Below are 57,671 nucleotides of genomic sequence, written 5' to 3' on the forward strand. Positions count from 1 at the left end.
CGCGCCGGTGATCACGATCAATTTATTATGTTTCAACGCGGATCCCTCCAAGCACTTTTCTACATTGTACCAAATGCGCTGCGTCCCGGCGAAAAACGGTTGCATTTTTCCAGCGTCAGGGAAAAGCCGTCCGTGCACCGCTATTTATATAGAAGAAAAAAGTCGACCTCGGATCAGCGGGGTCGACAGGGAGTGATGCAAATTCTTGTTCTCGTTTATTGCTTACAGACGCCGGCCGAAGCTCGGGCTGAAGTAAGAGATGCTCTGGATGGAAACGCTCTGGCCTGGTGCTGGTGCATGAATGTAGCGACCGCCGCCAATGTAGATACCGACATGATAGGCGCTACCAACACCGCCCCAGAAGACAAGATCGCCGACCTGTAAGTTGCTCAGGGAAACGTAACTGCCAACTGTGCTTTGTGCCATAGATGTCCGCGGAAGTGAGACACCTGCAGCACGCTCAACGTACTGAACAAAGCCGGAGCAGTCGAACCCTTTAGGCGTGGAGCCGCCATAGACATAAGGCACACCGAGATAATTTTCCGCAATGCCTACGATGCCGGTTGCGTTGCCGCTGGCCTTTGGTGTGGTCGTTGTCGCCGTGCTCTTCTTGGAGACGGTGACGGTCTGAGTCGCAGCCTTGACCGGGGTGTTCGTCGCAGTCTGAACCATCTTGGCCTTGGCTGCTTCTGTCTCCTTGGCTGCCTTCAGCGTTGCCGCCGCGGCCGTCGCGCTGTTCAGCTTGTTTTGCAACGCGACAAGTTCGGTCTTGTGCGCGTTATATTCCTTGGTCAGGGCCGCTTGGGAGTTCACTGCGGCTTTCTTCAAGGTCACAAGCTGCTTTTGATCTTGAACCAGCTTGTCTTGCTTGGCAACCAGCTGCGTCTTTTTCGTCTGCTGATCTTTGCGAATGTCGCTGAGTTTGGTCTTGGCGGCTTCCACAGAGTTCATCGCGTCTTTGTTCGCCTGATCGAGCTTGTTGACCGTCAGGGTGCGGTCAACAAGGTCGGACAGGTTCGTCGAGTTGAGCAGGAAATCGAAATAAACGTTGCCCGTCACGCTGTCCCCTGCCTTTTTCTGCAAGGAGATCAGCTGCTTTTTGAGCACCTTTTTGCGTGAGGTCAATTCGGAACTTGCTTGCGCGATCTTGCCATCATAGGCCTTGATCGTCTTGCTGGTCGCCGTGATCTGCGTGCGGGTGCTGGCGATCGCAACGATCTTATCGGAAACATCGTTGTTCAGCTTGTCGACTTTACCGGTCGCGACCTGGATCTTGGCCAGCAGTTGTGCGCCTTCACTTTGATTGGCAGAAACAGCGGCGCGCGCATCCGAGACGTCATCGGCGGATACGACTTGGCCTTCCCCAACACCGGCGGCAATCATTGTCGCAGCGGCGAAAACAGTCAGTACTTTCGAGAACTTCATTTATCCACTCACTCCCCAGTGATTCATTAACTACGAGGATAGCAGATGGCCGTTACATTTGCGTTACAAACGTGTTAACATCGCGCGACGGTCTGCGGTTTCTCATAACAGACGTCATATTTGGATGCGTTTTCATGACGCGATCAAAAAAAGCCGCCCGGTTGCGGCGACTTCGGTGGTTAATCCGTTGTATCGATGATCGGCGTCACGGCGACAGAAAGCTGAAACTGCTCCGTTTCGTCCATGACTGAGATGATGAAATGGTCATCCGCCAGCCAGTTGACGGTGAGATTATCCCCCGTCTCGTCATCCAGCGCATGCAGGTCCGCCTGTTTGGCCATCAGGACCTGCATCACCTCATCCGTCAGCGCATGCAGATCTGCCAGCGGTGAAGCGGCGAGGCCTGCGATCACCTGACTGAGGGCCTGGCGAATCGCTTTTTCAAAATCCAGCGGTTCATCATCGAGTCCACTGTGAAAAACTGTCAACGAGCCATCTTGAAACATCGCACCGACTACCGCATAGCGCATCTTATCGCCCCATTCGCCTTGATAAACAAAGTATACCATCTTCCCTGTTGGAATATGAAAAAGAAGACGCGATGTCATCTCGCGTCTTCTTGATAGGGTTGCTTAGTGGTGAATGTAGGTGTAGCTGGTGGCATTGCCGATTGTGTCCTCGTTTGGCCCGCCCGGTGTCGGGAAGCCCATGCCGCCCTGGTGAATGGTCACTTCATTGCCGGAAACGCCGACAACATAAGCAACATGCCCATAGCTTGGGTCTGCAGTCCAATGTCCGCCAACACTCTGGCCAGGAAGAAAGACGATGATCGAGCCAACTTCAGGCGTGTGGTCAACATCAAAGCCGGCTGCCTGAGCAGAGGCACCCCATTGACCGCCATTGCCCCACATGTTGCCAGCCCATGGTGCAACGCTCTTCACATACCAGGTGCACTGACCCCATGCATAGCTGTTGCCGCTGTCACCAGCGTCGTGCGTTGCGCCGTTGCTTGAGTTGTTTTGATTCGTCGTGGTCGTCGTGTCGGAAGTGGTGACCGTCGCCGCCTTCTTCGTGACAACAGTGGTGCTTGCAAGTTTGGCAAGGCGTGCCTGGCGCGCCGCCGCCTGGGCCTGTTCAAGTGCCTTGGTGTAAGCCGCTGCTTCAGCCGCTTGGGCTTTGGCAAAAGTAGCCTGGAGTTTAACTAAAGTCGAGCGGTTCGCTTTGATCTTTTTGTTCAAAGCGGATTGCTCAGCCTTGGCTTCTTTTTGAAGAGAGACCAAGTTGGCTTTGTCGGAAACGAGCTTGTCTTTGCTGTCGACCAAACTTGTCTTCTTGTCTTCCTGGTTCTTCTGCAAACCAGCCAGCTTGTTCTTCGCGCTAACAACGGAGTCCATGGCGTCTTTGTTCGCCTGGTTCAGCTTGTTCACGGTGAAGGAGCGGGACACAAGGTCGGACAGGCTCTGGGAGTTCAGCATGAAATCGACATAAACATTACCGGTCACACTGTCGCCTGCTTGCTTCTGCAAGGACTTGAGCTGCTTTTTCATGACATTGTCGCGGGCCTTGACCTCGGCTTTGGCCTCAGTGATCTGGCCGCCGAGCTTGGTGATGGTCTTGGTTGTGTCATCGATCTTGTCTTGTGTCGCGGCGATCGACTTGTTTTTGGCGGTGATATCGTTATTCAGTTTGATGACCTTGCTGTTGGCCGTCGAGATCTGGTCCAGCAACAATTCGGTCTTAGATTTATTAGCCGTAATGGCGTTTTGCGCGTCGGATGAGGCACTGGCGGAAACAGGGGTTGCCCCAACAGCTCCTGCAGAGGCAAGTATGAGCCCCGCGGCCAGAATACCAGTTAGTAATTGATGTGCTTTCATCACACGTCCACCTACACTTTCGATTTACTCAACGAGAGCTAGTGTACAGTTGGTGTGTTACGAGAGCATTACAAGGCAATTACCATGCGGCAACAATTCGTTTCCGCTGTCACAAACTTTTGTCACAGTCCGCAATGTGACGCCGTTTAGCTAACTTGGTGAGTCATCTTGCGATAAGTTTTAATTTGTAATTATCAAAAGGTTTCCCTGTGCAGTCCCGGGATGCGATGGCCCTCTTGAAAAATTCACTGTGAGGATAAGCAGCGGCTGTTTGACCGCCTTAATCAAAATTTTGCATTTGATCATTGTTTGTTACTTAACAACCAAGTGTCTGCTGTCTATACAAGTCGTGTCCGATGAAAAAACGCATCCCGTTTTGGCAGCGAGATGCGTTCCTATTTTCAATGAATGTTAGTCGGCCACGTTGACTAGGAAGTATTTCTTCTTCCCGCGCCGCACGATCACATATTTGCCATCGAAGTGACTCGTTGGATCGATCACCGCATCAAGGTCCTGCTCACGCTGGCCATTGACCGTGATGGCCCCGTTTTGTACGTCTTCGCGGGCCTGGCGCCGCGAGGGCTCGATGCCGGTGGTGTCGACCAGCCAGGCGATGATATTTTCAGCCGCGGCCGGCGACGACTTTTGCGGGACCTGGGAAAAGCCCTGCTTGATCTCGTCTGCGGTCAGGTCCTGAACATCGCCGGAAAACAGCGCGGCGGAGATCGCTTCGGCCTGCTTGACCGCCTCTTCGCCATGAACGAAGGCGGTGACTTCCTCGGCAAGGCGCCGCTGCGCTTCCCGCTTTTCCGGATGCGTCTGCATGGCTTCGACCAATTCTGCGATCTCGTCTTGCGACAGGAAGGTGAAAAACTTGAGGAACTTTTCCACATCGGCGTCGTCTTGGTTGAACCAGAACTGGTAGAACTCATACGGCGAGGTCTTCTCTGGATCCAGCCAAACTGCGCCGCCAGCAGACTTGCCGAACTTGGTACCATCCGCCTTGAGCATCAGTGGGTTGGTCAACCCGTAAACCTTGGCGTCCGCCCCTTCGATCTTGTGGATCAGATCGATGCCAGCGGTAATATTGCCCCACTGATCGGCGCCGCCCAGCTGCACCTGCACGTCCTCGTTTTGATAAAGTTTGAGAAAATCCACCGATTGGAGAATCTGGTACGTGAATTCGGTAAAGGAGATGCCGCTTTCAAGCCGGCTGGCGACAACCTCCTTGGCCAGCATTTGATTGACCGGGAACAGTTTGCCGTAATCGCGCAGAAAATCCAGCAGCGAGATCTTTGACAGCCAGCTGTAATTGTCAACGATCTCAAAGTTGTCGCGGCCAAACATCCGCTCCATCTGCGCCGTCAGCTTCTTGGCATTATTTTGAATCGTTTCCATCGACTGCAACACACGCTCGGAATTGCGACCGCTGGGATCCCCGATCGAGCCGGTCCCACTCCCGATCAAGATCACCGGCTTGTGGCCCATCAGCTGAAAGCGTTTAAGCATCATAAACGGAATCAGATGCCCGACATGAAGCGAGTCCCCAGTCGGATCAGTTCCGACATAAATGCCGACGTGTTTTTCCGTCGTTAATTTCCGCAAGCCTGCCTCATCCGTCATCTGGTTGAGCGCACCGCGCCATGCGAGTTCATCTAAGATATTCATGCTTTCCTCCATTTGTTTTCATTGGCCGAAAAAAAGTCCCTGCTTGCAATTTGCAAACAGGGACGAGTCATCGCGGTACCACCCTTGTTATGGCCGAGGCCATCACTTGACGATGCATAGCGGCATCACCCGCGACCAAAATGACTGAGCGTAATTTCGCGTGTTGTTGCGGGATCGGCTCACAGCGACTGCCGACTCTCTGGGACCGCGCAACAAAGCTACTGAACTCTTTCGGTCGAATTATTACCGTCAGTGTAGCATAGCGCTGCGGCAAAGAAAAGAGCGGGCCTAGAATCCTCAAACGGGCAGCGCCACCCCTTTTTCCCTGCGGCGTCCCTTGCCCTGGATCATTTCATTGACACGGGAAGACGCCGACCACAACTGCTTCGGCTCTTCTTTACATTTGAGATCGTGATCATCCGGCAAACTGTGTTCTTTATTGAGCGAATGATTTATGCGGATGCGGGAAGCAAATTGCTACTGCAGAGACAAGTTCTCAGAGGTATTTTGCGTCGATAATATCCGTCAAAATTGGGACTTTATAGAAATCTCTCGAAGGATTCTTTTACGCAAGTTGTACAGACTTTTTACAATCAAACCAGTTGACGTATCCGCTTACTGGGGTTATTATAATCTCGACACTGAGAGGCGTGGAGGAGCTGGCCACGAGTTCTCTCCCAGCGTCGGTCAGTCCGGCGGGAGACAACCCGCGACCCACCCCGAGCGACGCAATGACGGTTACCTGCAGTAAGGGGGTAACCCAAAGGGCTAAACGGACCCAGTGCTGAAAGGCACCGGAAAAATGTACCACCTGCATTTCTAACTGAATAAGTTCCCCTAACACCGACGGGAGGAATCTCGAAAATGAAGAGGGAAAGGGATCCAACCTAAAATTTGGCAGGCCGGAGCACGCTTCGGCCTGTTTGCTGTGCCCTCAGATAATAAAACACCCCAGAGACGCTCAGGCGTTGCCACTTTGCGCTACCTGAACGTTCCTGGGGTCCCTACGACCATGCGATTTTACAACCCCTGACTCTGCCGCCGCAGTGCCCGGGTCAGGCGCTCGAGTCGGGCGATCGTGTCATCGAGTGTTAGATAATAGTAGACAACATTGCCCACCTGCCGAGAATCAACCATGCCGATGTCGCGTAATGTCTTGAGATGATGCGACGTTGCCGGCTGAGACAGGCCAATTTTCTCCGCGAGGTCGTTGACCTTGATACCGCGATCCCCGGATACTTCCCCCAGTAACATGATCAGCTTCTGCCGATTGGCGTTCGACAACGCGTTCAGATGACCAATGTCGAGCTTGAATTCATTCAATGCCTCTTGCTGCGCCGCAGAATACTCCGTCATGATGACGCCTCCCCAAAGTTTCGGTGCTGATACAGCCTGTGCGTTGTTGGGCTCTGGTGCTCCTCCGCACCCAGATGTTGTTGGGCTCTGGTGCGCATGGTCGAGACAGCTAGGGACGCCCTTCACTCGGTGGCAAGGCCCGCCACCAAGCGCTGGGCTAGCCTACCTGCTCGACCATGACCGCGCACCTCCGCACCCAGATGCAGGTCAATTGTTGCCGCAACGCGAAAAAACGCTTACACTAGATGTACAGGTTCAGTATAACACTGATCAAAGGAAGGTATTCTCATGAGTGAATATGTGTCGTTCAAAGCACTTGGCGCGACCAACGACTTGACGATCTATGGTGGCGGCACCCCGGAAACATTTGACCACAGCATCGCACTGGTCTCAGCCTATTCCCGCCTCTTATCCTTTTATGATAAAGACTCCATCATTAGCCAGATCAATCAAAACGCTGGCGTGGCGCCGGTGACAATCGAGGTGCGCCCTGTTTTCAACCTGATCGCACGGGCCGTGGCCTGGAGCAAGCGCGGCGCGGGGTACAATGCGCTGATCGGGCCGCTGGTCGCCTTGTGGCATATCGGCTTCGATGATGCCAAAGTGCCTGACGAAGCGGCCATTCAGGAAAAATTGCGGCTGTGTGACCCGAATCTGGTGGCGCTTGACGGCGAGAACCAGACTGTTTTTCTCACCCGCGCCGGCATGGAACTGGATCTGGGCGGGATCGCCAAGGGGTTCATCCTCGATGAGCTCAAGCGACTATGGGCCAAGGAAGGTGTCACCGGCGGGCGGATCAACCTGGCGGGCAACGAGGTGTTGTTCCGCAATAGTGCCTCGAACATTCCGCTGTGGCAAGAGCCCATTGCTGATCCGCGCGATCCCTCTGCCCTGCCGATTGCGACCCTGACCACGGCGCCAAACGCGGTGGTCACCACCGGCATCTTTTTCCGCCACTTCGACAAAAATGGCCAGATGTATCACCACCTGCTGGATCCAAAGACCGGCCGGCCCGTCGACTCCGACATGGCCAGCATCACTGTTGTCGCCGACTCTGCGGAAACCGCCGATGTGCTGTCTTCAGTCGGCTTCTACCAAGGGCTGCCCGGTGGCCTGGACTTCATCGAAAATGAAGGCGCAGAGGCGATCTTCATCACAAAGGATATCCGCATGACCCAGACCAGTGGCCTCCGCGAGACCCTCCTGCCAACCATGGGCAATTAAGCAAAGCAAAATGGCGCAGTCCTGATCGCAAGCGCACAAAAACGGCGTCGAGACAACATGTCCCGGCGCCGTTTTTGTCTGTCCTGATCAGTCGCCACCTTTCAGTTAGGCCTTCGCGAATATCCGCTCAGTTTTGCCATTTTTCCTGTCCGCCGCGTGCCGGCAGCGCGTGCCAGATCTCTTTGGCGTACCGCCGCACCGTGTCGTCTGCGGAAAAACGGCCGCTGGCGGCAATGTTTTGCAGCGCCACCGCCGCCCAGCCGTGTGGATCCGTCCACAGTTGGTCGAGCACCCGCGAGGCATGAATATAACTGGCATAATCGGCCAGGACAAAATATTCATCATGATCGACCAGCAGCGACTCATAAATGGTGTGCCCCGCCGACCCCAGCGGCAACGACCCGTCGATCAGCATTCCCAGACTTTTTTTCAAACGTGGGTCGGCTTCGGCAATCGCCGCCGGGTCATACCCCGCTGTCCGGCGCGCCGCCACTTCCTCGGCCGTCATGCCAAACAGCGCAATGTTCGACGTACCCACCGCTTCAGCAATCTCGATGTTGGCGCCATCCAAAGTGGCCAAGGTGATCGCGCCATCGGTCATCAATTTCATGTTCGACGTCCCGCTTGCCTCCATCCCGGCCAGCGAGATCTGCTCGGAAATGTCCGCGGCCGGCACGATCTTTTCCGCCAGCGAGACATTGTAATTCGGTAAAAACGCGACCTGCAGTGCGCCATTCACAGCCGGGTCGTGATTCACAAGGTCGGCGACGGTGTTGATCAACTTGATAATATCTTTGGCGTAGGTGTAACTCGGCGCGGCCTTTGCGGCAAAAATGTGCAGCCGGGGCGGCCGTTTTTCGCCTGCCCGCAGCGCCTGATACGCCTCCAAGATGCCGAGGACATGCAAAAGCTGCCGCTTATAGGCGTGCATCCGTTTGATCTGCACGTCAAAGATCATGGCCGGCGACACCCTCAGCCCCAGTGTCTCTTGAATGTAACCGGCCAGCGCGACTTTGTTGGCCTGTTTCGCGGCGATCAGCGCATCCAGCACAGCCGGATCGTCCTGCTTGTCAGCCAGTGCGGCGATGTCTCGGGCGTCTGTTCGCCAGCCGGGGCCGATCTGTACATCCAGCAGTCCAGCCAGCGGGGCATCGGCGAGTTGGAGCCAACGCCGCGGCGTGATGCCATTTGTTTTGTTCACGAAGCGGGCGGGAAAAATGGTGGCCAGCTCCTTGAGCGTTTGTGTCTTCAGCAATTGCGTGTGCAACTTGGCCACGCCGTTAACGGTGTGGCTGCCGATCACAGCCAGCGCCGCCATTTTGATCTGCCCATCGACAACTGGCGCGGCGCGATCCACCAACAACTGCCCAAACGGCCCCGTATAGCGCAGGCGAAAGCGGCGGTCGATCTCCTGAATCAATTGCCAAAGCCTTGGCAACTGCGCCGCAAGCAGATCCACCGGCCATTGTTCCAGCGCCTCGGGCAACAGTGTGTGATTGGTGTAGGACAGCGTTGCGACCGTGGTCTGCCAGGCGCTTTCCCAACTGAGATGATGCTCATCCAGCAATAAGCGCATCAACTCGGCCACCGCTAGTGCCGGATGCGTATCATTGATATGGACTGCAACATATTTTGGCAGTTGCAGCACGCTTTTATGATATTTGAGAAAATGTGCGACAATGCTCTGCAGCCCAGCCGACACGAAAAAATATTCCTGGCGCAGGCGCAGCTCCTGTCCAGCCAAATTGGAATCATCCGGATAGAGCGTCTCGGTGATCGCGGTGATGCGCGCCCGGGCCGCCGCGGTCAGGACTTCCGGCGCATCCGGAACGGGCTCGGCGTGCCACAGCCGCATGGTGTCGATGCGCGGCTGATGATAGCCGATGATCGCCGTGTCATACGGGACTGCAAAGACTTCCTCGGCGCCGCGATAGACCGGCGTGATCTGGCCAAGCCGGTCGCGGTCGAGCAACACCTGTCCGCCAAACCGCACGATCACCGCGCGGTCGGCCTTGCGCGTCTCCCACACATCCGCATCGCGCAGCCAATCATCCGGCAGCTCGACTTGATAGCCATCCACGAAGCGCTGTTCAAACAGCCCTTGATCATAGCGAACGCCATTGCCATTGCCGACAATGCCCACCGCCGCCATCGCGTCCAAAAAAGCGGACCCCAGCCGTCCCAGTCCGCCGTTGCCCAAGCCCGGCTCAGTCTCTTCGGCATAAAGCGCCGCAGGGTCAAGGCCGAGGTCGCGCAACCCCGCCTCAACGGGTTCGAGGATGCCCAAATTCAGCAGGTTGGACGCAAGCAGGCGTCCCGGCATGAACTCGATAGCAAAATAGTAGACCTGCTTTTGCCCCCGCTCGTCGGCCCCGTGTTTGGCGGCCGCCCATGTCGGTCCGGCCAGCCCTTTCACCACAAAGGCCAGGGCTTGGTATTGCTGGCGCGGCGGCAGCTCCTCCAGCGAATCCGCAAACAAGGTGATGGCCGCTTCGTGCAATAATTGACTCACTTGCTCTTTTGTCAGATTCATGAAGTCACTCCTGTCCGGTCAGCTCGCGGTAGCCCGCCAGATATTCTTGGGCCGCGATCGCCCAGTCAAAGTCCTCTGCCATGCCATGGTGCTGCAATCCCTCGTACACCAGCAGCTCGTCGCGGTAGATGGCCGCCGCCCACAGCAGCATTTTGCCCAAGGTCGCCGGGGTGAAATCGGCGAAGGAAAAGCCGGTGCCACTGCCGTCACGAGGATCAAACGGCCGTACCGAATCGCGCAGGCCACCTGTTTCGTGTACGATCGGCACGGTGCCGTACCGCATCGCCATCATCTGGGCCAGGCCGCTGGGTTCAAAGGCGCTGGGCATCACAGAATAGTCCGCGCCGCCATAGATCTCCTGCGCAAGCGTCACGTCAAACCCGATCACCGTCGCCATTTGCGCCGAAAACTGATGGGCAAGCGCCTGAAACGCCGATTCCAGCCCTGGCTCACCGGTGCCCAACAACACGACTTGTGCGTGGCTGCCGGCCAGCAACGTGCCCAGCGCCTGGACCAGCAGCCCCATCCCCTTTTGGTCGGTCAACCGGCTGACGACGCCAAACAACGGCGCCTCGCTGGCCGGCAGATCGACGCGTTGTTGCAGCGCCAATTTGTCCGCCGCCTTACCGCTGAGATTGAAGCGGTCAAACGGCGCGGCCAATGCCGGATCCGTGAGCGGATCGTACAGCGCGGTGTCAATGCCGTTCAAGATCCCGATCAGTTTGCCCCGCTGGCGGCGCAGGGTGCCATCCAGATGCTCGCCGAATGCCGGCGTCAGGATCTCAGCGGCATAACTCGGCGACACCGTGGACACCCGGTCGGCAAAATTGATGCCGCCCTTGAGGTAATTGACCTGGCCATCCTGCGCAAAGCCGTCGTCGTTGAAAAATTGGCGGCCGATGCCAAACACATCCTCGAGCACCGAGGCGCCAAACCACCCCTGAAACTGCAGGTTGTGAATGGTCAGCTGAGTCTTGATCTTGGCCAGTGGCTGGACCCAACTATATTTGTCCTTGAGTAACACGGGAATCATCGCGGTGTGCCAATCGTTGACATGCAAAATATCTGGAATGAAGTCCAGCACCTGCAGCATCTCGATCACGGCCAGCGAGAAAAAGCCGAACCGGCCGCCGTCATCCCAGTCGCCGTAAATATGGTCCCGGCCAAAGAATTCCTCGTTGTCGATCAAGTAAACAGGCACCGCCCCGAGCTTCAGGCACTTGATGCCGACAAACACATCGCGCTGGCCAAACCGAAGCGTGAAATGGGCCAGCTCCTGGATCTCTTTTTGAAAAAGGGGTGGCATCAGTTGCCCGTAATACGGGAGCACCACCCGCACGTCGACGCCGGCCTTGGCCAACGCTTGCGGCAGGGCATAGGCGACATCGCCCAAGCCGCCTGTTTTATAAAACGGTGCGCTTTCCGCCGCCGCAAACAGCACTTTAAGCATGGGTGTTCGCCTCCTGATCAAGCGGCTTGAACACGGTCTGATTTTTACTTAACACCAGCGGGGCCTCCGCCGTGCCTTCGATCACCAGATTAGGCCCGATCACCACGCCTTTATCCAAGATCGCGTGGCGCACCAAGGAGCCGTTGGAGATCTTACTGCCTTGCATCACCACACTGTCTTCCACGACGGCGCCGCGATGCACGGTGACATTGCGCGAGATCACGCTGCGGGCGACGCTGCCTTCGATGAAGCCGCCAGTCCCAAGCAGACTGCCACTCACCTTTGAATCATGGGCAAAAAAGGTGGGCACCTCGTTTTTACTTTTGGTCAAAATGGGAATGGAGCTGTACAGCAGCGATTGAAAATTGCGCTCCTGCAGCATGCTCATGTTGGCCTGATAATACCGGTCGACGGCATTGATCAGGGCCAAATAGCCCGTGTATTCAAAGGCATTGGCATTTTGCTCCAGCACCGCATCGCGCAACAATTCAGGCAGGCGCGCAAATTCACCGGCGGTATTGGCCTGATCCAGCAGATCGAGCAGATAGACCGTGTCCAGCAGATACACTTCCATGAAGCGGGGCAGTTTTTCCTCATGCCCGGAAAGGCTCTGCTGGGAGGCATTCAACACGGCGCTGGCGGTGCCCAGTTCGGACAACGTGAGCAGCGGATCATCGGCGCGGACGCGATTCGGCGCCACATTTTTATACAGCGCGGTGATCGGGCTGGAACCCAGTTTGTGGTAGGCCAGCACCGCCGCCAAGTCGATGTTGGCCACATTGCGGGCACCCATCACCACGGTGTATGGCGCGCCGGACCGCCGCAGAAACTGACTGTAATTGTCATAATAGCGCGTGCGCAGCTCCGCGTTGGCGTAATCGCGCGTCGCGACATACGGAAAGAGGAAGGCGCCACCTTGAATGAGGTCCAGATTCCACGCCTCACCACTGCGCACATGATCTTGCACGGAGCGGCTGGAGCGTGGCATGAACAGCCCGACGCTATACACATTCGCGCGGGCCACCGCCGACAACGGAAAATCGATCAGGCGGTAGCGCCCGGCAAACGGCAATGTCCCAATGGGCCGCGCCGCTGTCAGTGACCCCAGCGCGCCGTCTTCATTCAGATCGATGATCGCCGCAATTTCACCTTTTTTCATTCTTTTTCCCTCCGTCCGACCACTTCGCCATAGCCGACGACCGCGATCTCATTTTCCGTGCCGATCACCTCACCGCCATCCCCCACCACCGCATTTTCACCGATGATCGCATGGTCGATGTGGACGTTCTTGCCGATCACCGCATCCGGCATCACCATGGTGTCCTTGATCACCGCCCCTTCGCCGACCTTAACGTTGCGGGAAATGATGCTGTGGATGATGGTGCCGGCGATGAAGGCGCCATCGACCACCATCGCCCGGTCAAGCGTCGCAGAGGTGGTGACAAACAGCGGCGGATTGGCGTCCGCTTGCGAGTAGATGCGCCAGCTACGATCCGCGATATTCAGTGAATTGTGCGGGGATAAAAACTCCATGTTCGCCTCCCACAGCGAGTGAATCGTACCAACATCCTTCCAGTAGCCGTGAAACGCGTAGGCATAAGTCGGCTCGTTGTGCGCCAAATAGGCAGGAATCACGTCCTTGCCAAAATCCTCAAGGCCGCTGCCGGTCGCATAACTTTCCGTCAGATAACGGCGCAGCGTGTCCCAGTTGAAAATATAGATGCCCATCGAGGCCAAATTGCTCTTAGGCTTGGCCGGCTTTTCCTCAAACTCGATGATGCGCTCGGTGTCATCGGTGTTCATGATGCCAAACCGAGTCGCCTCATCCATTGACACCGGCATCACTGCCACCGTCAGCGCCGCCTTTTTGGCCTTGTGCTGCGCGAGCATCTGCTCATAATCCATTTTGTAAATATGATCCCCCGAAAGAATGAGCAAATATTCCGGAGCATATGAATCGATGTAGGCAATATTTTGATAGATCGCATGGGCGGTCCCTTCGAAAAATTTTTCGCCTTCGCTGGACGCATAGGGCTGCAGAATCGTGACCCCGGCGCCGCGTTCGTTGAGCCCCCAACTCGCCCCGTTTTGGACATGCCGGTTGAGCTCCAGCGGCTGGTACTGCGTGATCACGCCCACTGTGTCCACGCCGGAATTGCTCAAGTTGCTCAAGGTAAAATCGATGATGCGATACCGGCCGCCAAACGGAACGGACGGCTTGGCCGTACTTTTTGTCAACTTGCCGAGCCGCGTCCCCTGACCGCCCGCCAAGATCATCCCCAACATTTCTGTTGCCATATAGACCCCTCTTTTCGCTGGCGACTGACCCGCCGCCGGTTCCCCCTGTCATTTTCCACTCATGCCTGACCCACCGACGCGATGCGGCACCAAGATCAACGCCCCCATGGCCGGCAACGTCACACGCACGCTGTCGGGCTGGCCGCGCAGCGGTTTGCCCGTCGGCTTGAGGCGGCGCTGCAGGCGCGTCCAGGTGCCGCCAAACGTGAGACTTTCCGAGTTGAGCGCCACTTCATATACCGAGGAAGTCGGCACTGGCACAAAAAAGCCGCGCCGCTCCTCCGGCAACAGATTCAGCACGATCACGGCTGCGTCTCCGCGTTTTTTCCCCCAGCGGATGTAGCTGAGCACATCCGCTTGATCGCCGATCGTCACCGTGAGCCCCGCCGGCACGTGGTCCTGCTCATACAGCGCAGGCAGCGTGCGATACAGATGCGCCAGCGTCCGGGTGAAGGTCTGCATGCCGCGGTTCAGCCGATCGCTCAGCGCCGCCCATTCCAGCGCGCTCCAGTCTCGCCATTCAAGGTACTGACCGAATTCGCCGCCCATGAACAAGAGCTTCTTGCCGGGATGCGTCATCAGCCACGTGAGCATCACGCGCAGATTGGCGAACTGGTTGTACCGATCTCCCGGCATCTTGTTCATCAGCGAGCGCTTGCCGTGCACCACCTCATCATGGGAAAACGGCAAGATGAACTGCTCATCGAACAGGTAGACAAAGCTGAACGTCAGCCAGTCGATGTGCGCCTGCCGCGCGTAAGGGTCCATGGCAAAATAGCGCAGTGTGTCATTCATCCAGCCCATGTTCCACTTGTAGTTGAAGCCGAGCCCGCCCTCCGCCACGGGTTTGGTCACCCCGGGATACGAGGAACTTTCCTCCGCGATCATCAGCACATCCGGATGCTGGGCAAAGATCGCCGTGTTCAGCCGTTTCAAAAACGCGATGCCGGCCAGATCTTCTCGACCACCCAGCTCGTTGCGGGCGGCATCCTTGCCACTGTCATAATCCAGATACAACATGTTCGACACCGCATCGACGCGCAGGCCGTCCAAATGCGCCCAGGTCAGCCAGTAATTGGCGCTTGAAAGCAGGAAACTTTGCACCGGCGGCGAACCAAGGTCAAAATTCAGCGTGCCCCACCGCTCATTTGCTGCACGATGGGCATCCTGGTATTCGTACTGCGCGGTGCCATCATAGCGGGCCAACGCATCCGTATTTTGTATAAAATGTCCCGGCACCCAATCCATGATGACGCCCAGCCCCATCTGATGCGCGGCATCGACCAGCGCAAGGAAGTCTTCCGGTGGACCAAAGCGGCTGGTGGGGGCAAAATAGCCCATCAACTGATACCCCCAACTGGCATCGAGCGGATGCTCCATCAGCGGCATGAACTCCAGATGCGTGTAGCCTTGTTCCTTCACATATGGCAGTAGGTCCACGATTGCCTCACGGTAGGTCAGATACCGACCGCCTGGCCGCATGAACGAGCCAAGATGGACCTCATAAATGTTGAGCGGCCGCGCATATGGCGGATGATGGCGCCGCCGTTTAAGCCACGCCTTGTCCTGCCAATGATGGATCGGAATATCCATCAAGACCGCCGCCGTCCCTGGTTTAGGTTCAAAAGCAAAGGCAAACGGGTCGATCTTTTCCCGCACCTGACCGTCCGCGCCGGTGACCACCACCTTGTAAAGGGCCCCGCGGCGGGCAGCCAACGCGCCGACCCACAAGCCAGCCGCTTCAGGGTCAGGCGCAAGGGCCAGCGGCTGCCAATTGGAAAAACTACCTTCAATCGCCACCGCCTGCGCATGCGGCGCCCAAATGCGAAACTGCCACAGGCCCCGGCTGATCTCGTGAGCGCCCATCAGTTCGTATGCGTCCAGACTTTCCCCACTCAAAAGAGTCGTTGTGACCGCCATGCCACCACCTCCATCCTCACTTTTGAGTGTAGCCAGCATTTTTGTCTTTTCCTAATGATATGCTTGTGATTTTTTAATCATAAGGATGGACACCGTGAAAGCCTGTGGCGCCGGCTTTTCCCAGGCCAATCAATGGGCAAATGCGCGCATTTCGGTGCTTGCGTTTCGTTGTGAGGACGCCTACAATGCTTGTCAAACCTGTTTGCAAAGGAGACTGCTTATGAGCGTCAATATCAATTGGAACAACCTTGGCTTTGATTACATGAATCTGCCTTACCGCTACCGTGCCACCTGGAAAAATGGGGCGTGGGAGGCGGGGCAGTTGACCCAGGACAACCAGATCACCATGAGTGAAGGGTCGCCGATCTTGCACTATGGCCAAGGCGCGTTTGAAGGCTTGAAGGCCTATCGCACCCAGTCCGGCGCGATTCAGCTGTTCCGGCCGGATCAAAACGCCAAGCGCATGCAGCAGTCAGCGGAAAAACTGTTGATGCCGGCCGTGCCGACTGAGATGTTCCTCGATGCCGTGCAGCAGGTCGTGGCCGCCAACAATGAGTATGTCCCACCCTATGGCACCGGCGCGACGCTGTATGTTCGGCCGCTTTTGATCGGCATCGGCGACAACATTGGCGTCAACCCGGCGCCGGAATACCTCTTCACCGTTTTTGCCATGCCCGTTGGCCCCTATTTCAAAGGCGGCATGGTCCCGACGCGCTTCGTGGTGGCCGACACGTTCGACCGCGCCGCACATTATGGCACCGGCCAGGCGAAGGTCGGCGGCAATTACGCAGCCAGCTTGCAAGCCGGCAAGTTTGCCCATGAAAATGGGTTTGGCGATGCGATCTACCTCGACCCGCTGGCCCATCGCTACATTGAAGAAGTCGGATCCGCCAACTTTTTTGCCATCACCAAGGACGGCACGCAACTACAGACGCCAAAGTCGCCTTCGATTTTGCCAAGTATCACAAAATACTCGATCTTGGCGCTGGCCAAGGAGCGCTTCAACTTGACGCCGGTCGAGACTCAGATCGACATTCACGACCTCGACACGTTCAGCGAAGCCGGGGCATGCGGGACCGCCGCAGTGATCACACCGATTCAAAGCATCACCTTCGAAGGCCACGAGCACGTCTTCGGCGATGGCACCACCGGCCCGCTCACCCAGCGACTGTACAATGAATTGACCGGCATCCAGTTTGGCGATGTGACCGCCCCGACTGGCTGGGTCGTGCCTGTCGAATACTAAAAGTTGGGTTTCGGCCCGCATGATAGGCGCATCTAACTGGCGCTTGCACTCGAGGCCAAGAACACCTCAAGCACTAGCACCAAGTTAGCTGCCCGACCATTGCGCGGGCCGACACACCCAGAATCAAAAAGGCGCCGAGATCAATTTCTCGACGTCTTTTCTTTTGCTCAAAATCAATTCAGTGTCCCGCCATGCACCTCGACGGCCGCCGCCGCGAGGATAAAGGCTTGCGGATCGACGGCCTGCACCCGGTCGACCAGGCTTTGAAAATCACTCTGTTCGACCACCACCATCAGCATCTCCTGCGCCTTACCAGAATAGCCGCCGGTCACATGATGGACGGTCAGCCCATGGTCCGTTTGGTCGCGCAACGTCTGTTTGATCGCAGGCAGCGCCAGCGGGGACATGATATAGACGATCTTTTTCCGGTCCCAGCCGGTCTCAAGCACACTCATGGTCAGCGAGGTCAAAACGATTGCAAAGGTCGCCAGAATAAAGGCTTCAAATCCGGCCACGGGAATATTGAAAAGCGTCACGATCATGTCGACGATCAAGAGCCCCACCGCCGGCTTCACGCGCCAATATTTTTGCATGATCATCGGCGGCACCGTGGTCCCCCCGCTCGAGGCGTTGATGCGGTAATTCAACGCCACGCCAAGCGCGAAGATCGCGCTGCCTGCGATCACGGCCAGTAAGCGATCTTTGACCACCATTTGTTCGGGAATGATTGCCAGGAGCGCTGGCAATAACAAGCTGCCGGCCAAAATGCGGCGGGCGGTCTGTTTATCGAGCAGCCACCAGGCCAAGATCAGCATGAGTGCATTCACGGCCAGGGTGGTCACCGCGGTCGGAATATTGAAGGCGGCCTGCACGAGAATGGCGATGCCGGTCGCCCCGCCTGGCGCCACTTCATGCGGGGCATAAAAGAGATTGATGCTGATCGCGATCAGCGTCAAAGCGAAGATCATGGTCACGAGTTTTGTCAGCTGGGGCGGCAGTTTGAGGCGCATATGGGTCCCTCCATCTGGTTTGTCTTACTTCCAGTGTATCATATGTGCTTCGAGGGACTTTTTGGTGCAATACTTCTTAGTTCGAAAAAGGTTTGAAAAACAATGCGGGTGGACCCCGGCCAGAAATTGGCTGGCGACCGAAGTAGAAGCTCCCAAGTGACTTTAAGCCCGCAAAAAGCGCGGTCTTAAAGCTCACTTTCGGTGTAAGCGGCTTTGCCGCTAACGCCGACGAGGGGGCTTGCTATGGGCGTTGGGCGTTTACGCCTTACGCCCAGACATGCGAAGCGAGCCATTTCTTGCCGGGACCCGCCCTCACATCGAGTATTCAATTTATTTGAATCTTGATCACGTGAAAGGACAAAAATATCCAGTCACTTCAGAAGTAATATTGATGCAACAGCTGGTACCCCACCATCTGCACCAATGCACTCCTTAGCGAACGATTTACCTACCTGCCCCCATTCAGCCGTCACTCAACAACCGACCAAATGGCCCACCACATGCATTCCCATCTCAGTGCCCTCCCTTTTTGCCCTCACCCCCTCGCGCTGTACCACCCCGATGAACACAGGGCCACATTTCTGTGTCAGTGACAGGGAGAATTTTTGCCAGTCGTGTTGCAACCGCTTTCGTTTCATGATACATTGTAAACGTGAAAATCGTAGACAACACGTTCTGCGAAAAACGACAAAAGGAAGGTCCTGTCTCATGTCTAATCCATCCACTGTACCAGCCAGCGTCGCGATGCTGCGGGTCCTCGAAGCCTGGGGCGTTAAGCACGTCTTCGGTTATCCAGGTGGTTCGTTCAACTCCACGATGTCTGCCCTTGAAAAAGAAAAAGAGCGCATCGACTATATCCAAGTGCGTCACGAACAAGTTGGCGCATTGGCCGCGGCGGCCGATGCCAAATTGACCGGCAAGATCGCCGTCACGTTTGGCTCGGCCGGCCCTGGTGCCACGAACCTGCTCACGGGGCTTTACGATGCCCGCGAAGATCACGCCCCGGTTTTGGCGCTGGTCGGCCAGGTGCCGCACACCAACATGAATTACAATTTCTTCCAGGAATTTGACGAAAACCCGATGTTCGCCGACGTGTCCGTTTACTGCCGGACGGTGATGACGCCTGAAAGCCTGCCGTATGTGGTCGACAAGGCGATTCGTGAGGCGTACAAGTACCGCGGCGTCGCAGTCGTGATCATTCCGAATGATTTTGGCTTTGCTGAGATTCCGGATGTGCCGTACAAGAGCACCTCCCCTTCCGACAACAAGCCGGCGCCGCAACCACAGGCAACTGACGAAGAGGTCGATCAGGTCCTCGCGTTGCTCAAAAAGGCCAAGCGCCCGGTATTCCATGTGGGCCGCGGCATTCGCGAAGGCGGCGACAGGCTGATCGAGCTGTCGAAAAAGCTGCAGATCCCGATCATCATGACTGGCTTGGCCAAGGGGTTGATCGACGAAAGCTACGAAGGCAATATTGGCTTCGTCAACCGGGCTGGCTCCAAGTCTGCCAATGAGATCATCGACATCGCGGACCTTGTGATCGCGATCGGCGCCGACTTCCCATTTGCCAACAACGTGTACACGCGCCATGACTTTACCTTCGTCCAGGTCGACAACGACGACGCGCAATTTGGCCGTCATCACTACCTGGATCTCGGCATCTGGTCCGACGCCACCGGCTTTGTTGAAAAAATGCTCGCGCGCAGTGAAGCAGCGGCGCCAAGCAACTTTTTCAAGGCGGCAGTCTTGGACAACAACAACTGGAAGGATTACCTCAAGAAGTTGACCGACCGCGAAACAGATCCGCTGCAGTATGAACAGGTCTATCGCGAACTCAACAAAATCGCAAACCCGGAAACGGTCGTTGCACTCGATGTCGGCAACAACACGGTCGACACGCTGCGCTTCATGGACATCAAGCCGACCAACAAATGGGTGATCTCCGCGCTGTTCGCCTCCATGGGCGCCGGCATTCCAGGAGCGATCGCCGCACAATTGTCCTACCCGGATCGCCAAGTGGTCTCGATCTCCGGCGATGGCGCGTTTTCCATGGTGATGCAGGACCTGATCACGGAAAAGAAATACCACCTGCCGATCTTGAACATCGTGACCTCAAACACCACACTCGGCTTCATTCGCGATGAACAAGCCGATATTCCAAGCATGCACGACTACTCCGGCATCGACTTGGAAGACCAGGACTTTGCAATGATCGCCAATGGGATGGGAATCGAAGCGGCCACCGTCACCAAGAGCAGCGAATTGCCAGCCGCTTTTGCCAAGGCCGCCGAAGTCATGGCAAGTGGCCGGCCATTCGTCCTGAATGCCAAGATCACCATGAAGCGTGGGTTCGCCGTTGAAGCGCTGAAGGTCAAGATCGTTGATGGCAAGATCGAAGAAACGATCGACCCCGCCTTCAACGCCAACCAGGCCGAGACCCATATCACCACCCTGCCCGACTTCTTCGAGCATTACGAAGGCGAAGACGTCCTCAAGCCGCTTCAATACTTCTTGGATGAAGCCGGCGTGACCCTCGACTAATTGCCACCCAATTCATTTGCCGAATCAAAAAAGGAAGTGGGACAAATGTCGTTTTTGGGCCCGACAGGTAAGTGTTCCAAGCGCCAGGTCCGAACTTAGGGCCAGGCGCTTGGGACCTTAGCTGCTCGGGCCCGGACATTTGGCCCACGACACTGCTGTAACATTAGTGCACCAAAAAGGACCCGGGACAAAACGTTTGTTTTGTCCCAGGTCCATTTTTGTGCGAAGCACTCACCAGAACGTGCCACGCGGGTCGCCGATCAACTGATCATGCAGCGACTGCCGCCTTTTCACTGATCACGATCGCGCCGTCGACCAGATTCGCTTCAAGGTGCTTCACATCGAGATGCGCCAAGTAAAAATCGGTGACCTTATCGCGGATGTTGGCTTCAATGACCCGCCGCAGTGGCCGCGCGCCCATCGCCTCATCGTAGCCTTGCGCGATCAGCCAATTCTTGGCGTCATCACTGACGGTCAGCGTCAACTGCTTTTTCGCCAGAGTCTGATTCACGTCAGCGAGCATCAAATCCACGATCTGAGCGAGGTCAGCCGTCGTCAAGTGACTGAATTCGACGATACCATCGAAGCGGTTGAGAAATTCGGGGCGGAAGTATGGGGCTAGGCGCGTCATCAAGGCGGTGTCCTCAGCCTTCTTGCCCGTCAACGCCTCGTTGCCAAAGCCGGCGTTGGACGTCGCGATGATGATCGTATTTTTGAAATCGACCACATTGCCTTGCCCATCCGTCAACCGCCCATCGTCGAGGACTTGAAGCAACAGCGTCAACACTTGCGGGTCCGCTTTTTCGATCTCATCGAGCAGCACGATCGCATATGGATCGCGGCGCACTTTTTCCGTTAAGGTGTTGCCGTTATCCTCATAGCCGACATAACCGGCAGAGGTGCCGATCAGCTTGGACACCGCGGTGCGATCGGCGTATTCGGACATGTCGAGCCGAATGATCGCCTCTTTGCGGCCAAAAAGATCCAAGGCCAGCTGCTTGGCCAGCTCTGTTTTCCCAACCCCGGTCGGCCCGACAAACAGGAAACTCCCGATCGGCTTCTCGCTGTCGTCAAAACCAGCGCGGTTGCGGCGAATGGCCCGCGTGACCAGCTCAACAGCTTCGTCCTGGCCGATCACCTTGCCCTTCAACCGGCCGGCCAGCCCCTGCAAGCGTTCAATGTCGCTGGCGCCAAGCTTGGTCACCGGAATGCCGGTCAAACGCTCGACCGAGGCCGCCACATCATCCACCGTCGCAACCACCGGCCGGGCCTCATCATCGGCCCCGGCCAAATCCGCCTGGGCCTTGGCCAATTCAGCCTTGAGCTTGGCGGCTTCTTCAAACTGTTCGGCCTTCGCCGCGGCTTCCTTGTCCTGGGTCAACTGCTTGATGTGCTCGGTCAGCGCCACTTTATCGGTGACCGGATGCTGGGCAGCCAAATGCGCCGCCGTCATATCAAGCAGGTCGATCGCCTTATCCGGAAGGGCGCGCTGCGGAATGTATTGCACCGCGTAGTCGACCGTCGCTTGGAGCACCTCATCCGGCAAGGTGACGTGATGATGTTGCTCATACAACCCGCGCACGCCCTGCAAGATCTTTAGCGTTGCGGCCTTGGAAGGTTCGCCAACCGTCACGTCATTGAACCGCCGCGCCAATGCCGCATCCTTCATGATCGTGTTGCGGTATTCGTCCTGGGTGGTCGCGCCGATCACGGTCAACTCCCCGCGAGACAAGGCCGGCTTGATCATGTCGCCAAGCCCTTTTGCCCCTGCCTCGCCGGTCGAGCCGGTGTGCAAGATCTGCTGAATCTCGTCGAAAAACAGAATCACGTTACCCGCCTTTTTCACGGCCTTGAGTAAATTCTGAATGTTTTCCTCAAACGCGCCGCGGTATTGCGTGCCAGCTTCCAGACTGGCAAGGTCAATAGACCAGATCGCCTTATCCTGAATCGCCGCGGGCACATCGCCCTTGACGATCGCCTGGGCCAGACCTTCGACGACCGCAGTCTTGCCGACCCCGGCGTCACCGACCAAGATCGGGTTGTTCTTCGTGCGTCGGCTCAAGATCTCGGCCGTCTCCTGAATCTCCTTCTCACGCCCGATCACCGGATCAAGTAGCCCCTGTTTGGCCTCTTCCGTGAGGTTGCGGCCAAACTTGGCCATTGGCGAGGTCGCCTTGGCGTCAGACGTAGGCGCCTGCTGCCCATCGATTGGAATCTCGCTGGCAGTTTGTGCTTGTTGCGCCTGTTGTGCTTGCTTGAGCTGTGCAACTTCCGCCGCGGACAGCTCGTGGCCGTTCACAACATAACGCGGACGCCCATTCATCTGGTGAAAAATCTGGTCAAAGAAGTCATCCATGCCATCATTAAAAAAAGGATCATTTGCCATTGTCCATTCCTCCTCAGGCAGCGCTAGGCTGCGATTTTTGGTGCGGTCAGTGTGATTGCCCTGACGTCAACGGCGGCAGAAAAAAGACACCGCCAGCCAGCGATGCCAACACGGTCTATGATCGGTGCATCGCCGCACCTCTTGTTTACATAATTCATTATACACCGTTTTGGCACTCTGTCAACGAGAGTGCTAATATTTTTTGGAATAAACGGCCCCTCTCCTGTCGAGAAGGGCCTCCCGGATGGTGCATTAATGGTACAGCAGTGTCGAGGGCCAAACGTTTGGCCGGTTTTCCACACACGCCTCGCCTAGACCAAGACCAGAGCCGGCGCCCGCCGATGCAGTGCGTGAAGCACCGCATATAGCGCGCCGAATAAGTCGCTTGACGCATCGGCCTGCCACTGAAAGATCTGTGTATCCGGCCGAACATGGCTCGGCACAGGCAGCCCCGTTGAGCTGATGATCAGATCGGCATCTTCGTACCGTTCCCCGACCACTTCCACAAAGGCCTGCTGGGTCAAAAAGAGCGAGAGATCCAGATAATCGGCCAACGTCGGCGTGATCATCAGGGCCACTTTGACCTTTTGCGGCGGCGTGAGGACATGGACCAAATGGCCGAACAAGGCGCTCAGGCTGTTGACCAGTGCCGGAACGGCTGGGGTAAAGTCTGTCAGATCGTTCAGCGCGATCGTCGCGCGCAAGCTGTTTTCAAGCACCTGCCGCACCTCGTTGGCCTGCGGGTCGTCCTGCGTTTTGGTGGCCGCGCCGGACAAATGGGTCAATCCGGCGATATCAAAGCCATACAGAATCGTGGAGGACGCGATCGCCAACATGTTGGCCAGCACCATTTTGCTTTTCAGCGGAATGATCGCCGGCACCCACTCGCTCGGCAATTGGTCGATGGTGCCGGTCACCAAGCGATACAAGCCGTTTTGATAGCGCTTGAACCGCAAGACCACCTGCTCCAGCCGCGGATCGTCTGCAGTCTGATAAAGCGGCAGCTGATAATCCAAGTCAAACAGAAAATGCGACTCCGCAAACTGCTGCTCGCGCGTGAGGTGAATGCCAAACTTTTGAAACGGCGACGACTTGTCCGCAAACAGGTTCGGCACGGGGAACGACACCATCGCCCCACCAGGCGTGTTGAGCACAAACCCCTGATGCACACGGTTTTTCACCACGGCCAGCGCGTATAAGCCAAGCTCCTTGACGACAGGATTGCTGAAGGCAAAATCAAAGCTCGCCAGCCCGTGATTCAGCAGCACCGTCGCCTCATTGCGGTCGATCGTGACAAACGGCCAGGCCGCCCCATCCGTGGCCAGCCAAAACGCAACCGTGAAGAAGAGCCGAATGTTGGCTTCTGGCCCAGAGACCTGCAACGTCTCAAGCCGGAGCCTGACGCCCATGAAATTGGCAAGCCCGGCCAGCGGTTTGATGTGCCGCGACACCGTCGTCTTGGAAAAATTCGTTGCCGCTGCAAAATCCGCCAAGCGGGCATATTTGTCTGTCAGCATCGCCCGCAGCGTATTGAACACGATGTTTTGCTCGATCAGCGCCATCCGCACCTGGCCGCTGTCAAAGGCAAACATGGCCTGAATCGCGGAATCCCCGCCAGTCATTTGCGTCAATGTCGCGACCAGCGCGGTGTAGGTTCGATAGACCGAGGTGTAGTTGCGCCCTGTCAAAAGCGAGATGCGCTTGAGATTCACGGCATCCACCAATGGCGCGCCGGCTGCCCGTTTCGCGACCCGCTCGGCCACCGGCAAGACGGCCTGGGCTTCGCTGATGATCTCCCGGTAAAGTGCCAGCTGCTCGCGTTCTTGTTTGGTCAAAAATAATTCCGTGTCCATCGCACTCGCTCCCTTTCCTGATGCCACCTTTCGAGTATACCCAACAAAAAAGCGCGGCGAAAATCATTTTTCGTAATTTTATACCCTTTCAGATGGTTTCACGAGCATTGATGCCGCTACCGTTTCGGTTTTTTAACCAGCAATTTGGCAGCGTGGGACAAATAACAAAAAGGACCTCCGAGAAACGCTCCCGGAAGTCCCTTATTAATAGAAGGAAAAATTTAGCTCAGCAACACTGCATCGTCCACCAACGCCGTCCCACTGCGCTTTTGGAACAAGGCCAGCAGGTCCGGCACGGTCATCGATGCCTTTTCATCGCCGCGGATATCAACGGCGATCTGGCCGTGATCCAGCATGATCAAGCGGTCGCCGTATTTCAGGGCATCATTCATATCATGGGTGATCATCAGCGTGGTGATCTTTTGGGCGGCCACCAACTGCGCAGTCAGGGCCATCACCGTTGCCGAAGTCTTCGGATCGAGCGCAGCCGTGTGCTCGTCCAGCAGCAGCAATTCCGGCGCCTTGAGTGTCGCCATCAGCAGGGTGATCGCCTGTCGCTGGCCGCCGGATAACAAGCCGATCTCGGTGTTGAGCCGAGTCTCCAGATCCAGGTTGAGACTCGCCAATTTTTCCTTGAAGAGCTTGCGGTCGCTGTGGCGCACCCCACTGCTCCAAAAATTGCGCCAGCGCCCGCGCTGCATCGCCAGGGACAGATTTTCCTCGACTGAGAGCCGCGGGGCCGTGCCGGAGCGTGGGTCCTGAAAGACTCGGGAGATCAACTTGGCACGCTTGGCGACCGGCAGATACGTCACGTCTTCGCCTGCGATCTTGATCTGGCCGTACACGACCGGCAAGGAGCCAGCGACACTGTTGAGCAGCGTCGATTTACCGGCACCGTTACCGCCAATAATGGCAACAAACTCGCCTTCCTCAAGCGTTAAATTGATGTTGCGCAAGGCGCGCGTTTCGTTGACGGTGCCTTGTTCAAAATATTGATCGAGTTCTTTGATCTCAAGTGCTGGCATTTATTTGTCCTCCGCGATATGTTTGCGATTGGCGCGACGTTGACGAACGCCGACTGTTTCTTTCTTGATCAGCGGCAGCGCCAGGAACAAGACGAGCATCAGCGAATAGAACAGGCGCAGATAGCTCGGGTCGACGCCCATCGAAAGCACCCACGCGATGATCAGCCGGTAGATGAACGCGCCCAGGATGATCGTCAGCAGGCGCTGGCCAAACGTCAGATGCCGCAGCAGCAGCTCCGCAATGATGATGGCGGACAGCGCGATGACCAAGGTGCCGACCCCCATCGAGACATCGGCGTACCCGTTCATCTGCGCCATCAAGCTCCCGGACATCGCGATCAGGCCATTTGAGACCATGTAGACAATGATCTTCATATTATCGGCATTGATGCCATTGGCCGCGCTCATCGCTTGGTTGTCGCCAACCGCCCGCGCAGACAGCCCCATCTCTGTGTGGAAAAACAGGACCAGCAGCGCGATCACGACGGCCAGCAGGAGCCCGCCGACCACGATCACATCCAAGTCACTATTGGCAAAAGTGACCATGTTGAACACCGTCTTCACGCTGATCGGCATGTTGGCGGCGCCCTTCATCACAAAGAGGTTGACCGAATACAGACCCGTCATGGTCAAAATACCGGTGAGCAGGTCCGGAATTTTCAGCTTCGTGTGCAGCAGTCCGGAGACCAGTCCGGCCAGCGCCCCGCCGAGAAAGCCATACAGCGTGGCGATCAGCGGGTTGGTCCCACCGGCCAGCGCCCGCACTGTGATGGCGGCGCCAAAGGGAAAACTCCCTTCTGCCGTCATATCGGCAATATCCAAGATTCGAAATGTCAGATAAACGCCGATCGCCATCAGCGACCACAGCATCCCCTGCGATAAACTTGAAACCAGTGTCTCTACGGTCATGTTCGATCCTCCAATAATTTGTCAGACTTGCGGTGGAAAAATGGGTTCCGTTCGCCCAGATGTGGTGCGCGGCAAAAGCCGTTTGCGGTCAGCCGGCTGGGCCAAGTCGCGACCGCGTCATGCGGCGACCGCTGAGCGGCCACCATTTCGCACGCAGTCAGTGGCCAAGTTGCGGTCAGTCATTTGCGACGTCCGCATCCGTCAGGCCAAACGCCTTCATCATCGTCTTGTTTTTGATCACCGAGGTCTGCGCTGGACTTTCAACAGGCAGGTCTTGAACCTTCTTGCCCTGCAGAATTTTCACGGCCATCTTCGCGGTCTGCACACCCAATTTGTAATAATCGATGCCGATGCTGGCGACCCCGCCGTCCTCGACCATCGTGGATGCCGCCGGAACGACCGGCACCTTCATCTTCAGTGACACCTTGGCGACGGTCTTCATCGCAGCCGCCACCGTGTTGTCCGTTGGCGCATACACAACATCGCAGCGGTTCATCAAGGCCTCAGTCGCCGACTGCACATCTTTGGTGCTGGCAACGGTCGTCGTTGTGACTTTCAAGCCGAGTTTTTTCACCGCGGCCTTGGCCAATTTGATCTGCACGACCGAGTTCTGCTCGGCGGCGTTATAGATCATGCCGACTGTTTTGGCTTTGGGAAAAAGACGGTGCATGTACCCGATCTGTTCCGGGATATCCACCATGTCGATGGTACCGGTGGCGTTGCTGCTAGGATCAGCCTTTGATTTGGTCAGGTTCGCGGAAACAGGATCGGTGACCGCCGTAAAAAGCAGTGGCGTGTCGGGATCGCCTTTCTGCAGCGCCTGGGCAGCCGGCGTGGCAATCGCGAGGTTCAGATCGTTTTGATCGCTCTTGAGCCGCTGACTCATCGTCTGTAGGTTCGCCTGGTCGCCTTGCGCGTTCAGGTAATCGATCTTGATCTTGCTGCCCTTGTAGCCAGCCTGCGCCAACCCGTCCTCAAACCCCTTGCGCGCCTGGGTCAGCGCCGTCTGGTCGATCAATTGCAAAATGCCGACCTTCACCGTGTCATCCTTGGCCTGGGCCGTTTTGCTGCAGGCTGATAAACTCAGTGCGGCCACCGCCGCAACTGCCAGTGTCAAAAGCTTTGTTTTCATCATTTTTCCTCCTGAGAATGGCAAAAAGCCAGCCACTGGGGGAAATGCGCCCATGTGGCTGGCCAATTGATCTTCTTCCGGAAAAAGAAAAGGCCACATGGAACATTCCCTGTCCATGTGGCGAGTTGATTGCACTTTAATGAGTGCCGGCCATCATGGATGCAAGCCGCGGCTTGCATCCCACGATGCAAACCGCTATCCGAAAAAGCCGGCGAAAAAGTTGTGATTTAGTTGTGTTGACATTAGGTTTCTCATGAACAGCACTCCTTTACACCAATAGCGGTGTTCATGAATGAGAATAACGTGACTGTTTTCTCATGTCAACCTTAACTTTGAGGAACCACACAACTTTTTCCGCAAAACTTGTTCGGTCAGGAGGAACTTTTCCAGTGCGGACGCGGGCGCCAGCGTTCGCCTCTGCCAGGAAAAATTATTTGGCGGCGGCCGTCACATCGGCCTCCGTCAGGTTGAACTGGGCCATGCGCGTCTTGTTGGTGACCAGGCGAACTTTCGCCGGCGCCTCAACTGGCAACTCGGAGACCTTCTTGCCCTTGAGGATCTTGATCGCCATCTTCGCGGTCTGCCGGCCGAGGTCTTCGTAGTTGATGCCTTGCGTGGCGACCCCGGCGATCGGAATCATCGTGGCGTCGGCGTTGATGACTGGCACCGCAAGCTTTTGGGAGATCTTGCCGATCGTTGGCATCGCCGCTGCGGCATTGTTGTCGGTCGGAATGTAGATCGCATCCGCCTGGGCAGCCAGTGCTTCGGTCGCCTGCTGCACATCATTGGTCGTCGCCGCAGTCTTCACAACGGCGGTCAACCCCAACTTTTTGATCTCAACTTCCGCGAGTTTGATCTGGAAAACAGAATTCTGCTCCGCCGCATTGTAGAGCAACCCGATCTTCTTGGCCTTTGGAAACAGCTTGTGAGTGAAATCGATCTGGCCCTTCACATCTACCATGTCGGTGACGCCCGTCGCGTTTTTATCTGGGGCCTTCGTGTCGGTCACCAGGCCGGCCGAGGTTGGATCGGTGATCGCGGTGAACAGCAGTGGGGTCTTTGAATCGGCTTTGGCCAAGGCCTGGGCCGCCGGGGTCGCGATGGCAAGGTTCAAGTCATTCTTGTCGGCGGCGAGGCGCTGGCTCATCGACTGGAGATTTGACTGATCGCCCTGGGCATTGACGTAATCGATTTTGATCTTGCTGCCCTTGTAGCCATTTGCCGCAAGCTCTTCTTCAAAACCTTTGCGCGCATCATTCAGCGCGCTTTGATTGATCAGTTGCAGAATGCCGATCTTGACGGTGCCGTCTTTCTTGGCGGCGGTGGCGCTGCTGCTGGAGCAAGCGCCCAACACAACGGCGAGGGACAATGCGGTTAAAGTGGTCAAAAGGTGAGTTAGCTTCATGATTTTTTCCTCCAAAAATGTCTGTGGCAACAGAAAAGGCCAGTTGCAAGGTTTCACCCCTGCAGCTGGCCAACAGATTCTTTCCGGAAAGAAAATGGCCACATGGGTGAAATCCTCATCCATGTGGCCTTCGTATGCATGTTAAATGCTACGACCATCATGGATGCAAACCTGCGCGCGGTTTGCATCCAATCGGCGAATGCAAGCCGCTATCCGTAATAGCCGTAGTAATAAACGGAATTCAACTGTGTTGGTTTCATGTTTTTCATCATCAACACTCCTTGCCATGCGCTGTTGCGCTGGTATGTGGACTAAGATACACGGACCTTCGCCCACTGTCAACTCACTTTTTCGAATTATTTTGAATAAAATCAGACAAATCCGCGGCAGGCAGGCCCCAGAAGCGCTTTTCAAAATTTTTGCCGTCCCGTGTGACGAGTTTCGTGACGGTCGCATTTTTCACGATCTTGTGGTGGCGTAGGTCAGAAAACCGGACCCCGACCAGCGTGTTAAGTAGCAGCAAAAAGATGATGCCGTGGCCCACGACCAGAATCTTGCCCGTCGGATAGGTCGCGCGGGCCGTCTGGATCACAGCCAGGCTCCGCGTCAAGGCGGCGCGATACGTTTCGCTGCCGATCACCGAAGCGACCTCCGCATCAAAGCGCACGGTATCGGTCATGTAGATCTCAACGCGCGCGTCATCATTGACTTCTGCGACGGTCCGGCCGTCCCATTGACCGAGTTTCATCTCGCGCAGGCCCGCAACCGGCTGAAGCGGCGTTTGCGCGCGAAATTCATTGGCGGCCATGATCCAATTCGCGGTCGCCACCGCACGCGGCATGCTCGAAGCCAACACCTGGGTAAACTGGACAGACGAAAGCGCCTGGCCGACTTCCTGTGCCGCGGTGACGCCAAGCGTTGTGAGCGGCGAGTCGCTGAGGCCCCCGTTGAATGCCTTACGCCGATTGATCGTGGTCTGGCCGTGTCGTACAAAATAAAATTCAGTCATGTCATGCCTCCTGCCGCCAATTATACCGCAGCGAAAGACTTGGGTGGCGAGTTCTCCCGGGTGGGCACTGGCCAATGGAGACATTGGCCGCGGAAACCATCATTGGATCTCAGTAATTATTGGGATGTTGCGCCATGCTTTTCCAAGATACAGATGGGCGCCGGCCCGCATGCCGGAGACATCTAGCTACCCCACCATCCCGCAGGCCTGCGCACCCGACAAAAAAGAGCCGCACTTGGCAGCTCTTTTGCGAAACTAGTCTATTAGGCGCGCTTTTGGTAGGTGCCGTTTGCGGTTGAAACGGTGATGGTCTCGCCGTTTGAGATGAAGTCTGGCACGTTGACGACCAGGCCAGTCTCAAGGGTGGCTGGCTTGCCGCCGCCTGTCACGGAGCCGCCTTTGATGCTTGGCTGGGTCTCGGTGACTTTCAGGTTGACCGTGCCAGGCAAAATGATGCCGATGACTTCGGTGCCGTAGAATTCGATCTCCACCTGCATATTTTCCAGCAGATATTTTGCCTCGTGCTCGATGCTGGCGGTTGGCAGTTCGTATTGCTCAAATGATTCCATGTCCATGAAATAGGCCAGGTCATCTTGGGTATACAGATACTGAACGGTCTTGGTGACCATTTCGGCCAGCTCGATCTTTTCGCTTGGGCGCATCGTGGTCTGCACGGTGGAGCCGCTGCGAATATCGTAAAGCTTGAGCTGCATCAGGGTGTTGCCCTTGCCTGGCTTGTGGTGATTGCTTTCAAGGACCTTGATCAATTTACCGTCTTTTTCATAAGTCATGCCTGCACGCAGGTCGATTGCTGTCGTCATTGGATGAAACTTCCTTTCTTGTGGGCCGCGCCCACGTTCACTTGTCTTGTCCGCACACACTGCCCGCTACAGGCGGCGGAAGCGGCATTACGAGGGCATGTCCAAGCCCAGAAAAATACATGAACATCGACATACTCCTTCCCGGCATCCGAGCGCCGGATACAAATCGATTATACGTGAGATGGCGCCGCTTTACCAGTTGCGGAAAAATCGATTGAATGAGGCCCGCCTTGCGCGCAAAAACGCGAAAAATTGCGGGTCACCCTGCCGTCATCTTGCGGCCGCTGTTTTGTCCAGCACCATATCCACATGCGGAATACCGTCTTCCAGATAGACATCGGAAACGGCACGAAACCCAAACAAGCCGTAAAAGGCTTGCAGATACGCCTGGGCTTGAATCTTGACCGGCCGGCTGGGATAGCGTGTCGCGAGCTCACTGAGCAGGGTCGCCACCAACTCACGCGCAAGGCCGCGGCCGCGCGCCGACCGTACCACCAGCACCCGGCCAAAAGAAATGGCCTTTCCATCATCATGCGGCACGAGGCGGCCATATGCGACCAGCGCCCCATTTTCGCGCAGCATGACATGGACCGCCTGATAGTCTTTATCATCGACTTCCTGATAGGGACAATTTTGCTCTACCACAAAAACACGCACCCGCGCGGCCATGATGGTCAATAATTCCGCGGGTGTCAGGGCCGCTGTTTCCTTGATCGTGATCTCAGTCATCCAATTGCGCCCACAGTGTCTCGTCCGCAAACCAATCGACAAATTGATGCTGGGTCGCGGACAACCGTTCTGGCAGGTCCAGCGCCAAACCTGCGGCCAGATCCGGCAATTCGCTGTTGTACAGCGCGATGGCGTGGATCAGGCTGGCGCGCGCGTTGGCCAGACTGTCCTGGTGATACGTCGCGGCCACCGCTTTTTGCTCCGCAAGACTCAGACTGTGCCACACGAATTTTCCAGAGACCCCCGCATCGAAGCGTCCCCCGCGGGCAAGGCTGGCGCGCCAGGCAAAAAGCCGAATGAGCTCAGGACGCACATAGTGGTTGAATTGTTCGTTGGCGTACATCAAGTTGCCCCGGGACAGGCCTTTGATCACATTCCCGGCGCACCAATAAAACTCGATGATGCGGTCGGTGAACAGCGCCTGATCCGGCAAGCCGATGAAATGACTCGCCGCGCTGGTCGGCCGCGGCGAGACCTTGCCCAACCCGCGCCGCCAGACGATCGCATTCAGCGTGTCATCTTCCAAATACGCTGCCTCGTCTTCAGCCGGGGCCATCTTGAAGTCCATGCGCATGGTCCCCGAATAACGCGTCAGCCAGCTATACCAGGTGCTTGTGTTTGGCCCGAAAATGGCCTCATCTTTCAAATACTGAACATTCGTCGGCTCGCCAAGCAGCGTGAGCCACTGCCAGCCAGCCGTTGGGTCCAACTTGTCGACAAACACGGTCACATCCAGATCCGTCCAGCGGTCACCAGCCACCTGGCCATCATTGGTTGACCCTTCTGTGCCCACCGCCACCACATTGGCATCCTGGCCCGCCTGTTTCAGAATCCGCTCGAGTGCATCCACCTTATCAGCTCCTCAATTTGTGTTTGACTTTGACTGCTATTCTATCACTAATGATGAAACCGCTCTCGCCTTGTGGTATCATCTGGCCGAGGTGAAACCAATGATCAAATTATTTGCGGCTGACATGGACGGCACTTTTTTGCGCCCCAGCCAGGATTTCGACGAGGCCCGCTTTGCCCGCATTCAAGAAGCGATGCGAAAAAACGGGCAGATCTTCGTCGCCGCCAGTGGCAATCAAAAGCCGCGGTTGCAGCGCATTTTCAAAAACTTCCCGGCGACTTACTTCGTGGCCGAAAATGGCGGCGTGGTTGCCGGCCCCGACCAAACTTATGCCATCAACGCGTTTTCCGATGACATCGCCAAAAAGCTGATCGAGCTCGTGATGCCGCTGCCGGATTGCCACTTACTGCTGGCAACGCCGGACATGAGCTATATGCTCAGCCGCGAGCCGGCAGCTGTGATCGCGGGCCAACATGAATGGTGCCCGCATTTGACGGTGGTCGATGATTTCATCCCCGTCGCGCATCAAGTGGTGAAGGTGATGGTCAACTGCCGTGCAGAAGACACAGAGCCGCTGATGGCGCGGTGGCAGCGCGAAATGGCGGCGTTTGCCAATCCCACCTCAAGCGGGCGCGGCGACATCGACATCATCCCCAAAGGCGTCGATAAGGCAAGTGGCCTGCGGGAGCTGGGCAAAGCGCTCGGCATCAGTGAGGCCGAGATGTGCACATACGGCGATGGCGGCAATGACATTTCCATGCTCGATGCCGCTGGCCGGGCGGTGGTGATGGCCAATGGCAGCGAAACGGTGAAGCGTCACGCCGATGTGATCGCCCCGTCAAACCAGGACCAGGGTGTGCTCAGCGACATGATGCAAGTGCTGGGCCTGTGAGCCGGCACGTGAAAAAAGGCCGCGCATTTGCCGGCCTCAAGGAAGCTTCAGATCAGCCAATGCGTCGTACTGGCTCATCATCCAACTGATATAGGTTTTTCCGGCGGGCAATGTCTCGGTCACCTTGAGGACTGGCACGCCCGCTTTTTTTGCGCTGGCGGTCGCTTCGTCGACGACGCGACTGTCGGCTTGGGTATTGATGACAAAAAAGGCGACGCGATGCTGGGCGAAGGCGCGTTGAAGCCCTTCGACATCCTGCGGCGATGGATCGGTGCCATCCTCGATTGCTTTGGCAAAATGGCCGGCGACCTCGCGAATGCCCAGTGCATCCAAGCTGTAGCCAAAAACCGGTTCCGACTGCGCCGCAGCCTGTCCGCTCAATTGTGTTTTCAGGCGCGCCACCAAGGCCGTGAGCGGGGCCAATTTTTTCAGATACGCCTTGGCGTTGGCCGCATAATCACTGGCATGCGTCGGATCCAGCTTTGCAAAGCGAGCAGCCAGCGCATTCGCGAGCTTCGGCATCGTGGTCGGGTCGTACCATAAATGCTCATTGGCGCCATCCTTCTTTTTCAGCAGCTGCTCGCCGACCTTCAAATAATCGGCGGTTTTGTCGCCGCCCGCCACGACCCGGTCCATCCAACTGTCATACCCCAGGCCATTTGCCAAGATCAGCTTCGCGCCGGCGACCTCTTTTGCCACCGCCGTCGTGGGTTCGTAATCATGCGGGTCGATGGCCGGGTCATCGATCACCGAGACCACGCGCACATGCTTGCCGCCGACCGCCTGCGCCACTTCACCGTAAAAATCCAGCGTGGCGACCACGGTCATTTTGCCGTTTTGGGCTTGCGGGCTGCCGCATGCGGTCAAAAGTAGCAGCAAGACCGCTGCCATTAGCCAAGTGAGTCGTTTTTTCATCAACGTGCCCCCGTTTCCTTATCTCTACTATACCAAACGTTTGCCCTCTGCATCGCCCAACTTTGGCTTTGGCATAACGGCCGGGCATAGCGTAAAAAAAACCGGCATACGCCAGAGATCGCCTGGCGCAGGCCGGAAAATAGAGTCACTTGTTTTGCGTTAGCCCAAAATGCCTTGAAACATGCCTTCTTCAAGCCAGGCCGCGATCAGCCGCCCGGCGACCAGTTGGCCCGAGTCGGTGTCCAGCGCGGGCTTCACCGTCTGAATCAGCCTCCCCAGCGTCCGCACCGAAACAGCATGCTCAGCCACGGTCTGACCAAGCATGAACTGGTTGAGTTGGTCGATCTCATCGGCCGTAAAATCATAGTCCAAGTACACCAGCGAGCTGGAATGGACACGCATCTTTTCGCAAAGTCGGTCCAACACATCTTGGACCAACGCCATTCGCTCATCATTTCGCTTGCTCATCTTCGCGGCTTCCTTTCTCTTTCAGTATAGCTGAGGACGCCGGGAAAAACACCAATCAATACTCGCATCAGGCATACCAGCTGAAAATGCCAAAATGCTTGCGCACCCGCGGCGGCGGTGGGGTCTCAAAGCGCGCCACCGAAACACCAGAGGTCGCCTCTGCGACAAGGTCCACCTCCAGCAGAAAATCCAGCAGCTGATCGGCCAACACATGTGGATCCGCCTTGTCGTTCAACAGGTCCATGGCCAGGCGGCGGCTGGGAATCCGGTAATCGTCATACCATTGCGGCTGCCGGCGCGCGTGCGGATTCTGTTCAAACAGCACGACGCCATCAACGCGCCGCGCGACTTTGGCGATCGCATCATTTTTGAAGACCGCCCCAAACAGCATCCGCACATCAAAATCACGCTGCGGGTGAAAATCATATAGTGCATCGATATCAAATCGCTCACAAAGCGGCATGATCCCACGATTTTTCAAAAGGGTGAGGGCCTGCTGGAGCTTCTTGCTTTGGCTGGCGGTGCCGTAGACCAGCAGCTCCAGGTCCTTATCGCCGCGCTTGCTGCCAAACGCGAAGCCAGACTGGTAGCCGTGCATCAGATCCAGCGTGATCAACACCCCGCGCAACAGGTCCGCGCCCTTGACCGCATCCATCATGCCAAACAGGCGGCCGGGAATATCCGCGACCACAATGGGATAGTCATGGAGCATCTGCTTCAAAAACGGGGTGCGGTAGCGGACCTGGGGCGCCACGAGCACCGCATCAAACACCGTCCCCATCTCAAAGGCCGTGTCCGGGCGAATCGCCCCTTCCCCACCATAAGCAAAGTTGAGGTCGGCGCGAAAATCCGTCGGCCGCGTCAGCATCGCCTGCGCATCGGTAAAACTAGCTGAGAGATTGGGGTCATGCTGCTGAAACCCCGTCGCCATTCGCTGGCAAAATAAGCTGGAGGAGCCGCCTCCTGCACAACACACAAAGATATTCACCGCGCGCCGCCTTTCTGATCTTTTCGAATTCAAAAAAGCCGGGGTTCGCGCCGCCAGCTCTCATTTTAGTTCTGATTGATATCCAGCACCGTGTACGAGCGGTTGCGCGCCAAATTTCGACTGATCGAATACTCGATATTCTGGCCCGTCGTCAACCACACCACCTGCTCGACTTGAAGAACCGGCTCGCCTTCTTTGCCGCCCAGATTGTCGATATCCTCCTGGGTGGTCAAGGTCGCACCGATGCGGCGATAGGCCCCACCAAATTTCAGGTGCAGGTCGTTATTGATGTATGCGTAGATCGAGTGCTCGAGAATCTTGTGGGTGAGATTGGGCACCATTTTCACGCGAAAATAGGTGTGTTCGATGATCCACGGCTCGCCGTCGATCAGGCGCAACCGGCGAATGTCATAAACAGGATCATCTGGGCCGATCACCAACTGTTTTTGAACCTTCGGCGAGGGAAAAGTGATGTCGAACTTCAGAATCTTCGAGCGGACATGGGCGCTTCCCACCAACTTGGTCAGGCCATCGAACCGCTCGGCCGGCGAGTCTTCCCCATTTTCAAGGGCGATGCCAAGCACCACGGTCCCGACCCCAGATTGCTTATAGATCAAGCCCTCCTGAGCCAAGCCGTCCAGCGCCTTTTTGATGGTCAGACGGCTGACGCCAAATTCTTTGGCTAATGTATTTTGATCCGGCAACAGGCTCTTTGGCGCATACGCATGTTCTTTGATTCGCTTGCGCATGGTCGCAGCGACCTGTTGATATTTTGGTAGACTCACGACGTTGATCCCTTCCATTTCACAAAACACGAAACCGCATTCATAATGATTATAACCTAGTATCAATGTGAAATGAACTGAAATAGCAAACAAAGTATAGACTTTCGCTGCGGTAACCACCATTAGTTTGAGCCGGACGGTCACTGATGGGCGGCAGGCGGCGATGCGGCGGCGATCCACTCAGCTATCATGACGATTCCAACGCAACAAGACGTGTGCGCATTTGCACTGCGCCCCACCTGATGCCTGGTCAAAAATACCCAGATATCGAGGAACTTTGTATCGCTGCTCTGGAATCGTTTATAATAAAGCCAATATGTGCCATGAGAAAGGACGTGGGAAAATGCGACTGACATATGCACCGGTCATTCGGCAAATGAAGGATTATCCGCTGATCAAGCGGCTTTATCTCAGCGCTTTCCCCGCGGCGGAGCGCGCCCCACTGCGCAGCTTGTTGCGGGCGGGGCAACGCCCTGGCAATGAATTTGTCGCCTATTACCACGACCATCAGTTTGTGGGCTTCAGTTATCTAGTCACGTCTGGCGATCTGGCTTACCTGATGTTTTTGGCTGTGGACGACAGACTGCGCGGCAAAGGCTATGGCAGTCAGATCTTGGAGGCCGTGGCGGCTGGCCGCCCGACTGCCCGCCTCTTGCTCAATGCTGAGGTGCTCGATGCCGATGCGCCAAACGCGTTGACACGCCAGCGCCGTCGGGAATTTTATGAAAATAATGGTTTCGTCTCCAGCGGTTGGCAGGTGACAGAGTTCGGGGTCGATTATGAACTGATGTGTCGGCCGGGTCGGGTCAGCCCAGACGAATATCGTGACTTGACCAAGAAATATGCAGGCTGGAAATATTTTCTATTTCACCAGCAATTCGCACGGCTGGGCAAATAAAAGCGCGCATCCTCATTTGGGGGTGCGCGCTTTTATTTGAGTTGAACGGATCTCAGGTCTGGGTCCCTATGCGATAGTCCCTTCAACAGTCTCGATGTCACCTTTGCCATCGCGGTCCACAATGGCGCCGATTGCTGCGGTCAGCCCGCGCACCATGTCTTCAAGCGCCATCGAAGGCGTCTCGGGCCGAGCCACGACCTGTTCCGGCAAGAATGGAATGTGGATGAAGCCTGCCTTGATGCCTGGGAAGAACTTATCGCGCATGTATTGAACCTGATACATGATATGGTTGCAGACATACGTCCCCGCTGTGTTCGACACCGCAGACGGCACGCCAGCCTCGCGAATCGCCTTTGCCATCGCCTTGATCGGCAGCTGGGTGAAATAGGCCGTGTCCCCATCCTCGTGAATCGTGTGATTGAATGGCTGATAGCCCGCGTTGTCGGCGATGCGTCCGTCGTCGAGGTTGATTGCCACTCGCTCCGGCGTCAGGCCAAACCGCCCGCCTGCCTGCCCGACATCCAGCACGTAATCCGGCTGCTCTTTTTCGATCGCCGCCTTTACCACGTCGGCCGAAATATTGAACTTGGTGGGAATCTCCAGCTTCACGATCTGAGCGCCGTGAATCTCATCCGGCAGCCGCTTCACAGCCTCGATCGCCGGATTGATCTTATCCGTGCCAAAAGGATCGAACCCCGTCACAAGAATTTTCATGATCATGTCCTCTTTTCGTTAAAATGCCAGGAAATACATCAGCGCGATCTGCACCACCAGCAAAATGATTGCAATTGGGGCTTGTTGCTTGATGACGCCCATCGGATCTTCCATTTCCTGAAGCGCGACAGGCAGGCTGTTGAAATTCGCCGCCATGGGAGTCAGCAGCGTCCCGCAATAGCCCGCAGTCATACCGATCGCCGCAACAGTCGCTGGCTCGCCGCCTTGCGCGATGACAAACGGAATCCCGATCGCCGCGGTGATCACGGCAAACGCCGCAAACGCGTTGCCCATGATCATCGTGAACAGTGCCATCGCGACACAGTATAACACGACCCCGACCAAATGATTGCCGGCCGGTAAGATTCCGGCGATCAGCTTCGCGGTCAGGTCGCCAACGCCGGCCGCGGTAAACACCGCGCCCAACGTCGCGAGCAGCTGTGGCAAGATCCCAGGCGCCCCCACTGAGCGCACCATCCGTTGCGTGTCCGTGTACACCATTTTGGCTGGGGCCTTGGTCATCACGATCACAAGCAAAAGCGCCGTGATTGCACCGATTCCGATGCCGACCTGGCCACCGAGCGCCGTGAACTGGGCGACGCAGATCGACACGACCGCCATCACGATGCTGGGCAGAAAAATGCGCCAGCCAAACTGTTTGGCGGCCGCCTCCGCCTTTTCGTCATCGATCTGAGGTAACTTGCCGACCTGAATCTGCTTGAACAGCGCCAGCGCCCCGATCACGATGATCATCGCGCCGATCAGCCAATGTGGCATGAAATTGCCCAACGCAAAAATTAGCGCCAGCAACCACCAAAATGTGCCAGTCCCATAGCGGGTCGGATTATCTTTGGCCTTGAATGCCTCGGTCCCGGCGACAGCCATCAAGATCCCAATGAGGGCATACAAAACGATCAATAAATTGTCGACCATTATGCCGCCCCCTTCGTCGCTTTAAAACGCCGATCGAATAAGACGTTATAAATATAGACAATGACCAGGGTGACCAGGGCCACCGGAATCGACCGCGTCACGACCTGAATCGGCGTGACCGTGTATTTCAGCGATTCCATCGTGCTCGAGATCAACAGGACCGACCCCGACGCAACGAACAGGTTCTGGGCAAAAAAGTTCCCGAAATTATCGACCGCTGCCGCACGCCCCTTGATCAGGTCGATGTCTTTTGGCGTCAGTTTCCGCCGGACTTCAGCGGCGGCCGTCACCATCGGCGTGATCAGCGGTCGAACGAACTGCACCTGGCCGGACAGCGAGATGCCAAACACCCCACCGAGCTCGCGAACCGCCAGATACAAATTGAGAATCCGGCTCGGCGTCATTTTCTTCAGTTTGCGAATGCCGTTGACAGCCACTTCCTTGAGCCCATAACGCTCCGCCAACCCAATCATCGGCAGCGTCAGGAAAAACAATGACACGGGCCGATTGGTCATAAACGCGGTTCCTAGGGTATTGAGCAGCTCCATCACACTCATCCCGGAAAAAAGGGCCGTGACGATTGCCGACACCACGACCACCGCCGTCGTATCCCATTTAAGGGCAAAACCGACGACGATGATCACAATGCCGAGTAGTTTGAGGTATTCCATCTTGCGTGCGCCTCCTCAGGCAGTTAATTATCTTTACGATACGCGAAAGGCGCTACCTGCGTCAAATTGATGCAAGTAGCGTCTTCTGTTTCAGAGCCTAGCCAATTTGGGATGACCAGGTAAATTGTGCAATTGCGTGTAGAACGTCTCCGTTAGTTTGCCTTGCGTATCATGTTCCCTTAAGACACCAATAATTTGTGGAAGAAAGGCGAGCTGAAAGCGTTTTCTTTCGCAATCATTTGATGCGTGCTAAAATACGACATAGATGGGTAATGCCGAAAGGAGGAGCACTATGAATTTGATTGAATGGTGTGTGGCGGGTTTTATAGTTGTCATAGGCGCTTTCTTCATAGACTTTGACGGCTTCGTTGCGATAGGGGAGGTTGTTATACGCGCCAGAATGGATACTGAGAAAAAAGGGCGGTGGCATCGCGCACTCAAGGCCGTGATTCTCGGAACGTATCATTGAACACCACAGACCAAGACCCCCAAGCGATTCTTTATCGTTCAAAAAAGCTTTGGTGACAATCAATACAGTTAGATCACAGCTTTGTGGCTCTGGGTCAAGTAGTGTCGAATGATCGTCTCATTGATAGGCAGGCGTTGCATTTGAAGGGCCTGCCTTTTTGCGCTGTTTCAACGAATATTCAACACTACTGGGCAGATCCAACAGCCCTCAACAACTTTTTGAAACTGGCCATGAACAGATACCGAAAGCAAGGCGCCCGCTGACCCAGTGAAAAGTCAGTGGCCTTTCCAATGTTTCAATGACCCTAGACAAGGTTCAGAAAGAGAGGTGTGCTCGGAGAAAAAACTATCTTATTGATTGCGCAGAAATCAAGGCTGCGGCGCAAAAAGTGAGAAGACAAATTGCTTCCATATCCTCCTCCCCAATAAGAATCGGCATACCGATCAGTTTCTGTAGCATCGATCCTCGCAGGCCCCCGTCAAATATCGTTCAGGGCAAGACAACAACCTTGCCAAAGCTCTCCTGGCTGTCCAAAAATGCTTGGGCCTCGCCGGTATGGGCCAGATCAAAGACTTTGGTCGGCGTTGTGTCGATGTGGTGTGCTGTGATCACATCCAGCATCGCCTGCACATTTTCGGCATTGGCCGAGTCGGAGCTAAAATTGGTCAAATAGGCACCACTTGGAATTGAGAAGACCTCAAAATCCGGCACCGTCCACTCACCGCCCAGCTCACCGGTCATGCAGCAGATGCCGCCGACCGTGAGCAGTGGCAAGGAGTTCATCAAGGTCTTCGGACCGACCAACTCAAGAATCGCATCAAAGTGCCCATCTGTGGCCAGCTGCCCCGCCGTTTCCAAGATTGCGTCATCAAAGCCGACCTCACGCACCCGTGCCAATTTCTCAGGCTTGCGGGTCGAACCAGTCACAACGATACCCGGGTTCATCGCTTTGGCCAGCTTCAAGGCCGCCACGCCAACACCGCTCGTGGCCGCTCGCACCAGCAGCGTTTTCGCCTGCGTGATCTTCAGATTCAACAGCGATCCATACGCGGTGAAATAAGTCTCGGGAATCGCCGCCAGTTCTGGCCAAGGCAGATCCGTCTGAACCGGATAGAGCTGCTTATTGGGCAATAATGCATATTCCGCGTAACTGCCATCGAAGTCGCGCCCCATGCCGCCCATCAGCGAGATCACTTTTTGACCAACTGGCAAGTGCGCGGGATCGCTGGTCGCCGCGATGAGACCGACCCCCTCGATACCGAGAATCCGCGGAAAATTGACAGAAGGCGACCAACCGTTGCGGGTAAAGATCTCAGAGCGGTTGATGCCAAATCCTTTGATCTGAACCAGACTCCATCCCGGCTTCACGGTCGGTGTTGGCACGTCCTTGAGCTGCAACGCTTCTGGCTCGCCGGCGTTGGTGATCACAATTGCTTTCATGAACAAAAACCTCCCCTGTAGATTATAACTTGAACAATTTTTCGGCGGTGCCGTGCGCAAAGGCCTCACGCTCAGGCGCACTCATCTCGGCATTCGCGACGAATTCCGCAACGCCGCCTTCTCGCTTGATGTACGGATAATCCTCGGCATCCAGCAAATGGTCGGCGCCCATTTCCGCCTTGACGAGCGCAAGTTGTGGGGCCGTGTACATCCCCGATGGCGTCACATAGACCTGGCGCTTGTAATACGCGGAAAATGGCTGGCTCAAGGTGCTGACCTTGCCAAATTCGTCCAGCCGCTCCAAAAACATCGGCACAAATTCGCCCCAGTGACCGGACACCAATTTCAGTTTCGGATGTTTCTCCAAAACGCCGCCAAAGATCAGCCGCACCATCTGAATCCCCTGCTCTTGATGCCAGCCCCATGCGGCCCCGGCCAGCATCGTCGCCATCAGCGGGGAATAGCTAGTACTGTCATACAGCGTCACCTTTTGCGTGTCAGTGATCACGCCGGGATGTAAGTAAAGCGGAACATCCAGTGCCTCGGCAGCCGCGAAGATCGGGTCAAACCGCGGCGCATCCAGAAACTCCCCATTCACGGAGCCGCTGATGATGCCACCTTTAAGGCCCAGCTTGGTCACGGCACGCGTCAACTCGTCTGCGGCCGCGTCCGGCAACGCCGCTGGCAACACAGCCAACCCAGCCAAGCGGTCTGGATACGCCGCAAGTCCTTCTGCCAGCGTGTCATTTTGCTCGCGGCTTGCCGCCACCACCATGTTGTCGGGCAACACTTGCGGGGAATTGCCGGCATCCGAGATGACCTGCATCGCGATGCCATTTTTATCCATATACGAAATGCGGCTGGCAAAATCGGTCAGATCGTGATTCAGCGCGTCTTGGTGTGGGTTGTTGTTCGGCACCTTCGAATACTTCTTGAAATTCTGGACGTTGGCTTGTGTATCAAAATGCTCTTCAACTGTAATGATCTTCATATTAGTGCTCCTTATCTGTGTCGCCATGCAAGCGGCCGATAATCTGTAGCGCGGCCAAAAACCGCTGGGCGTCAAATCCCGGCACAGCCTGGCCGACTTCATCGCGAAGCAGCTGTTCTTCCGCATCGAGCAGCGCCCTAATCTTCGGATACAGGGCCTCCCCCTGCGCCGTCAGCGTCAACAGGAACGCCCGTTTATCGCTCGGATCCGGGACCCGTGTGACAAGACCCTGCGCTTCCAGTTGCTTGATTGCCCGGGTGACGTTGCTGGGGTCCAGAAACTCCTTGGCGACCAGATCTTTTTGCGTGATGCCAGGCAGCTCATGAATCTTCAGAAGAAAAATATACTGGCTCGCGCTGATCCCTAATTCGGCCAATTGTTGGCCAAGGTGCTGGCTGATCTGTCGGCCCGCGATCACCAACCATTTGCTGATGGCAGTCTCGTCGGTCTCTTGCATGTAAACACAACCTTTCTCAACGGACATAGTATAGTCTCATTTATTTGCGTGCGCAACTAAATTGTCGCAGGACGCGCCGCCAAAGAACGACGATGCTGGATGCAAAAAAGTCGGACCCATTGCGCAAGCGTCGCGCTTAGGTCCGACTTATCTGTGCGTTTCAAAATAGTTGTGTGGCATGCCAACAGCAACGCCACAAACCGATGTGCCTTCTAGCGCTCGGCATTTTTCTGGTCTGCTTCCTGCTGAGCCAATTGCTGACGAAGCGCCACCCCGGTTCTGGAGGCCTCGTGCTGCATGCTGGCTTCGGGTGTCCCCTCAAAACAGATCTGCCCGCCGTATTTACCGGCGTCCGGCCCCATGTCCACGAGCCAATCCGCGTGACTGATCAATGCCAGATTATGCTCGATCAAGATCAGCGTATTGCCGCGTTCGACCAAGGTCTCAAACAAGTCGATCAGGCGCTTGGTGTCGTTCAAATGCAGTCCCGTCGTTGGCTCATCGAGGAAATACAGCGACCCTTGGTGATCCAACTCCATCGCCAGCTTGACCCGCTGCACCTCGCCACCCGATAGCGTCGTCATACCTTGGCTCAAATTCAGATAACCAAGCCCGACCCGCTCCAGGAGCTGAACCTTGCTATCGATCGCCGGGACATCCTTGAAAAAGGCAAGCGTTTCGCTGATCGACATCCCCAGCACTTCCGCAATGTCCTTGCCGTGATAGTTATACTGCAAGGCCTCTTGACTGTAGCGCTTGCCGCCGCACAACTCACAGCGCTGAATGACCGGATCCATGAAGGCCATTTCGGTGATTGTCACGCCTTTGCCCTTACACCGGGGACACGCGCCTTTGCCGTTATAGCTGAAAAGTTGTGGTGAGACGTGATTGGCATCCGCAAACAATTTGCGCAGCGGATTCAAGATGCCAAGATACGTGGCTGGCGTCGACCGAATGTTGATGCCCACCGCGTCTTGGCTCAGATCGATATAATCCTGATCGGCGACCTTGTCTTTAATTGCCCGGACCAACGTACTTTTCCCAGACCCTGCCGGCCCAGAGATCACGGTCATCACGCCTTCAGGAATGCGGGCGCTGACATCGTGCAAATTGTGGTTGGTCACATGTGCGACCTCAAGCCAATTTCGCCCCACCCGCGGCTCTTGGAACGTCAGCGGCTCCCGCAACATTTGGCCGGTGATGGTATCCGAGGCCAAAAGCGCCTGATAAGTGCCGGTGAACGTGACCTCGCCGCCGCCCTGACCGGCTTTTGGCCCGATCTCGACGACATAATCCGCCGCGCGAATGATCGCCGGATTGTGGTCGACCAAAACGATCGTGTTGCCCTGCGCCTTAAGCTTGGCCAGCGAGCGCGTGATCAGCTGAAGATCATGCGGATGCAGACCGACACTCGGTTCATCGAGGACATAGACCAGATCCGATAACGAGCTCGTCAAAAACTTGGCGATCTTGATGCGCTGGGCCTCACCGCCCGACAGCGTATCCGTGCCGCGATCCAGCGACAGATACCCCAGCCCAATATCCACAAGGGCCTGCACCTTACTGCGCAACTCGCGAACCATTGTCGCGGCGATCGGATTCTTGATCGTGGCCAAATACTGCAAAACAGTGACCAGGTCCATGGCCCCCACTTCCGCAATATTTTTGCCTTCGATCGTCGCCTTCAATGCGTCTTGGTTGAGCCGCGAGCCATGGCAGACCGGACAAGGCTGGCGACTGACGATCTTAGCCAACGCGGCTTGATGATGTCGACCCGACGCGCTGTGAATCACCGAGCGCATCATCCGCGGGACAAGGCCCTCATATAATGCAGTGCGACCCCACTCCGCCGGCGGATTCTTAAGTTTCTGCCGCGGGGCATGCATGAAGAGGTCATATTCCTCTTTCGTATAATCCTTGATTTTTTTATCGAGATCAAAAAGGCCGCTATCACCATATTCACTCCAGCGCCACGTGCCTGGCTGAAAACCGGCAAACGTCATCGCGCCTTCGTTCAGCGACTTGTCCGGATCGATCAGCTGGTGCTCGTCGACCACATCGACAAAGCCTAAACCCTCACAGTTTGGACACATCCCCTGCGGCAAATTGAAGGAGAACCATTCAGAGTAGCCGACCCAGGGCTTGCCGACCCGGGAAAACATCAGGCGCAGCACAGAATAGATGCCCGTGTATGTTGCCACCGTCGACCGGGCATTGCGGCCGATCGGTTTTTGCTCGACCACGATCGCGACAGGCAGATGATCGATCTGATCAACCTCGGGCTGACCGTATTTTGGCAAATACTGCTGCGTAAAGCTCGGAAACGTCTCGTTGAGCTCACGCCGCGAGACCGCCGCCAACGTGTCGAAAACAAGCGAGGATTTGCCTGCCCCTGACAACCCCGCAAACACCGTCGTCTGATGTTTGGGAATCGCCAAGTCGATATTTTTTAAATTATTTTCTCGTGCGCCATGAATATTAATGGCGCCATCTGCAAATAGCTCTGTCAAGTCGTCCCTCCTCTACCTGTTGACACAAAAATCGTGGCCACCCCTGCGATTCTCTCGCAGTTCGCGCTCACGTCTGTTGTATAATTATGATACCATTTCGGCGAATTACAATAAGGCACTTTCAGGATACCTATGGAGACGCTTATGACAGATGTTGTACGGAAACAGGTGCTGACGAAGCTGACTCACGGCGATTATAACTGTGAAAAAGAATTCACGCTCGCGATGTTCAGTGGCAAATATAAACTGGTGATTCTCTGGGAGCTCGGGCATGTTAAAAGCATGCACTTCAACGAGCTGTTCCGCGTCATCGATGGCGTGACGAAAAAAGTGTTGACTAGCCAACTCAAGGAGCTGGCGGCCGATCAATTGATCATGCGCAACGCCTACACGGAAAACAATCGAGCGTTGGTGGTTTACAGCATCTCGGACCTTGGGCAGACGCTCCTGCCCATCATCGATCAAATGTATCAATGGGGCAAACAGCGCGTGCAGGACTACCAGATTCCCGCCGGTTTTAAGCTGGCCGTGGAAAATGATCTGCCAAAGACGCCCTGATCTTGCGAATCAAAAAACGGCCGCCAAAGTTCGCGGTCGTTTTTGCTAAGCTGACATTAGTCGAGCTTGGTCTTGTCGGTGACCTGCAACTTGTCGTCGAAGGTATAAACAACAGGCTCGCCAGTCGCCATTTCAAGATCCATGATATCGTCATCGGAAATGTTTTCGATATACTTGGTCAAGGCACGCAGGGAGTTACCATGCGCTGCGATGATGACGTTCTTGCCGGCCAACAGATCTGGTGCAATGTGATCTTCCCAGAAAGGAATGACACGTTCGAGGGTGACTTTCAAGTTCTCGCCACCAGGAATGATGCGTGGGTCCAAGTTGGCGTAACGACGATCCTGTGCGGCAGAACCTTCGTCGTCAGCGGACAAAAGTGGCGGCAAAGTATCGTACGAACGACGCCAGATATGAACCTGCTCGTCGCCATACTTGTCGGCAGTTTCCTTCTTGTTCAGACCCTGCAGAGCGCCATAGTGACGTTCGTTCAAACGCCAGGTCTTCGTTTCAGGAATCCAGAGCTGGCCGGAGCCTTCCAGTGCATAGTGCAGTGTCTTGATCGCACGGGTCAAAACAGAAGTGTAAGCCTGGTCGAATTCAAGCCCTGCAGCCTTGATCAATTCACCGGCATGCTTTGCTTCCTCAACACCCTTGTCGCTCAGGTCAACATCGACCCAGCCAGTGAACTGGTTGGACAAGTTCCATTGACTTTGGCCGTGACGGATCAGTACCAATTTTGCCATCTTAGAAATTACCTCGCTTTTAAGATTTGTCAGTCTGCTGACGGTTTTACATCTATTTATAATACATCATTTCAGAAAACTTTGCATTGAGAATCAGGGAAGGGTGCGGAGGTGCGCGGGATGGCGGATCAGCTAACTTGGCCCTGGCGCTTGAGGCGCGCTTCGCCTCGAGTGACGGGGACAGTTAGCTGCATCCGCCATGCGCACCGGAGCCCAACTGGGGGAAGGGTGCGAAGCGGGGCGCTTAGGGATGAGCGGCTAGTTCGGCTCTGGCGCTACGGCGTCCTTTGCCTCACAAAAACGCGTCCCCCTCACCTGTTCCATGATATAGTATTCCCGGAGGATCATTATGCGAAAAATCTGGTTCGGGGTCGGCGTTTTGTGGCTGGTCAGCATTGTTTATTTTCTGATCTACGTGAACACGCCTGCGTTGCGCACCCTCGTTGATACGACGGGCTTGTGGGCCGGGGTCCATGTGGCGGCTGATTTTGCGCTGATCGGCGGCGGCATCGCCTTGATCATTCACTTCATCCGCAAATTCGTGCACCACGACGACTGAATCTAAAAATCGGCCGAGCGCAGCAAAACACACCTGCCTCAGCCGATTTTTCCAATCAAGTGGTCATTGATTTACTTTGAGTCTTTCTCGTCCGTCTTCGGTTTCGCCGAGGCGGGCGTTTTTGATTCCGGCGACACGTCCTGGGAATCAGGGCCGGCTGCCGTCGATTTTTCCGTCTGCGCACTCACCTCGGTTGCCGGATCCTCCGCCGGTCGCGGCAGGTCCTCCACCAGTGACTCGCTTCCTGAAGCTTTTTTCACCCCAATGATGTCAAGCAAGAAGGTGAAGATCGGGATGCCGACGATCAGGCCCCAGGTGCCAAACAAGCGCTCAGCGACCAGCAGGATGACGAAGGTGAAAAACACGGGCAGGCTCGTGCGACTGCTCATGAACTTCGGATTGAGCACGTACGCTTCCAAAATGTGAATCACGATGATCATGATGACGATCGTGATGACTCCTTGCAGGCCATCGACGGTGAACGCGATGATCGCCAGCGGCACGACCGAGATGATCGCCCCGGCCACCGGAATCAGCGACAACAGGAAGACCATGATCGCCAAACTCGGGACATTTGGCATCTTCATCACCAGCAGCGTGACCGTTGTGATGACCGTATTGACGATGGCGATGAAGATCTGCGCCTCAATGACCACCCCGAAAGTATCAATGAATTTCGTCGCAAAATAGTGCAGATCTGCGAACAGCCAGCCAAATGGGGATTTGATAAAGAGGTTGCCGAAGCGCTTCAGCTCATCGATTTCAACGGTGAAAAAGAAGCTGAGCAGAAAGGCCAACAACAGCGTGACGCCCATGGCCCCCACGTTGCTGGCATATTCCAGGACCGTTTTGACCCCGCCTTCCAGCTGGGTGCGCAGATTGAGCGACTGCACATTTTTCAGCACCCACTGCATCGCCTGATTATGGGCAAATTCATCGCTGTAGTAAAACTTCTGCACTGAATTGAAAAGCGCCACGCTTTGCCGGATGATCGCCGGCACATAATGGACCGCGGCATACGACAACCCAAGCAATACCGCGAGATAAAGCGGTCCGACCACCACCACTGGGCGAATGTGGACATGCCGACGAATTGCGTTGACCAAGCGGGTACACAGAAACGCGAAGATGAACGTCAATAAGATGATGCTCATGACGCTGCGTGCGAGCCACAAGATCAGCGCCACCCCAGCAAGCACGACCGCCCGCCGCAATGGGATATTACTGATGAATTTGCGATAAGTCATTTCGGACCCCTCCCTTGACACCCGGTTATTATAGCAGAGCTTCAGCCAAAAAAAATACATCCTGCGCCGGAGTGCGGGATGTATCCAAGCTTATTTGTGCACGCGTCATCAATCGAACACGCTAAGGGTACTGCTGGTGGCCTTGGCCGTCTTAGTCAGCTCACCTTGGACCACGATGCGGTGCGTCTCCCCTTCAGTCGGTGAGGCACACGTGATCAGCGTGAGCAGCTTTTTCCCAGGCACGTCTTCGATCCACTGGACCTGCGTCTCATACACCACTGTCTTGGTCGTTACGCGGTACGTGTAGACCTTGGACATGTCCGTGATATACATATTGTCGCCTTTTTCAACGCCTTTCAGCGGGGAAAATAGGACGCCACTGGCCGTCATGTAGTGGCCCGCCAACGCATAATTGCCGTCGCCCATTTTCTGGCCGGCGTTCATCGTGCCTGCCCCTTGTGACAAATTTTCGTTGGCCAGCCCGAGCAAGATCGGCAACCGCATCTTCACAGAAGGGATGGCGATCTTGCCGATGCCGTTCACCTTGCTGGTTGTCGCCTTGCCGACGGTGGCGACGTCGAGGGCCTTGACCGACTTGAAGTCGAAGTTGCCCTCTTTTTTTTCATTCTTCTTGACCGTTTCCTTCGAAATGGTCTTCATCGTCGATTGGCCCATCCAGTTGACGACAAATAATTTGATCTGCTCGTTGAACACAAGCGCTAGGCCGACGACCAGCCCCAGCACAAGCAGTGTGCGCCACAGCCAAGTCTTGCCGCGTGTGTGTTTTTTATTCTTTCGATCCGCCATCCGGGCCACCGTCCTCTCGTAAATGTATTGTACACGTGCGGCCGCCTTTGAACAACTTTGTGGGCCATGTTCGGACGCGGAATTTGCGTGCCCCTTGTTGTCTATAAACTAGCATAATTGCTTACTAAATACAAGCGTCTGGCATTTTTGCTTTTGAAACGGTTACATTGCGCCGCCGCCTTGTACGTCAAACTAGAATGATTATAATTAAAGATGATGTTAGGGCGACCTAACGACTAAGAGGAGTTGAATAGTTTGACCGAAACAAATGCACCATCATCGCAACGCGCCTTTATCGCGACCTTACTGACGGGTACCTTTTCGATGTCGATCTCACAATCATCGCTGAGCACCGCCTATCCCACTTTCATGAAAACATTTGGGCTCGGCGCGGACACGATCGCCTGGCTGACGACCGGTTTCATGCTAGTCATGAGCCTGATGATCCCCGTCTCGCCATGGCTACTCAACAATGTGCCGTTCAAGCGGTTGTTTCAGAGCGTTGTCGCCATTTTCGGCCTCGGCACCGCGCTTTGTATCTGGGCGCCTAGTTTTTCCGTCCTATTGGTTGGCCGGCTGCTGGAGGCGCTGGCGGTCGGGATTCTTTTTCCCAGCTATCAGACGGTGATGTTGACGATCACGCCGCAGGAAAAACGCGGAGCCGTCATGGGCACGGCTGGGCTGGTCATGGGATCGGCCCTGGCAGTCGGACCGATCATCTCCGGTGTTCTGCTCCACTGGTTTGCGTGGCAGGCGCTTTTTGTCGTCTTCCTCCTCGTCGCGCTCGGCGTCTTTCTCGCCTCGACCGTGACCATTACCGATGTCATGCCGCTGCACGTGTCGCAACTGGATTGGCTGTCCGTCGTGCTTGCCGCCAGTTTTCCGGCCTTGCTCTATGTCCTGACTGTGACCACAAGCCGCGGGTTCTCCTGGCCACTTGCAATATTGCTTGTGGCGGCCGTGCTCGCAGGCATCTGGTTCATTGTGCGTCAGTGGCGCGCCACTCAGCCACTGCTTCAGCTCCGCGTTTTTGCCACGCCGATGTTTACAAAGTCAGTCCTGATGACCGGCATCTCTTATATCGGCTTGATCGTCACAACCATTGTGATGCCGCTGTATTTTCAGAAGGTCCTGCACGAAAACACGCTGATTTCCGGCCTGTCGTTGGTGCCGGCCGCCGTCCTGCTCAGTCTGCTCAATCCGCGGGCGGGCAAAATGCTTGACCGGCTGGGGCCGCGGCTCGTCGTGACCACCGGCATGGGCTTGATCACTGTTGGATTTGCGCTGATGGCCTTGCTTGCCGGGCGCATGACTCTGCCAATGGCGATCATCGGCGCGATGATCGCCGAAGCCGGCAACGCGTTTGTCATGATGCCATCTGTCACCGCCGGGGCAAACGCATTGCCCAAGGACTTGATCTCAGATGGCACCGCCGTCACTACCACCGTGCGTCAGCTCCTTGGCTCGACAGGCGTGGCCGTGGCGACCCTGATTCTCCAACAGGTCCAAGCCCTGTCCGGCAGTTTGATCACTGGATTTCATTTCACCTTCTTGGTTTTTGCCATCGTCGGTGCGGCGGGCCTAATGCTTGGCATGACGATGCCGGGCAAACAGGTCAAGGCACGATAAGGAAAAAGCGTCAGCGTCGGCCTGCCACATTCGCGTGTGACACCCGACGCTGATGCTTATTTTTCAACTTCAGTAAACTGACGTGCCAGATCGAACTTGATGCGATGATCCAACTCGATCAAGCCGGGCCCCGTTTGGCAACCGATCGCCAGCACCTTGACTCCGGCCGCCTGTGCCTGGGCGACGGCGGTGGTCAACTCTGGAAACCGCTGATCATAGATCGTGCAGGTGGCGATGCCTGGCAGTTGGACCACCAGCACCAAATAGCTTGCGATGCCTTGCTGAACCGCGTCGGTCAACGTGTGCACATGCTTGAGCCCGCGTTCAGTCGGCGCATCCGGAAAGGCGGCGTGCTTCCCATTGGCCAATGTGACGCCTTTCACTTCCGCCAGCCAGGACCGGCCACGGGCATCTCTGCCCGCAAAATCGATCCGCGAATCGCCAAAGACCGTTTCCGGGTGAACCTCATAAGGCAAGACCATCCCCGGCAATTTCAGGGTGCCTGTCATCAGCCCCGCCCGCACAACGCGATTTGGCGCCAGGCTATCGATATTGATCCAGCGGCCGTCACGGCGCACCGCAAGCACATCCCAATGCGTCTTGCGCTCGGGGTTGGCCGCAGGGGCCACGCTGATCGGCGCGCCGGGCCGCAAAAGCTCTTTGTTGCGGCCAGTATTGCTAATATGAGTGGCCACGATCTGATGATTGAGTGCGACCATCACCGTAAACCGGCTCACACGCTCAATGACATGACCCACTTGAACATTTTGATAGCGCATCACGCACCTCCCGCCTCACTATACCATGGATAATTTCCCGGGCAATAACCCGCGCAAAGGAACTCGTCTTTCATTGCCGCCAGCCGCCGCGTAAAATAATGGTCGAAAGCGAGGGGAAACAACCATGTCGATCGGACCACAGCTCAGAAATGCGCGCACGACCCAGCAACTCACTCAGCAACAAGTCGCCGACTCATTAAACGTCACCCGCCAAACGATCTCCAGTTGGGAGACCGGGCACAGCTATCCGGATGCAGGGAGTTTGATCGACCTGAGTCGACTGTATCAGCTCTCATTGGACACCCTGCTCAATGAGGATGCAGACCTAGTCACAGATATTCACCGGCAATCGGCCGTCTTGCACCGCATCAAAACGGTGTCGCAGTTGAGCCTGGTCGTCGATCTGACCTTTCTCGCCTTAATACTTGGTGACTTGTTGCATTGGCCAGGCATGGCGATGGGCGAAATTGCCTCATGGCTCATCACTGCATTGATTCTGATCAACTTAGCCATCATGTTCAACATCAGCCACAGCGAACGCCTGATGCGCCGTCTCCCGGATCCCCCGCGGATCATTCGCCAGACATTTATCATCGCGTTTCTGGGCGGCGTCGGGTATGCCGGCCTTTTTCTCCTCATCGGCGGGCCTTGGTGGCTCTGGACCATCGTCGGGTGCGTGCTACTCGCACTGTTGGTGACGCGGCTCCTGCATGGTATTCAACAAGCCAATGGCCAAAAAAGCTGAGCGGAAATTTTCCGCCCAGCTTTTTTTGTTACCGCAAGATCACCAGGTCGTGGTGTCCGGATTCGTGGCTAGCCCCGCGACGCCGCGCAGGCCATCCAGGGTCTTCATATCTTCGGCCGAAATACTGAAGTCAAACAGTTCCGTATTTTGCCGAATACGGTCTTCATGAACCGACTTGGCCAGTGGCAAGAACCCGTGCTGCAGAGACCAGCGCAACAGGACCTGGGCCACGGACTTGCCATAATGACCCGCCACTGTCGCCAGCCGCGCATCGCTAAGCAACTTGCCGGTGCCAAGCGGGCTGTAGGCTTCGTTCAAGATCTTGTTCTTGTCGTTCATCGCCGTCACTTCAGGCTGCAGATCAGACGGGTTCAGGAAGATCTGGTTGACCGCCGGCATCACAGAACCGGTCGCAGTGATCACATCCAGGTGAGCCTGGCGGAAATTGGAAATGCCGATCGCCCGGGCCTTGCCTGCCTTGTAAATGGCTTCCATCCCGCGCCAGGTGTCCGCGAGGCTGTCCGGATAGCTGTCACGTGCGCTCACTGGATTTGGCCAGTGAATCAGATACAGGTCCACATAGTCGAGGCCCAGCTTAGTCAATGACGTATCGATGGCTTGTTGGCTCAGGTCAAAACTGTGCGCGTTGTTATTCAGCTTGGTGGTCACAAACAGCTCGTCGCGCTTGATGCCCGATGCATGGATGCCTGCGCCGACCGTCTCCTCGTTGCCGTACATCGCCGCGGTGTCGATGTGGCGATAGCCCGCCGCGATCGCCGCTTCAACGCTCTTTTGCGCGACATCACCATCTGGCGTTTGCCACGTGCCGAACCCGACGACCGGAATCTCGACCCCGTTGTTCAGGGTAAACGTGTCTGTCATACCATTCAATTCAGTCATATGCTGTCTCCTTTGATGTGATAACGGCTCATTGCTTGTCTTAAGTAAGTATAGCAATATCAACCGCTTGATGCGAAGCAAACCGGCTGGTAGTTTTGACCTAAATCGACGCCGCCTTCGTCCTGACTCGATCAATCAGGGACCAGTGCACTAAAAAAGCCGCCGCAGCGACTTTTTTTCATATTAGCGCACAATGATGACTGAGGCGTTCGCCTCGCGTGCGATCTCGCTTGCGACATGACCAATATGCGAGTGGCCACGGGCCGTGTGCGAGCCGACGATGATCAGATCCGGATTGAAACTTGGCGCGATGTCTTCCAAGATCACGCGGGCCGGTTTGCCCTCGCCGATCAGTGGTTGCACATCTTGGACGCCAAACGCCTGCGCTTTTTCAACATAGGTGTTCAGATGGGCCACGATCTCGCTGCGCCGATCACTCAGCATGTCCGGTGACAGCGATTGATAAATGTTCAGATCGCCGGTCTCAAGGACTGAGACGATGCCCAGTGGAACTTCATAGACTTTTGCGACGGTACATGCATAATTGAAAGCCTTGTGGGACGAATCATCGTCGTCATCGTCAACTGCAAGGAGCAGCCGGGAATAATGCATCGACTCGACGACAAAATCTTCTTCTGTTTCTTCTGCCATGCGATGATCCTTCTTTCTGTTGAGGCATTTCCAACGCCTTTAGTTTACTACGCCTTGGCACTATTTTCCGCAAAATACTGCTTATACCGCACCGCATAGTTGTGCCACATGTAGCGCAGCAGCAACCAGCGCTTCGGCGACATATCATGCTTGTAAAAGACAGTCGTGCCGGACTGGCCTTTTGCAAGCAGCGCCAGCGCCTCGTCCTTGGCAGGATTTTCAGCGGCATACTTTTTGAAAACAGATTTGCCAACGCCCAGCCAAAGTTGGCGCTTGGCCGCATCCTCATTGGCGAAAACAGTCGGCTGATCGGCCAGGGTGCCAGCGATATAATCCTGCACCGGCCACGCCGCCAGATTGTAGCCATTCAGCGTCACGTAAAACGAGCTGCGGCCCTGGCGGATATTGATCTCAAACAACTTGAAGGTCTTATCGCGGCGATCATATTTCAGGTCGAAGTTGGCAAACCCAGTGAATTGAATGGCCTCAAGGAACGTTTTCAGCTGGTCGTAAAGCGCCTGATCAAATTCCGGCAAGATCGCGACGTAATTGCCAATCGCATACGGCGTCGGATCCTGCAGCAGTGGATGGCCCAGGCACATCATTTTCACATGATGGTACTGGTCGACATAGGCGTTGACGACACGGTCATTACTGTCATCGCCCGGAATGAAGTCCTGCAAGATCAGGTCCGAGGTATACCCATTGTCGTAGATCTTGCCGATGATCGTGTTCAGCTCCACCTGTGAGTGAATCGTGAACGCCTTTTTACGTCCCTCAAAGTGGATATTCAGCCATTCGACCGAGTTCGCCGGCTTGAGGGCCAGCGGAAAGGCAAACGGCGCAGTGACAGGCACCTTGCTGTCGTACATCGCCTGCGTCACGATCATCGTGTCCGGGTAAGGCAAATGATATTGATCGCAGACTATATAAAAGTTCTCTTTATTATTCAATTGCCGAAGCAAGTCATAATCCACATACGGACAGATGAACGTCTTGCTCAGCTCGTCCTTATGCTTGGAGACCAGCTCCGCATAAGTGTCCCCGCAAGCAATCAGGAGCTTTGGCCCAGGCACGGCGGCATACTGATCCACCAACTTGCGCATCGCGTCAATAAAGAATGGATCCGCATCGAAATGCTCGATCAAATGCACATCGACGATCTTGGAAAAACGCGTGGGTGCTAGCTGTTCACGGGCATAAATGGCCACCGGCTTGCCGGTCAATTCATGAAAAGACCGCGCCATGCCATAAACATTCATATCACTGCCCAACAGGATCGGGGTAAAAGCGGGTAATTCAGTCATTAATAAATCTCTCCTTAAGCAAAACAAAAGCCGTCAAAGCATTATAACACAGGGTGCGAAGCCGAGCGCTTAGGGGTGGGCAGCTAGCTTGGCTCGGGTGCTTGAGGCGGGCTTCGCCTCGAGTACACGAGACAGCTAGATGTCCCACCCCTGCTCGGCTGAGCCCAACTACAGGGTGCGAAGGCCCGCGGGATGGCGGGGCAGCTAGCTTGGCTCATGCGATTGATGGCGCGCGTCGCGAAACTATCTACCAACTTGAGTCATTCTGCATCCAAAATTCGTCCCGACGCAGGCAGTGCAGAAACACCCCATTTTCTCATGTTACAAATTCTTTACAGCGTCCACTCTAACACCCTGACGCCGGCGGTTCAATCTTTGCGCAAGAAAAAACCGGTGTCACGCGTTTGCGGGCCCGGTCAGTTTGCTTTTTTTGCCTCATCTTTTATTAATTCTGGCGCGCCAAATCTAAGGAGCAATAAGTTCACCAGAAGCATCGCCGCCGTCGCGATAAATACCGCATTGTAATCCAACCAACCGGCAAGCAAGCCGCCGAAAAAGGCGCCGAACATACTGCCGAGGGCCTGGAAGCTCTGATTCCAGGAAAAGATCGTACTGGTGGCATCCACCGGCACATTTTTCGTCAACAAGGTCTGAATGGTGGGAAACAGCCCGGCATCGGAGACCCCAACCAACAGGCGCAACACGCCTAGGCCGATCACGCTGCCGATGAACCCCTGCGGCAAATAGACAAGCACCGCGAACAGGTAACAGCCCATCAAAACGCGCCCTGACCCGCGGCGGTCCCCATAACGGCCAAGCCGCGGCGCCGCCAAGATGTTTGAGATCCCAGGCAAGGCCGCGATCACACCTGCCACGACGGTGATCGCGCCTTGTCCATGCATCAGCTCTTGAATGTACAGGCTGATGATCGGATAGATGGAGGAATTCCCCATCTGCACCACCATCGTCGAGATCAGCAGAATCACGATCAATTTCGGATCGGCCAAACGTCGCAACAACCCTGGCTGATTTTTCTGCGAGGCCGGATCGACTCGCACAAAGGATTCCTGAACCAATAACCCGGACATCAGCGCGACCACCATCAATAGGCCCGTCGTGATGAAAAACGTCATCCGAATCGAAAAGGCCTGCGCCAGTATCCCCCCGATCACCGGGCCAAGCAGCGTGCCCGACACCGAGCCCGTGACCAAGGTACCCAGCGCCGCTCCGGAATGCTCACGCGGCGTCTGCGAGGCGACCAGTGCTTGGGCGTTGGGAATGTAGCCGTCGAAAATGCCTTCCACGATGCGTGCACCGAGTAGCGCCCAAACATTCGTGCACAGCGCCATCAGCAAGGTCGCAAAGCCGATGCCCAGACTCGCCCGCACCAACATCACTTTGCGCCCAGTGCGATCCGCCAGCCGGCCCCAAAGCGGCGACACGATCGCCGTCACCAGATACGCCACCGCGTAGATAAGGCCGCTCCACAAGCTGAGTTGCGCCTTGGAAAAGTCGCCCATTTGGCTGACAAATAGCGATAAAAACGGCGATATCTCAGAAAATGCCATGCCGGCCACAAAGGTACAAAACCACAGCACCGATAAATTTCGCCGCCAAGGTCCTTTTTCCCGCATCGCATCATCCACGCCGACCGCCTCCAAAAAAATAAACTAGTGGCAAGTATGACACAGCGCGCGACACATTTGAACGGCCAACTGTCCTGAGCGCATAAAAAATCGATGTCTCAAATGCGACATCGACTGATATGACCAACTTATTTTTTGTTGGGCCGCTGCCACTTGGGCTTAGGGCCTTCCAAACTCTTACGCATTTTTTCCAGCCGGTCGAGCTGTTCGCCGCGCCAAGGCGTGTTGCGCGGGGCCTCGCGCATGATGAACGGATCAGTGCCCTTCGTGAATTCGCGGTGCGAGCGCTGCACCTCCTGCAA

At 55.9% G+C, this 57,671-nt stretch carries 50 protein-coding genes and 2 pseudogenes (2 of these 52 cut by a window edge); 10 read left to right on the forward strand and 42 right to left on the reverse strand.

Annotated features, from left to right (window positions below; all coding sequences use genetic code 11):
* From JUE67_RS06480 to JUE67_RS06505, 6 genes and pseudogenes are all read right to left on the reverse strand, one after another.
* Positions 1 to 36: the start of a guanylate kinase gene (locus tag JUE67_RS06480; RefSeq protein ID WP_225877881.1), read on the reverse strand. It extends 546 nt beyond the left edge of the window; only the first 36 of its 582 coding nucleotides appear in the window; the start codon lies at positions 34 to 36; its stop codon lies beyond the left edge, outside the window.
* A gap of 186 nt (positions 37 to 222) precedes the next feature.
* A pseudogene (locus JUE67_RS06485) lies at positions 223 to 1,116 on the reverse strand (C40 family peptidase); the annotation flags it as partial.
* 488 nt (positions 1,117 to 1,604) lie between these two features.
* Complete coding sequence (locus JUE67_RS06490) at positions 1,605 to 1,994, reverse strand: hypothetical protein (protein WP_203637077.1); 390 nt, start codon at positions 1,992 to 1,994, stop codon at positions 1,605 to 1,607.
* 63 nt (positions 1,995 to 2,057) lie between these two features.
* Entirely contained in the window at positions 2,058 to 3,299 is a 1,242-nt protein-coding gene (locus JUE67_RS06495) for a CHAP domain-containing protein (protein WP_203626373.1), read from the reverse strand.
* Between the two features lie 411 nt (positions 3,300 to 3,710).
* Positions 3,711 to 4,967 carry a tyrosine--tRNA ligase gene (gene tyrS, locus JUE67_RS06500; protein WP_203626372.1) on the reverse strand — a complete coding sequence of 419 codons (1,257 nt, stop codon included), beginning with the start codon at positions 4,965 to 4,967 and terminating at the stop codon, positions 3,711 to 3,713.
* A 1,020-nt stretch (positions 4,968 to 5,987) separates the two neighbouring features.
* Positions 5,988 to 6,323: an ArsR/SmtB family transcription factor gene (locus tag JUE67_RS06505; protein WP_125695822.1), complete on the reverse strand. Its 336-nt coding sequence runs from the start codon at positions 6,321 to 6,323 to the stop codon at positions 5,988 to 5,990.
* Between the two features lie 288 nt (positions 6,324 to 6,611).
* Between JUE67_RS06505 and JUE67_RS06510 the strand changes: the two genes are divergently transcribed.
* Positions 6,612 to 7,547: an FAD:protein FMN transferase gene (locus JUE67_RS06510; RefSeq protein ID WP_203626371.1), complete on the forward strand. Its 936-nt coding sequence runs from the start codon at positions 6,612 to 6,614 to the stop codon at positions 7,545 to 7,547.
* A gap of 127 nt (positions 7,548 to 7,674) precedes the next feature.
* Here the strand turns inward: JUE67_RS06510 and glgP are convergent, their stop codons facing one another.
* The 5 genes from glgP to glgB are packed head-to-tail and all read right to left on the reverse strand — an operon-like array spanning position 7,675 to position 15,748.
* The gene (gene glgP / locus JUE67_RS06515) at positions 7,675 to 10,080 is read right to left on the reverse strand and encodes a glycogen/starch/alpha-glucan family phosphorylase (RefSeq protein WP_203626370.1); all 2,406 of its coding nucleotides are present in this window, start codon (positions 10,078 to 10,080) and stop codon (positions 7,675 to 7,677) included.
* Between the two features lie 4 nt (positions 10,081 to 10,084).
* On the reverse strand, positions 10,085 to 11,530 hold the full coding sequence (gene glgA / locus JUE67_RS06520) for a glycogen synthase GlgA (protein ID WP_203637078.1): 1,446 nt from the start codon (positions 11,528 to 11,530) through the stop codon (positions 10,085 to 10,087).
* Positions 11,523 to 12,689, reverse strand: coding sequence for a glucose-1-phosphate adenylyltransferase subunit GlgD (gene glgD / locus JUE67_RS06525; RefSeq protein WP_203626369.1), 1,167 nt, complete (start codon positions 12,687 to 12,689; stop codon positions 11,523 to 11,525). Before glgD ends, glgA begins: the two co-directional genes overlap by 8 nt.
* Positions 12,686 to 13,828, reverse strand: a complete 1,143-nt coding sequence (locus JUE67_RS06530) for a glucose-1-phosphate adenylyltransferase (protein WP_203626368.1) — start codon at positions 13,826 to 13,828, stop codon at positions 12,686 to 12,688. The genes glgD and JUE67_RS06530 overlap by 4 nt, the downstream gene beginning before the upstream one ends.
* Positions 13,829 to 13,876: 48 nt before the next feature.
* Complete coding sequence (gene glgB / locus JUE67_RS06535; RefSeq protein WP_203626367.1) at positions 13,877 to 15,748, reverse strand: 1,4-alpha-glucan branching protein GlgB; 1,872 nt, start codon at positions 15,746 to 15,748, stop codon at positions 13,877 to 13,879.
* A gap of 220 nt (positions 15,749 to 15,968) precedes the next feature.
* On the opposite strand from glgB, the gene JUE67_RS06540 reads away from it, so the two are divergent.
* Positions 15,969 to 16,994 (forward strand): branched-chain amino acid aminotransferase, encoded by a 1,026-nt coding sequence (locus JUE67_RS06540; RefSeq protein ID WP_203626366.1) that lies wholly within the window; start codon positions 15,969 to 15,971, stop codon positions 16,992 to 16,994.
* A 173-nt stretch (positions 16,995 to 17,167) separates the two neighbouring features.
* On the opposite strand, the gene JUE67_RS06545 is transcribed toward JUE67_RS06540, so the two are convergent.
* Positions 17,168 to 18,004, reverse strand: a complete 837-nt coding sequence (locus JUE67_RS06545; protein ID WP_203626365.1) for a YitT family protein — start codon at positions 18,002 to 18,004, stop codon at positions 17,168 to 17,170.
* 708 nt (positions 18,005 to 18,712) lie between these two features.
* On the opposite strand from JUE67_RS06545, the gene spxB reads away from it, so the two are divergent.
* A complete protein-coding gene (spxB, locus tag JUE67_RS06550) occupies positions 18,713 to 20,545 on the forward strand; it encodes a pyruvate oxidase (RefSeq protein ID WP_203637079.1) in 1,833 nt (610 codons plus the stop codon).
* A gap of 268 nt (positions 20,546 to 20,813) precedes the next feature.
* Here spxB and JUE67_RS06555 read toward each other — a convergent pair whose 3' ends face one another.
* From JUE67_RS06555 to JUE67_RS06600, 10 genes are all read right to left on the reverse strand, one after another.
* Positions 20,814 to 22,931, reverse strand: coding sequence for an AAA family ATPase (locus JUE67_RS06555; protein ID WP_203626363.1), 2,118 nt, complete (start codon positions 22,929 to 22,931; stop codon positions 20,814 to 20,816).
* Between the two features lie 311 nt (positions 22,932 to 23,242).
* Entirely contained in the window at positions 23,243 to 24,784 is a 1,542-nt protein-coding gene (locus JUE67_RS06560) for a helix-turn-helix domain-containing protein (RefSeq protein WP_203626362.1), read from the reverse strand.
* A 221-nt stretch (positions 24,785 to 25,005) separates the two neighbouring features.
* Positions 25,006 to 25,809, reverse strand: coding sequence for an ABC transporter ATP-binding protein (locus tag JUE67_RS06565; RefSeq protein WP_203626361.1), 804 nt, complete (start codon positions 25,807 to 25,809; stop codon positions 25,006 to 25,008).
* Entirely contained in the window at positions 25,810 to 26,718 is a 909-nt protein-coding gene (locus JUE67_RS06570) for an ABC transporter permease (protein ID WP_125695833.1), read from the reverse strand.
* Between the two features lie 175 nt (positions 26,719 to 26,893).
* Positions 26,894 to 27,850 carry an ABC transporter substrate-binding protein gene (locus JUE67_RS06575; protein ID WP_203626360.1) on the reverse strand — a complete coding sequence of 319 codons (957 nt, stop codon included), beginning with the start codon at positions 27,848 to 27,850 and terminating at the stop codon, positions 26,894 to 26,896.
* Positions 27,851 to 28,280: 430 nt separating this feature from the next.
* Positions 28,281 to 29,255 (reverse strand): ABC transporter substrate-binding protein, encoded by a 975-nt coding sequence (locus tag JUE67_RS06580; protein WP_203626359.1) that lies wholly within the window; start codon positions 29,253 to 29,255, stop codon positions 28,281 to 28,283.
* A 343-nt stretch (positions 29,256 to 29,598) separates the two neighbouring features.
* Entirely contained in the window at positions 29,599 to 30,264 is a 666-nt protein-coding gene (locus JUE67_RS06585) for a histidine phosphatase family protein (protein ID WP_203626358.1), read from the reverse strand.
* A gap of 263 nt (positions 30,265 to 30,527) precedes the next feature.
* Positions 30,528 to 31,085 (reverse strand): elongation factor P, encoded by a 558-nt coding sequence (gene efp, locus JUE67_RS06590; RefSeq protein WP_125695837.1) that lies wholly within the window; start codon positions 31,083 to 31,085, stop codon positions 30,528 to 30,530.
* A gap of 270 nt (positions 31,086 to 31,355) precedes the next feature.
* Complete coding sequence (locus tag JUE67_RS06595) at positions 31,356 to 31,814, reverse strand: GNAT family N-acetyltransferase (RefSeq protein WP_203637080.1); 459 nt, start codon at positions 31,812 to 31,814, stop codon at positions 31,356 to 31,358.
* Complete coding sequence (locus JUE67_RS06600; RefSeq protein ID WP_203626356.1) at positions 31,807 to 32,664, reverse strand: aminoglycoside 6-adenylyltransferase; 858 nt, start codon at positions 32,662 to 32,664, stop codon at positions 31,807 to 31,809. The genes JUE67_RS06595 and JUE67_RS06600 overlap by 8 nt, the downstream gene beginning before the upstream one ends.
* A gap of 100 nt (positions 32,665 to 32,764) precedes the next feature.
* Here JUE67_RS06600 and JUE67_RS06605 point away from each other — a divergent pair, with 100 nt between their 5' ends.
* Positions 32,765 to 33,556, forward strand: coding sequence for a Cof-type HAD-IIB family hydrolase (locus tag JUE67_RS06605; protein ID WP_203626355.1), 792 nt, complete (start codon positions 32,765 to 32,767; stop codon positions 33,554 to 33,556).
* 36 nt (positions 33,557 to 33,592) lie between these two features.
* Here the strand turns inward: JUE67_RS06605 and JUE67_RS06610 are convergent, their stop codons facing one another.
* From JUE67_RS06610 to JUE67_RS06625, 4 genes are all read right to left on the reverse strand, one after another.
* Positions 33,593 to 34,471, reverse strand: coding sequence for a metal ABC transporter solute-binding protein, Zn/Mn family (locus tag JUE67_RS06610; RefSeq protein ID WP_203637081.1), 879 nt, complete (start codon positions 34,469 to 34,471; stop codon positions 33,593 to 33,595).
* A 159-nt stretch (positions 34,472 to 34,630) separates the two neighbouring features.
* Positions 34,631 to 34,939, reverse strand: coding sequence for a hypothetical protein (locus tag JUE67_RS06615; RefSeq protein WP_125695842.1), 309 nt, complete (start codon positions 34,937 to 34,939; stop codon positions 34,631 to 34,633).
* Between the two features lie 67 nt (positions 34,940 to 35,006).
* A complete protein-coding gene (locus JUE67_RS06620) occupies positions 35,007 to 35,870 on the reverse strand; it encodes a PTS sugar transporter subunit IIB (RefSeq protein WP_164510024.1) in 864 nt (287 codons plus the stop codon).
* Positions 35,871 to 35,992: 122 nt separating this feature from the next.
* Positions 35,993 to 36,730, reverse strand: coding sequence for a GntR family transcriptional regulator (locus JUE67_RS06625; protein WP_203626353.1), 738 nt, complete (start codon positions 36,728 to 36,730; stop codon positions 35,993 to 35,995).
* 325 nt (positions 36,731 to 37,055) lie between these two features.
* On the opposite strand from JUE67_RS06625, the gene JUE67_RS06630 reads away from it, so the two are divergent.
* The gene (locus JUE67_RS06630) at positions 37,056 to 37,610 is read left to right on the forward strand and encodes a GNAT family N-acetyltransferase (RefSeq protein WP_203637082.1); all 555 of its coding nucleotides are present in this window, start codon (positions 37,056 to 37,058) and stop codon (positions 37,608 to 37,610) included.
* A 66-nt stretch (positions 37,611 to 37,676) separates the two neighbouring features.
* On the opposite strand, the gene pcp is transcribed toward JUE67_RS06630, so the two are convergent.
* Genes pcp through JUE67_RS06645 form a run of 3 tightly spaced genes read right to left on the reverse strand, consistent with a single transcriptional unit; the run spans position 37,677 to position 39,928 of the window.
* On the reverse strand, positions 37,677 to 38,324 hold the full coding sequence (pcp, locus tag JUE67_RS06635) for a pyroglutamyl-peptidase I (RefSeq protein ID WP_125695846.1): 648 nt from the start codon (positions 38,322 to 38,324) through the stop codon (positions 37,677 to 37,679).
* Between the two features lie 18 nt (positions 38,325 to 38,342).
* Complete coding sequence (locus JUE67_RS06640) at positions 38,343 to 39,257, reverse strand: DUF979 domain-containing protein (protein ID WP_203626351.1); 915 nt, start codon at positions 39,255 to 39,257, stop codon at positions 38,343 to 38,345.
* A complete protein-coding gene (locus JUE67_RS06645; protein ID WP_125695848.1) occupies positions 39,257 to 39,928 on the reverse strand; it encodes a DUF969 domain-containing protein in 672 nt (223 codons plus the stop codon). The genes JUE67_RS06640 and JUE67_RS06645 overlap by 1 nt, the downstream gene beginning before the upstream one ends.
* A gap of 292 nt (positions 39,929 to 40,220) precedes the next feature.
* Here JUE67_RS06645 and JUE67_RS06650 point away from each other — a divergent pair, with 292 nt between their 5' ends.
* Positions 40,221 to 40,397, forward strand: coding sequence for a hypothetical protein (locus JUE67_RS06650; RefSeq protein ID WP_203626350.1), 177 nt, complete (start codon positions 40,221 to 40,223; stop codon positions 40,395 to 40,397).
* Between the two features lie 489 nt (positions 40,398 to 40,886).
* Here the strand turns inward: JUE67_RS06650 and JUE67_RS06655 are convergent, their stop codons facing one another.
* The 4 genes from JUE67_RS06655 to JUE67_RS06670 all read right to left on the reverse strand — a co-directional run bounded on the left by JUE67_RS06655 (position 40,887) and on the right by JUE67_RS06670 (position 45,795).
* Positions 40,887 to 41,837: a zinc-binding dehydrogenase gene (locus JUE67_RS06655; protein WP_203626349.1), complete on the reverse strand. Its 951-nt coding sequence runs from the start codon at positions 41,835 to 41,837 to the stop codon at positions 40,887 to 40,889.
* 22 nt (positions 41,838 to 41,859) lie between these two features.
* The gene (locus JUE67_RS06660) at positions 41,860 to 42,828 is read right to left on the reverse strand and encodes an amidohydrolase family protein (RefSeq protein WP_203626348.1); all 969 of its coding nucleotides are present in this window, start codon (positions 42,826 to 42,828) and stop codon (positions 41,860 to 41,862) included.
* A gap of 1 nt (position 42,829) precedes the next feature.
* Positions 42,830 to 43,285, reverse strand: coding sequence for a MarR family winged helix-turn-helix transcriptional regulator (locus tag JUE67_RS06665; RefSeq protein ID WP_203626347.1), 456 nt, complete (start codon positions 43,283 to 43,285; stop codon positions 42,830 to 42,832).
* Between the two features lie 212 nt (positions 43,286 to 43,497).
* The gene (locus JUE67_RS06670; RefSeq protein ID WP_203626346.1) at positions 43,498 to 45,795 is read right to left on the reverse strand and encodes an ATP-binding cassette domain-containing protein; all 2,298 of its coding nucleotides are present in this window, start codon (positions 45,793 to 45,795) and stop codon (positions 43,498 to 43,500) included.
* A gap of 144 nt (positions 45,796 to 45,939) precedes the next feature.
* On the opposite strand from JUE67_RS06670, the gene JUE67_RS06675 reads away from it, so the two are divergent.
* Positions 45,940 to 46,353, forward strand: a complete 414-nt coding sequence (locus JUE67_RS06675) for a winged helix-turn-helix transcriptional regulator (protein ID WP_203626345.1) — start codon at positions 45,940 to 45,942, stop codon at positions 46,351 to 46,353.
* Positions 46,354 to 46,409: 56 nt separating this feature from the next.
* Here JUE67_RS06675 and JUE67_RS06680 read toward each other — a convergent pair whose 3' ends face one another.
* Entirely contained in the window at positions 46,410 to 47,099 is a 690-nt protein-coding gene (locus JUE67_RS06680) for a 2,3-diphosphoglycerate-dependent phosphoglycerate mutase (RefSeq protein ID WP_125695854.1), read from the reverse strand.
* A 349-nt stretch (positions 47,100 to 47,448) separates the two neighbouring features.
* Between JUE67_RS06680 and JUE67_RS06685 the strand changes: the two genes are divergently transcribed.
* On the forward strand, positions 47,449 to 47,658 hold the full coding sequence (locus JUE67_RS06685) for a hypothetical protein (RefSeq protein ID WP_203626344.1): 210 nt from the start codon (positions 47,449 to 47,451) through the stop codon (positions 47,656 to 47,658).
* A gap of 203 nt (positions 47,659 to 47,861) precedes the next feature.
* Here the strand turns inward: JUE67_RS06685 and JUE67_RS06690 are convergent.
* Both JUE67_RS06690 and JUE67_RS06695 read right to left on the reverse strand, forming a co-directional pair.
* Positions 47,862 to 48,905, reverse strand: a pseudogene (locus JUE67_RS06690) (AI-2E family transporter); the annotation flags it as partial.
* A gap of 108 nt (positions 48,906 to 49,013) precedes the next feature.
* Positions 49,014 to 49,712, reverse strand: coding sequence for a class A sortase (locus JUE67_RS06695; protein WP_203626342.1), 699 nt, complete (start codon positions 49,710 to 49,712; stop codon positions 49,014 to 49,016).
* A 255-nt stretch (positions 49,713 to 49,967) separates the two neighbouring features.
* Between JUE67_RS06695 and JUE67_RS06700 the strand changes: the two genes are divergently transcribed.
* The gene (locus JUE67_RS06700; protein ID WP_225877879.1) at positions 49,968 to 51,341 is read left to right on the forward strand and encodes an MFS transporter; all 1,374 of its coding nucleotides are present in this window, start codon (positions 49,968 to 49,970) and stop codon (positions 51,339 to 51,341) included.
* A 56-nt stretch (positions 51,342 to 51,397) separates the two neighbouring features.
* Here the strand turns inward: JUE67_RS06700 and sfsA are convergent, their stop codons facing one another.
* Positions 51,398 to 52,120 carry a DNA/RNA nuclease SfsA gene (gene sfsA, locus JUE67_RS06705; RefSeq protein ID WP_203626341.1) on the reverse strand — a complete coding sequence of 241 codons (723 nt, stop codon included), beginning with the start codon at positions 52,118 to 52,120 and terminating at the stop codon, positions 51,398 to 51,400.
* Between the two features lie 124 nt (positions 52,121 to 52,244).
* Between sfsA and JUE67_RS06710 the strand changes: the two genes are divergently transcribed.
* A complete protein-coding gene (locus JUE67_RS06710) occupies positions 52,245 to 52,865 on the forward strand; it encodes a helix-turn-helix domain-containing protein (RefSeq protein ID WP_203626340.1) in 621 nt (206 codons plus the stop codon).
* A 39-nt stretch (positions 52,866 to 52,904) separates the two neighbouring features.
* On the opposite strand, the gene JUE67_RS06715 is transcribed toward JUE67_RS06710, so the two are convergent.
* The 5 genes from JUE67_RS06715 to JUE67_RS06735 all read right to left on the reverse strand — a co-directional run.
* Positions 52,905 to 53,765, reverse strand: coding sequence for an aldo/keto reductase (locus JUE67_RS06715; protein WP_203626339.1), 861 nt, complete (start codon positions 53,763 to 53,765; stop codon positions 52,905 to 52,907).
* A 183-nt stretch (positions 53,766 to 53,948) separates the two neighbouring features.
* Complete coding sequence (locus tag JUE67_RS06720; RefSeq protein ID WP_236002628.1) at positions 53,949 to 54,416, reverse strand: universal stress protein; 468 nt, start codon at positions 54,414 to 54,416, stop codon at positions 53,949 to 53,951.
* Between the two features lie 47 nt (positions 54,417 to 54,463).
* Positions 54,464 to 55,723 (reverse strand): carboxylate--amine ligase, encoded by a 1,260-nt coding sequence (locus tag JUE67_RS06725; protein ID WP_203637083.1) that lies wholly within the window; start codon positions 55,721 to 55,723, stop codon positions 54,464 to 54,466.
* 416 nt (positions 55,724 to 56,139) lie between these two features.
* Complete coding sequence (locus JUE67_RS06730; protein WP_203626337.1) at positions 56,140 to 57,369, reverse strand: MFS transporter; 1,230 nt, start codon at positions 57,367 to 57,369, stop codon at positions 56,140 to 56,142.
* A gap of 128 nt (positions 57,370 to 57,497) precedes the next feature.
* Positions 57,498 to 57,671 carry the final stretch of an NYN domain-containing protein gene (locus tag JUE67_RS06735; protein WP_203626336.1) on the reverse strand. Its footprint extends 381 nt past the window's final position, so the window shows 174 of its 555 coding nt (coding positions 382–555); the start codon falls outside the window, past its right edge — the gene reads right to left on this strand; its stop codon occupies positions 57,498 to 57,500.

The organism is Lacticaseibacillus mingshuiensis, from assembly GCF_016861785.1.
GTDB lineage: Bacteria > Bacillota > Bacilli > Lactobacillales > Lactobacillaceae > Lacticaseibacillus > Lacticaseibacillus mingshuiensis.

Excerpts from the sequence above, each read along its gene's own strand:
- JUE67_RS06710 (WP_203626340.1), top strand. The coding sequence starts at position 52,245 with ATGTCGATCGGACCACAGCTCAGAAATGCGCGCACGACCCAGCAACTC.
- JUE67_RS06645 (WP_125695848.1), bottom strand. The coding sequence starts at position 39,928 with ATGGAATACCTCAAACTACTCGGCATTGTGATCATCGTCGTCGGTTTT.
- tyrS (WP_203626372.1), bottom strand. The coding sequence starts at position 4,967 with ATGAATATCTTAGATGAACTCGCATGGCGCGGTGCGCTCAACCAGATG.
- JUE67_RS06565 (WP_203626361.1), bottom strand. The coding sequence starts at position 25,809 with ATGCCAGCACTTGAGATCAAAGAACTCGATCAATATTTTGAACAAGGC.
- JUE67_RS06585 (WP_203626358.1), bottom strand. The coding sequence starts at position 30,264 with ATGACTGAATTTTATTTTGTACGACACGGCCAGACCACGATCAATCGG.
- JUE67_RS06620 (WP_164510024.1), bottom strand. The coding sequence starts at position 35,870 with ATGGCGACGGGGTTTCAGCAGCATGACCCCAATCTCTCAGCTAGTTTT.
- JUE67_RS06665 (WP_203626347.1), bottom strand. The coding sequence starts at position 43,285 with ATGCAAGAGACCGACGAGACTGCCATCAGCAAATGGTTGGTGATCGCG.
- JUE67_RS06605 (WP_203626355.1), top strand. The coding sequence starts at position 32,765 with ATGATCAAATTATTTGCGGCTGACATGGACGGCACTTTTTTGCGCCCC.
- JUE67_RS06715 (WP_203626339.1), bottom strand. The coding sequence starts at position 53,765 with ATGACTGAATTGAATGGTATGACAGACACGTTTACCCTGAACAACGGG.
- glgA (WP_203637078.1), bottom strand. The coding sequence starts at position 11,530 with ATGCTTAAAGTGCTGTTTGCGGCGGCGGAAAGCGCACCGTTTTATAAA.
- JUE67_RS06625 (WP_203626353.1), bottom strand. The coding sequence starts at position 36,730 with ATGGAAGGGATCAACGTCGTGAGTCTACCAAAATATCAACAGGTCGCT.
- JUE67_RS06675 (WP_203626345.1), top strand. The coding sequence starts at position 45,940 with ATGACAGATGTTGTACGGAAACAGGTGCTGACGAAGCTGACTCACGGC.
- JUE67_RS06725 (WP_203637083.1), bottom strand. The coding sequence starts at position 55,723 with ATGACTGAATTACCCGCTTTTACCCCGATCCTGTTGGGCAGTGATATG.
- JUE67_RS06560 (WP_203626362.1), bottom strand. The coding sequence starts at position 24,784 with ATGGACACGGAATTATTTTTGACCAAACAAGAACGCGAGCAGCTGGCA.
- JUE67_RS06680 (WP_125695854.1), bottom strand. The coding sequence starts at position 47,099 with ATGGCAAAATTGGTACTGATCCGTCACGGCCAAAGTCAATGGAACTTG.
- JUE67_RS06610 (WP_203637081.1), bottom strand. The coding sequence starts at position 34,471 with ATGAAAAAACGACTCACTTGGCTAATGGCAGCGGTCTTGCTGCTACTT.
- JUE67_RS06640 (WP_203626351.1), bottom strand. The coding sequence starts at position 39,257 with ATGGTCGACAATTTATTGATCGTTTTGTATGCCCTCATTGGGATCTTG.
- glgB (WP_203626367.1), bottom strand. The coding sequence starts at position 15,748 with ATGGCGGTCACAACGACTCTTTTGAGTGGGGAAAGTCTGGACGCATAC.
- JUE67_RS06545 (WP_203626365.1), bottom strand. The coding sequence starts at position 18,004 with ATGCGCCTCAAACTGCCGCCCCAGCTGACAAAACTCGTGACCATGATC.
- JUE67_RS06615 (WP_125695842.1), bottom strand. The coding sequence starts at position 34,939 with ATGAGCAAGCGAAATGATGAGCGAATGGCGTTGGTCCAAGATGTGTTG.
- JUE67_RS06630 (WP_203637082.1), top strand. The coding sequence starts at position 37,056 with ATGCGACTGACATATGCACCGGTCATTCGGCAAATGAAGGATTATCCG.
- JUE67_RS06490 (WP_203637077.1), bottom strand. The coding sequence starts at position 1,994 with ATGGTATACTTTGTTTATCAAGGCGAATGGGGCGATAAGATGCGCTAT.
- spxB (WP_203637079.1), top strand. The coding sequence starts at position 18,713 with ATGTCTAATCCATCCACTGTACCAGCCAGCGTCGCGATGCTGCGGGTC.
- JUE67_RS06650 (WP_203626350.1), top strand. The coding sequence starts at position 40,221 with ATGAATTTGATTGAATGGTGTGTGGCGGGTTTTATAGTTGTCATAGGC.
- JUE67_RS06695 (WP_203626342.1), bottom strand. The coding sequence starts at position 49,712 with ATGGCGGATCGAAAGAATAAAAAACACACACGCGGCAAGACTTGGCTG.
- glgD (WP_203626369.1), bottom strand. The coding sequence starts at position 12,689 with ATGAAAAAAGGTGAAATTGCGGCGATCATCGATCTGAATGAAGACGGC.
- glgP (WP_203626370.1), bottom strand. The coding sequence starts at position 10,080 with ATGAATCTGACAAAAGAGCAAGTGAGTCAATTATTGCACGAAGCGGCC.
- JUE67_RS06505 (WP_125695822.1), bottom strand. The coding sequence starts at position 6,323 with ATGACGGAGTATTCTGCGGCGCAGCAAGAGGCATTGAATGAATTCAAG.
- JUE67_RS06660 (WP_203626348.1), bottom strand. The coding sequence starts at position 42,828 with ATGAAGATCATTACAGTTGAAGAGCATTTTGATACACAAGCCAACGTC.
- JUE67_RS06570 (WP_125695833.1), bottom strand. The coding sequence starts at position 26,718 with ATGACCGTAGAGACACTGGTTTCAAGTTTATCGCAGGGGATGCTGTGG.
- JUE67_RS06555 (WP_203626363.1), bottom strand. The coding sequence starts at position 22,931 with ATGGCAAATGATCCTTTTTTTAATGATGGCATGGATGACTTCTTTGAC.
- JUE67_RS06530 (WP_203626368.1), bottom strand. The coding sequence starts at position 13,828 with ATGGCAACAGAAATGTTGGGGATGATCTTGGCGGGCGGTCAGGGGACG.
- efp (WP_125695837.1), bottom strand. The coding sequence starts at position 31,085 with ATGACGACAGCAATCGACCTGCGTGCAGGCATGACTTATGAAAAAGAC.
- JUE67_RS06540 (WP_203626366.1), top strand. The coding sequence starts at position 15,969 with ATGAGCGTCAATATCAATTGGAACAACCTTGGCTTTGATTACATGAAT.
- JUE67_RS06575 (WP_203626360.1), bottom strand. The coding sequence starts at position 27,850 with ATGAAAACAAAGCTTTTGACACTGGCAGTTGCGGCGGTGGCCGCACTG.
- JUE67_RS06495 (WP_203626373.1), bottom strand. The coding sequence starts at position 3,299 with ATGAAAGCACATCAATTACTAACTGGTATTCTGGCCGCGGGGCTCATA.
- JUE67_RS06595 (WP_203637080.1), bottom strand. The coding sequence starts at position 31,814 with ATGACTGAGATCACGATCAAGGAAACAGCGGCCCTGACACCCGCGGAA.
- JUE67_RS06510 (WP_203626371.1), top strand. The coding sequence starts at position 6,612 with ATGAGTGAATATGTGTCGTTCAAAGCACTTGGCGCGACCAACGACTTG.
- JUE67_RS06685 (WP_203626344.1), top strand. The coding sequence starts at position 47,449 with ATGCGAAAAATCTGGTTCGGGGTCGGCGTTTTGTGGCTGGTCAGCATT.
- JUE67_RS06655 (WP_203626349.1), bottom strand. The coding sequence starts at position 41,837 with ATGAAAGCAATTGTGATCACCAACGCCGGCGAGCCAGAAGCGTTGCAG.
- JUE67_RS06720 (WP_236002628.1), bottom strand. The coding sequence starts at position 54,416 with ATGGCAGAAGAAACAGAAGAAGATTTTGTCGTCGAGTCGATGCATTAT.
- sfsA (WP_203626341.1), bottom strand. The coding sequence starts at position 52,120 with ATGCGCTATCAAAATGTTCAAGTGGGTCATGTCATTGAGCGTGTGAGC.
- pcp (WP_125695846.1), bottom strand. The coding sequence starts at position 38,324 with ATGAAAATTCTTGTGACGGGGTTCGATCCTTTTGGCACGGATAAGATC.
- JUE67_RS06580 (WP_203626359.1), bottom strand. The coding sequence starts at position 29,255 with ATGAAGCTAACTCACCTTTTGACCACTTTAACCGCATTGTCCCTCGCC.